Raw genomic sequence first — 42,725 nt, 5'->3', positions numbered from 1 at the left:
GGCCCGCGCCGGTCGGCCAGGCGCCCGGCCAGCGGCGCCGCGAGCGCGCCCGCCGCACCGGCCAGCCCGAAGGCGCCTGCCGCCGCGCTGCCCAGGTGGAAGGGCTCGCCGTGCAGCATCACCGCCAGCGTCGACCAGAACGCGCTGAAGCCCACTGCCAGCAGCGCCTGCGCCAGTGCCGCGCGGCGCAGCGTGCCGTGGCGCGACCACAGCGTGCCCAGCGAACCGAGCAGCGCGCCGTAGGCCAGGTGCGTGGTCGGCCGGAAGCGCGGCAGGCCGCGCCAGGCGGCAGCGCCGATGAGCGCGATGCTGGCCGCCGCCGCGATGAACATCGCGCGCCAGCCGAAGTGTTCGGCCACGAACCCGCTCACCACGCGCGACAGGAGGATGCCCAGCAGCAGCCCCGTCATCACCGTGCCGACGGTCTTGCCGCGCGAGGCTTCGGGGGCGAGCGTGGCGGCGGCGGGCACGATGTCCTGCGCCATCGTGGCTGCGAGGCCGATGGCCAGGCTGGCGGCGAGCAGCACGCCGATCGACGGCGCGGCGCCGGCCACCAGCAGCGCGGCGCACAGGGCGGCCGCCTTGATCAGCACGATGCGGCGCCGGTCGAAGCGATCGCCCAGCGGCGCCAGCAGCAGGATGCCGAGCGCGTAGCCCAGCTGTGTGAGCGTGGGAATGAAGCCGACAGCGCGGGCCGAGGCGCCGATGTCGGCGCCCAGCACGCCGAGCATCGGCTGCGCGTAGTAGAGCGACGCCACCGACAGGCCCGCGCCGGTGGCCAGCAGCAGCACCAGCGAGGCCGGCAGCGCCTGGCCGTGCGGTGCGGCGCCGGGATGGGCATGCATTGTTTGAATGGAAGACATGGTGATAACCCTTGGTTTTTCTGGCTAGTGCTGAAATGTGCTCCTCTCGAAGATGACTTGGTAGCCCTGCGGATTGCACAATGTCTATACGTAGCGCGCATAAAGAACGACGACATGCCCAATTCACCTCCCGCAGCCGACCGCATCGAGCTGATGCAGACCTTCGTCCACATCGTCGAGGCCGGCAGCCTCTCGGCCGCCGCGGTGCGGATGGGCGCGACCCAGCCCACCGTGAGCCGCCGGCTGCAGGCGCTGGAGCGCTCGCTGGGGGTGCGGCTCTTGCGCCGCTCCACGCACGCCATGAAGCTCACCGAAGACGGCGAGCGCTGCTACGAGGGCGCGAGGGAACTGATCGCCAGCTGGCGCGCCTTCGAGGCCGACCTGCGCGGCGTGGGCGACGAGCCCGAGGGCACGCTGCGCGTGGTGGCGCCGCATGCGCTGGGGCAACTGCTGCTGGTCGGCCCGCTGGCCGACTACCTGCGCGCCTACCCGCGGGTGTCGGTCGAATGGCTGCTGCACGACCGCCGGCCCGATTTCATTGCCGAGGGCGTCGATTGCGCAATCCAGGTCGGCGAGGTGACCGACACCATGGCCGTGGCCATCAAGCTCTCGGAAGTGCCGCGCGTGGTGGTTGCCGCGCCCTCGGTGCTGGCTGGGCGAGAGCCTCCCACGCACGCCTCGGAACTGGCCGTGCTGCCCTGGCTCGCGCTGCGCACTTTCTATCGCAACGAGGTGCAGCTCACGCACCGGCCGAGCGGCGAGCTCGCGCGGGTGCCGATCCGCCCGCGCATGAGCACCGACAGCCTCTTTGCGCTGCACAGCGCGGCGGTCATGGGGCTGGGTGCCTGCATCGGCTCGGCCTGGCTCATGAACGACGACATCGCCGCCGGGAGGCTGGTGCAGCTCGCGCCGCAATGGCATGCGGCGCCGCTGCCCGTGTACCTGACCTATTCGCCCGCGCGCTTCCAGCCGGCGCGCCTGCGTCGCTTCATCGAGATGGTGCGGCTGGCAATGGCCGACCCGACTGGCCGCGCCTGGGAGGTCAGGGCGTCGTCCTGATGCCGCAGCCGCCCAGCACGAAGGCCACCAGCTCGCGCGCGATGGGCTCGCGGTCGATGGGCGCGTCGGGCGGCAGGCCCAGCATCACGCGCGTCTGGATCGCGTAGTCGGCGTAGCTCTGGGTCATGGCCCAGATGTGCATGAGGAGGATGCGCGCATCGAGCGGACGCATCTGCCCGCGTGCGATCCAGCCATTGATGATGTCCACCTTCTTCTGCGTCCAGGCGCGGGCGTTGGGCCAGTAGCGGTCGAGGTTGCGGCCGCCGTCGAGGATCTCGCGGGTGAAGATGCGCGACATCTCGGGGCTGTCGATGGCGTGGTCGAGCTTCTTGCGGATGTAGTCGCCCAGCACGGTGGCCGGGTCGCTCGCGTCCTCGAACGAGAACACCACCTTCCAGGCGTGCAGCACCTGCATGAGCAGCTCTTCGTAGAGCTCTTCCTTGCCGGCGATGTAGTAGTGCAGCTGGGGCTTGGTGAGGCCGGCGCGCGCGGCGATGGCCTGGGTCGAGGTGCCCTTCAGGCCATGCAGGCTGAACTCGGCCACCGCCGCGGTGCGGATGGCGGCCATGATGCGCTCGCGCCCCGGGCGTGCGCGCGACAGCGGGCCGTCGGGGGCAGGCATTTCCTGGGCGGTGGAGGGGGGCAGGGCGGCGGTGTCGGAGGTCATTGCGGGGTCAGCGGGGTCAGCCGGGAAGGCGGCGGCGAGGCGCCCGGCCGATGGTAATCCTTGGGCGCATGGCCGCATGCCGTGCCGGCATGGCGGCGGGGCGCATGCGGGCATGGTTCATGTATCTTCCTCGCCGCTTCCAGAAATTCACCTCAGACCAAGGAGTCTTCCATGTACCTTTCTCCCCGTTTCAGGGCCTTCGCCGCAGGCGCCGCCCTGCTGGCCGCCAGCGCACTCGCGCAGGCGCAGCAACTGCCGAACGTGGTGATCCTGGCCACCGGCGGCACCATCGCCGGCGCCGGCGCCTCGGCCGTCAACAGCGCCACCTACGCGGCCGCCAAGGTCGGCGTCGACAAGCTCATCGCCGGCCTGCCCGAGCTCTCCAAGGTCGCCAACGTGCGCGGCGAGCAGGTGTTCCAGGTCGCATCGGAAAGCCTCACCAACGACAACCTGCTGACGCTGGCCAAGCGCGTCTCGGCGCTCTCGAAGCAGTCGGACGTCGATGGCATCGTCATCACCCACGGCACCGACACGCTGGAAGAAACCGCGTACTTCCTCACCCTGACGGTGCACACCAACAAGCCGATCGTCGTGGTCGGCTCGATGCGTCCGGGCACGGCCCTCTCGGCCGACGGCGCGCTCAACCTGTACGACGCGGTGAACGTGGCGGGCAGCAAGGACGCCGTGGGCAAGGGCGTGCTGGTGACGATGAGCGACAACATCGACAGCGGCCGCGACGTCAGCAAGAACGTCAACATCAAGACCAGCGCGTTCTCCAGCCAGTGGGGTCCGCTGGGCATGATCGTCGAGGGCAAGAACTACTGGTTCCGTGCGCCGGTCAAGCGCCACACCATGAACTCCGAATTCGACATCGACAGCATCAACGCGCTGCCCCCGGTCGAGATCGCGATGGGCTACGAAGGCGTGTCGTCGGTGGCCATCGACGCGATCGCAAAGAGCGGCGCCAAGGCGCTGATCCATGGCGGCACGGGCAATGGCTCGGTGGCCGACCGGATCGTGCCGAACCTGCAGAAGGCGCGCACCGACGGCGTGATCGTGATCCGCAGCTCGCGCGTGCCCGACGGCTTCGTGATCCGCAACGCCGAGCAGCCCGACGACAAGTACGACTGGGTGGTGGCGCACGACCTGCGTCCGCAGAAGGCGCGCATCCTAGCGATGGTGGCCCTGACCAAGACCAGCAACACCAAGGAATTGCAGCGCATCTTCTGGGAGTATTGATCTCCCCCAGGCTTGCTCGCTTCGCGTAGCCGCCTACCCCCTTCCGGGGGCAACACCTGCGGCCCGGCAAGGCCGGTTCCGCGGTGTTTCCGGCGAAGACGCGCGGGCGATGCTCAGGCCGGTGCGCGCCGCTGCTTGCGGTGCCGCGCGTATTCCAGGCTGCTCACGCACACGAGCAGCCAAGCGAAGCCGGTCAGGAGACCGGCCACCACGTCGCTCGCGAAGTGCACCTGCAGAAAGATGCGGCTGCACGCGATGGTCAGGATGGCGCCCACGGCCGCCATGGCCGCCGGCACATGCCAGCGCGCCGGCAGCGTGCGCAGCGCCAAGTACAGCAGCATTCCGTAACTCACGATCGCGCCCGCGCTGTGTCCGCTCGGGAAGCTGTAGCTCGTCTCGAACGCCAGTCCGTGGTCGTGCACCGGCCGCGCCCGCTCGAAGATGTGCTTGAGCGCGGGGTTCAGCAGCACGATGCCGCCGAGCGCCATCACCCAGCCCAGCGCGAGGCCGTGGTGCGCATGGCGCCACAGCACCGCGGCGACCACCAGGCACACCGGCGCGAGAAAGGCGAAGTCGCCCAGGTGGGTGAGCCAGCTGAAGGCGACGAGCGCCGTCCACGGCACGTGGGTGCCGATGGCATCGGTCAGCGCCTGGTCGGCCCGGCCCATCGAGTGACCGTCGGACAGATTCGACGCGATCCATGCGAACACGCTGGCCGCGGCCAGGATCAGCAGGAACCCGGCCGCGAGGCCGGCGGCGATGCGCGGCTCGCTGGGCTCTTCGGCATCGAGCGTCTTGAAATGGCGGCGCTGCAACGTCCAGCAGACGGCACCGGCGCCGAGCACCGACACGGTCCAGATCGAGAGAAACCAGCCCAGCGCATGGGCGCCGAGTTGCTGGGCAAGGAGAACGAGAGGAGGAGTGAGAGGGGAAGCTTCCAACGGCATGCGGCTGCACCCTAAGGGGGCGTCGCGCTGCTGGCAAGAGAAAGCGGGAATACTTTGGCGCACTCGAAGGCTTTGTCGGCGGCGCTGTAGTCCCAGCGCTCCACGCGGCAGGCGCGCGTGCCGGCGGCCATGTCCAGGCGCACCACGTTCACCGAATTCGGAAAGCCGGCGCGCACGCGATGCGACACCGCGGTGCCCGCCTGCACGGCGAACGCGGTGCGCTTGCAGCCCGAGAACGCGTCGTGCAGCGAGCGCACGTAGGGCAGGTGGATGTGGCCGCCCAGGATCAGGTCGACACCCGCTTCGGACCAGCGCGCCACCGCCCGCTCGCGCCCGTGCAGGCGGTTCGACATGTCTTCCTGCCGCGTGACCATGACCGGCTGGTGCGTCACCACCACGCGCAGCTGCGAGGGCGTTGCCGCAGCAAGGCGCGCCGCCACCCGCTCGACCTGCGCTGACGAGACCACGCCGTCTTCATGCCGGTACCAGCGCGTGGTGTTCACGGTGACGACCAGCCACTCGTCGGACGCGAAAACCGGCTCCAGGTCGTCGCCGAAGGCCTCCTTGTAGCGGCCGTAGGGCGAGAAGCAGCGCGCTGCGAGCTGGTAGAGCGGAATGTCGTGGTTCCCCGGAATGACGAGCGTGGCAGGCGCCGCCAGCCGGCCGACGAAGGCGCGCGCCGCCGCGAACTGCACGCGCGTGGCGCGCTGGGTGATGTCGCCCGACATCACCACCACCTGCGGCGCCAGCGCCTGCGCAAACCGCTCGAGCGCCTGCAGCACCTCGGGCCGTTCGGTGCCGAAATGCGGATCGGAGATCTGCAGCAGGCAGGCGGTCATTGCTTGGCCGCCTCCAGCTCGGGCGCGACGTCGGGCCGCACCAGCCACAGCGGCTCGGGCGACACGCGGAACAGGAGCGGCATGTCGGTCCATGCGATCTCGCCGTCGGTCGCCACCTTGACACGGCGGGGCGCCCGCAGGCGGCCGGCCTTCACCGTCATCGATTCGAAGGGGAAGCTCAGCACCTGGTCGGCGTTGCCCAGCTTGCCGAGCGCGCCGCGCACCAGCAGCCCCGGCATGGACATCACCCCGACCGGCTTGAGCGCAATCGCCGCGAGCTGCCCCTGCTCGGGCGCATCGGCATGTTCGATGCCCACCTGCAAGAGCTGCAGCGGGTTGTTGCCCACGAAAAGGGTGGGCGTGCGGATGTCCTTTTCCTGCCCGCGCCAGGCCATGCGCAGGTTCCAGTGCCGGTGGCGGCCGCGCATCACCGTCAGGAGGCCCGCGAAGAACGCGATCCAGCGGCTGCGGCCGTAGCGCGCCTTGTAGGTCTCGCGCTCTTCCAGCAGCTCGGCGTACAGGCCCATGCTGGCATTCACCAGGAAGACCCGGTCGTTGACCAGCCCCACCTGCACGGCCCGCGGCTGCTCGGCCAGCAGCACCTGCAGCGCCTCGGCCGTGTCGCGCGGAATGCCGTGGGTGCGGCTGAAGTAGTTGAAGGTGCCCTGCGGCAGCACCCCGAAGGCGCAGCCGCTGCCAAGGGTGGCCTGCGCCACCGCATTGATGGTGCCGTCGCCGCCCGCCGCCACCACCACGCCGCCCACGGCGCGGGCGCGCTCGACGGCTTCGCGCGCCAGCGCCTGCACCCGGCCGGGCCCGTCGATCACGAAGATGCGGTGCTTGCGGCCGGCCGCGGCAAAGCCTTCCTCGATGACCTGGCGGGCTTCGGCTGCGCTCTCGCTGCCGGAGCCGGCATTGAGCACGATGAAAAACGGGGCGTTCGGGCCGATGTGGGGCGGTTGCATGTCTGTGGGGCGGGGAAAAGGCAGGCCCGGAAGGGCTCTGTGAAGGGCTGCCGCGTGCGGCCGGCCCACGGTTGTCGCATGCCCGGAGGGGCGGCGGGAGCGGCCGGCATCCCGGCCGGCTGTGGGAGAGTTGCCCTCCGCCCGTAAAATCGTCCGCTTTCGCGGCGCACTGCCGCGCTACCGTCCAAATGTCCGGCCTGCGCCGGCCAGCTTCATGTTGACCTTCCAGCAAATCATTCTCAAACTGCAGTCGTACTGGGCCGACAAGGGCTGCGCGCTGCTGCAACCGTACGACATGGAGGTGGGCGCGGGCACCTCGCACACCGCCACCTTCCTCAGGGCCCTGGGCCCGGAGCCCTGGAAAGCCGCCTACGTGCAGCCCAGCCGCCGCCCCAAGGACGGCCGCTACGGCGAGAACCCCAACCGCCTGCAGCACTACTACCAATACCAGGTCGTGCTCAAGCCCGCGCCGAGCAACATCCTGGAGCTCTACCTCGGCAGCCTCGAGGCCCTGGGCTTCGACCTGAAGAAGAACGACATCCGCTTCGTCGAGGACGACTGGGAGAACCCCACGCTCGGCGCCTGGGGCCTGGGCTGGGAAGTCTGGCTCAACGGCATGGAGGTGACGCAGTTCACCTACTTCCAGCAGGTCGGCGGCATCGACTGCAAGCCGATCACCGGCGAAATCACCTACGGCCTGGAGCGCCTGGCCATGTACCTGCAGGGCGTGGACAACGTCTACAACCTGACCTGGACCGAGGGCCTGAGCTACGGCGATGTGTACAAGCAGAACGAGGTCGAGCAGTCGACCTACAACTTCGAGCACAGCGACGCCGAGTTCCTGTTCACCGCCTTCAACGCGCACGAGAAGCAGGCCAAGCACCTCATGACCGAGCAGCTCGCGTTGCCGGCCTACGAGCAGGTGCTCAAGGCCGCGCACAGCTTCAACCTGCTGGATGCGCGCGGCGCCATCAGCGTGACCGAGCGCGCCGCCTACATCGGCCGCATCCGCAACCTCGCGCGCAGCGTGGCGCAGAGCTACTACGACAGCCGCGAGCGCCTGGGCTTCCCGATGGCGCCGCGCGAATGGGTCGCGCAGATGCCCCCGAAGAAAGCCGCCTGAGCGATGACGACTCCCATGAACAACAAGAACTCCCTGCTGGTCGAACTGTTTGTCGAAGAGCTGCCGCCCAAGGCACTGAAGAAGCTCGGCGATGCCTTCGCGGGCGTGCTGCGCGACCAGCTCGTGGCGCAAGGCCTGGCAGAAGCTGGCTCGGTGCTCACCGCCTACGCCTCGCCGCGCCGCCTGGCCGCTCACCTCACGCACGTGGCCGAGGGCGCCGCCGACAAGGCCGTGTCGCAAAAGCTCATGCCCGTGGCCGTGGGGCTCGATGCCTCGGGCCAGCCGACGCCCGCAATGCTCAAGCGCCTGGGCGCGCTCGGCGCCGACGCCTCGGCCGTGCCGGGCCTGAAGCGCGCGATGGACGGCAAGGCCGAAGCGCTCTTCTACGAAAGCACCGCCAAGGGCGCGACGCTGGCCGAGGGCCTGCAGAAGGCGCTGGCCGAAGCCATCGCGAAGCTGCCGATCCCCAAGGTCATGAGCTACCAGCTCGAAAGCGGCTGCGAGCTGCCGGGCTGGAGCAGCGTGAGCTTCGTGCGCCCCGCGCACGGCCTCGTGGCGCTGCACGGCGACACCGTGGTGCCGATCGAGGCGCTGGGCCTCCAGGCCGGCCGCGAGACGCACGGCCACCGCTTCGAGGCGGCGGTCGATCCGGTCGTGCTGCGCGATGCCAACAGCTATGCGCTGCAACTGCAGGACGAGGGCGCGGTCATCGCGAGCTTCGAGGCTCGCCGCGCCGAAATCGCGCGCCAGCTCGCAGCGGCCGCGGTCAAGGTCGGCGGCGGCTCGGTGCCGATCCACGACGACGCGCTGCTCGACGAAGTGACCGCGCTGGTCGAACGCCCCAACGTGCTGGTCTGCAGCTTCGAGCGCGAGTTCCTTGAAGTGCCGCAGGAGTGCCTCATCCTGACGATGAAGGCCAACCAGAAGTACTTTCCGCTGCTCGACGCACAAGCCAAGCTCACCAACAAGTTCCTGGTGGTGAGCAACATCAGCCCCGATGACGCGAGCGCGGTCATCGAAGGCAACGAGCGCGTGGTGCGCCCGCGCCTGGCCGATGCCAAGTTCTTCTTCGACCAGGACCGCAAGAAGTCGCTGGCCTCGCGCGTCGAGTCGCTGGGCAAGGTGGTCTATCACAACAAGCTGGGCACACAGGGCGAGCGCGTGCAGCGGGTGATGCACATCGCGCGCGCGATCGCGGAACGCTTGGCAGAGAAACTGGGCGATGGGAAGGTCGCCGCACAGGCCACGCAGGCCGCCCAACTGGCCAAGGCCGACCTCGTGACCGACATGGTCGGCGAGTTTCCCGAGCTGCAGGGCACGATGGGCCGTTACTACGCGCTGCACGACGGCCTCGATGCCGCGGTGGCCGATGCGATCGAAGACCACTACAAGCCGCGCTTCGCCGGCGACGAGCTGCCGCGCAACAACGTCGGTCTCGTGGTCGCGCTGGCCGACAAGCTCGAGACGCTGGTCGGCATGTTCGGCATCGGCAACCTGCCCACCGGCGACCGCGACCCGTTCGCGCTGCGCCGCCATGCGCTGGGCGTGATCCGCATGCTGGTCGAGAAAGACCTCGCGCTGGGGCTCGACGCCCTGCTCCAGGACGCCGCCGCGCAGTTCGGCGCCATCGCCGGTTTCGACAGCAGCAAGGCCACGGTCGAGCTGCGCGATTTCATTCTCGACCGCCTCGCCGGGAGCCTGCGCGAGCAGGGCGCGAGCGCGCAGGAAGTCGATGCCGTGCTGGCCCCGCTGCCGCAGCGCCTGGGCGAAGTGCCCAAGCTGCTGGCCGCCGTGCGCGCCTTCGCCGCACTGCCGGCCGCTGCCGCACTGGCCGCTGCCAACAAGCGCATCGGCAACATCCTCAAGAAGGCGCCCGAGGCCGACGCGCATGTGAGCGAGCTGCTGCTGCAGGAGCCCGCCGAGAAGGCGCTGCACGCGGCGATGGCCAAGGTCGTCCCCGCCGCCAACGCCCAGTTCGAAGCCGGCGACTACACCGCCTCGCTGCAGACGCTGGCCGCGCTGCGCGAGCCGGTCGATGCCTTCTTCGACGGCGTGATGGTCAATGCCGAGCAGGCCGATTTGCGGCTCAACCGCCTGGGCCTGCTGATGTCGCTGCATGCCGCGATGAACCGCGTGGCGCAGCTCGAGCGGCTGGCCGTCTGAGGCCCGCCGCTCGATAATTGCGCATGAACCGGCAACAGCAACTGGATCAGTTTTCCCTCGCCGTACATCGGCGAGCGATGGCTGCCGTTCGCCGCGAACCCGCGTTGCGCGATCAGGCGCGATTGACGTTGATGCGCTGGCGCCAGCAGTCGGGTGCGACGCGTTCGGATGCGTTGTGGGATGAGTGGGAACAGCTTCTCGCGAGCGACGTCAGCGTCCTCGAGAGTGCCGCGCTTGTCGAGTCTGAACATGGGCAACTCATGCGCAGCGTATCTCCGCTGGGCTGCCTCGTTCCGCAAAGCGAAAGAATGGCATTGCTCAAGCAGGCGCGCGAACGCGCCGCATTGCAATGAATCTCGACGAACTGCAGCACGTGCTGCGAGCCTCCGCGGCGATCTCGAAGGAAAACTCCCTTGTCGTCGTGGGCAGTCAAGCTGTGCTGCTCCTTCTCGAACATCCGCCCGAAGCGCTGCTGGTGTCGCGCGAGATCGATCTTTATCCGGCTCTGCATCCCGAGCGTGCGGACCTGATCGACGGCGCCATCGGCATGCACTCGAGCTTCCATGAAACCTTCGGCTATTTCGCCGACGGCGTCGGGCCGGAGACTGCGGTCATGCCTGCAGATTGGATGAGCCGGGCAAGCCTGCACTACGTCGGCGACATCACGGCCATCTGTCCGGACCGGCGCAAGCTGGAGTCTGAAAGGACTGCCCCATGAAACTCGTCATCCTCGACCGCAACGGCACGATCAACGTGCACCGCGAAGACTTCGTCAAGAGCGACATCGAGTGGACGCCACTGCCCGGTGCGCTGGAGGCGGTCGCGCGGCTGAACCATGCGGGTTGGCACGTGGTGATCGCGTCGAACCAGTCGGGCCTGGGCCGGGGGCTCTTCGACATGGCCTCGCTCAACGCCATGCACGCCAAGATGCACAAGATGCTCGCGGCGGTGGGCGGCAAGGTCGATGCGGTGTTCTATTGCCCGCACAGCCCCGACGAGAACTGCGACTGCCGCAAGCCCAAGCCGGGCCTGTTCCTGCAGATCGGCGACCGCTACGGCATCGACCTGAAGGGCGTGCCGACCGCGGGCGACAGCCTGCGCGACCTGCAGGCGGGCGCCGCTGCCGGCTGCGAGCCGCACCTGCTGCTCACGGGCATGGGCGCGGCCTGCATCGGCGTGGACCCGCTGCCTCCCGAATACCCGGCGAACACGATGGTTCACGAGAACCTCGCCGCCTTTGTCGATTTCCTGCTCGCGCGCGAAGCGCGGGCCGCACTGCAGGTGGCTGTCTGATGGCGTTTCTCCGTTCCGTTGTCCATGCACTGTGGATGCTTGTCACCGTGGTGCCGTGGGGCATCATCATGTGCGTCAGTTCGATCTGGAAGCGCGGTATTCCGCTCTACTGGATGGCCGAGCAATGGCTCAGCTGGGCCATCGGCGGCGCACGCGTGCTGCTGGGCATCAAGACGCGCGTGACCGGCATGGAGAACCTGCCCACCGACAAGCTCGCCGGCGCGATCCTGCTGGTCAAGCACCAGTCCACGCTCGAGACCTTCCTCATGCCCACGCTGATGCCGCACCCGCTGGCCTACGTGTTCAAGAAAGAGCTGATCTACGTGCCGTTCTTCGGCTGGGCGATGGCGCGGCTGGACATGATCCACATCGACCGCAGCCAGCGCGCACAGGCCTTCAACAAGGTGGTGAACCAGGGCCGCAAGCTGCTTGCGCAGGGCATCTGGATCATCATGTTCCCCGAAGGCACGCGCATTCCGCGCGGCCAGAAGGGCACCTACAAGAGCGGCGGCACGCGGCTGGCTTGTGAGACTGGCGTGCCGGTGATCCCGATCGCCGTCACCTCGGCCAAGGTCTGGCCGCGCAAGGCGTTCATCAAGCGCCCGGGCGTGGTCGACGTGTCGATCGGACCGGCGATCTCCAGCGTGGGCCGCAAGCCCGACGAACTGATGCGCGAGGTCGAAGCGTGGATCGAAGCGGAGATGCACCGGCTCGATCCCGAGGCCTACCGTTAGAAGGAACAGGGGACGCCAGATGCAGGGGCTGCTGCAGTTCACGATGGATCTGTTCGAGGGGCTGGGCAGCGAGTTCGCAAAGCCCGAGCCGCCCGCGCCGCGCCCGAAGAAGGTTCGCAAGGCTGCGCCGCCCGTCGCGGCGCCGTTGCCCTTCGCACCGCCTGCGCCGGAAGAGATCAAGAGCACCGGTCCGGCACTCCCGGCGGTCCCGCTGCGCGACACGCTGACGCTCGCGAGCTTCATCCATCCGCAGGCCACGCGCGAACTCGTGCTGGGCTCGGCGCGCGTGGGCTACGAATTCAAGCGCGGCAAGCGCAAGACCATCGGCTTCCTGGTCGGTGCCGAAGGGCTGTCGGTGCGCGCGCCGCGCTGGGTCGCGCTGCGCGATGTCGATGCCGCCGTGCGCGAGAAGGCCGACTGGATCCTGCGCAAGCTCCAGGAAACGCAGCAGCGCCACGCGCGGGTCGAGGCCACGCGCATTGAGTGGAAGGACGGCGCCGCATTTCCGTTCATGGGCGAGCCGGTCGTGATCCGCCTCGATCCGAAGCATGGCTTTGCCAGCGTCGGCGGCACGCTCGACGAGGCCGAAGCCCCGGGCGGCCCGCGCATCCTGCGCCTGGCCGTTGCGCAGAACGCCGAGCCCTCGCAGATACGCGATGCCGCGCAGGCCTGGCTCATGCGGCAGGCGCGCAAGCTCTTCATCGAGCGGCTCGACCATTTCGCGCCGCTCTTGGGCGTGCGCTGGCAGAAGCTGTCGCTGTCGAACGCGGCCACGCGCTGGGGCAGCGCGAGCGCGGATGGATCGCTGCGGCTGAACTGGCGGCTCATTCATTTCCGCCTGCCGGTGATCGACTACGTGGTGGCGCACGAGCTGGCCCACCTGCGCGTGATGGACCATTCGCACCGCTTCTGGGAAACCGTGGAGAGCGTGGTGCCCGACTACGACGTGCTGCGCCAGCAGCTCAAGGACGAAACCGTTCCGCGCTGGAACTGAGGGTGCCGTTTCGTTCGTTCGACCAAGGACCGTTCGGGCTGAGCTTGTCGAAGCCTTGCACGAGGCTTCGACAAGCTCAGCCCGAACGGCCTTGCGGCAGTTTTCTATGACGCTTCGCGCTATTCCTTGACCGACCCGGTCATCCCCGAGACGTAGTACTCGACGAAGAACGAGTAGATGAACGCTACCGGCAGGGAGCCCAGCAGCGCGCCGGCCATGAGTGGCCCCCACTGGTACACGTCACCCTGCACCAGCTCGGTCACCACGCCCACCGGCAGCGTCTTCACCTCCGACGACGAGATGAAGGTGAGCGCGTAGATGAACTCGTTCCACGACAGCGTGAACGCGAAGATGCCCGCCGAGATGAGCCCGGGCACCGCGAGCGGCAGCACGATCTTCACGAGGATCTGCCAGCGGCTCGCGCCGTCGATGAGCGCGCATTCTTCGAGCTCCGCCGGGATCGAGCGGAAGTAGCCCATCAGGAGCCAGGTGCAGAAGGGAATGAGGAAGGTCGGGTAGGTGAGGATCAGCGCCCAGCGCGTGTCGAAGAGGCCGAGGTTGAACACCACGTTCGCCAGCGGAATGAACAGGATCGACGGCGGCACCATGTACGCGAGAAAGATCGAGAGCCCCACATGCTTCGATCCCTTGAAGCGCAGCCGCTCGATGGCGTAGGCCGCGAACACCGAGGCCGCGAGCGAGACGAAGGTGGACACCACCGACACCAGCACCGTGTTCCACAGCCACTGCGGGTACGAGGTCTCGAACAGCAACTTGTGGAAATGCGAGAGCGTCGGGTTGATCACCCAGAACGGATTGCCCTCGCGCGAGAGCAGTTCGGCATCGGGCTTCACCGAGGTGATGGCCATCCAGTAGAACGGGAACAGCAGCACGATCAGGAAGACCACGAGCGGCAGGTACACGGTCACCGCCTTGCGCGGGATCGTGTCGAGGTAGCTCATGCCGACGGTGTCGACCTGGCCGGCATTGCTCATTTGAAAACCTCCGTGCTTCGCACTGCGGTGCGAGCTTGCTTGGGGCGGCCCGGCGCGACGCTCATTTGAAGTGTGCTCATTTGTCCGACCCGCCCTGCTGCCAGGCGCGGCGCTGCAGGCCGAAGAAGCTGAACATCACGCACGCCAGCAGGAACGGCACCATCGCGATCGCGATGGCCGCGCCTTCGCCGAGCGCACCGCCCGAGATGGCGCGCTGGAACGACAGCGTGGCCATCAGGTGGGTGGCGTTGAGCGGGCCGCCGCGGGTGATGACGTAGATGAGCTGGAAGTCGGTGAAGGTGAACAGCACCGAGAAGGTCATGACCACCGCGATGATCGGCGTGAGCAGCGGCATCGTGACGTGGCGGAACTGCTGCCACGGCGTTGCGCCGTCGATGGCGGAGGCTTCGTAGTAGGAGGGCGAAATCGTCTGCAGGCCCGCGAGCAGCGTGATCGCCACGAAGGGCACGCCGCGCCACACGTTGGCGATGATCACCGCGATGCGCGCGTTCCACTCGGAGCCGAGGAAGTCGATGTACTGGTCGATGAGCCCCATCTTCACCAGTGCCCAGCTGATGATGGAGAACTGCGAGTCGTAGATCCACCAGAACGCGATCGCCGAAAGCGCGGTGGGCACGATGTACGGCAGCAGGATCACCGCGCGGAAGAAGGTCTTGAAGCGGATGTTCCGGTTCAGGAGGATCGCGAGCCACAGGCCCAGGAAGAACTTGAACACGCTCGCCACCGTCGTGTAGAAGAGCGTGTTGAAAAGGGCGAGCCGCGTCACGGCATCGCCCCACAGGTACTCGTAGTTCTCCAGGCCGATCCACTGGCCCGCGCGGCCCACCTTGGCGTCGGTGAAGCCCAGGTAGGTGCCCAGCCCCAGCGGGTAGGTCAGGAACAGCAACAGCAGCACCGCCGCCGGAAGCATGAACGCGATGCCGAGGGCGTTGCGGCTGTTCTGGAACCTGGCCAAAAGTGTCATGGGGTGGACGGCTTGGAGGTGGATCGGACGGACCTTGTCAGACCTTGTAGTAGCGCTCGGCGCGCTTCTGCGCGCGCTCCGCGGCTTCCTTCGGCGTCTTCGATCCGCTGGCTGCCTCGGCCACCATGTTCGGGATGATGAAGTCCGCCGCGGCGCCCGCCGACGCGTAGCCCAGCTTGCCGTCGTAGCCGCCCGGGCGCAGGTTCTTGACCGAGTCGCGGTAGGGCGTGTTCTTCGGGTCCGAGGTCCAGATCGCGCTGTTCTCGTAGAAGCGCAGGGGCTGCGCCACGTAGCCGCCGCCGCCCTGCAGCCACGGGTCGAACTGTTCCTTCTCCATCATGAAGCGCAGGAACTCCTTGGCCGCCTGCGGGAATTTCGTGTACTTCATGACCATCTGGTTGAAGAACAGGTGCGACTCCGTCGGCACGCCCACCGGACCGATGGGGAACACCGCGTGGTTGATGTCCGCGGCCATTTCCTTGACCTTCGGGTCGGTCGAATTCTTCGCGGCGTAGTAGACCGAGATGCCGTTGTTGGTGACGCTGATCTGTCCGTCCAGGAAGGCCTTGTTGTTGTTCGGGTCGAGCCACGAGAGCGTGCCCGGGATGAAGTTGGCGTAGAGCTCCTTGCCGTACTCCAGCGCCTTGAGCGTCTCGGGGCTGTCGATCACCACCTTGTTGGTCTTGTCGACCAGCTTGCCACCGTGCGACCAGATGAGCCAGTTGCACCAGGTGCTGTCGCCGGTCGCGTTGCCCAGCGCCATACCGCCGGGTGTGCCCTTTTCCTTGAGCGCCTTGTAGAGCTTGAGGAAGTCGTCGGTGGTCTTGGGGAAGGTCGCGAAGCCCGCGGCCTTGACCATGCTCTCGCGGTACACGATGAGCGAGCCCGAGGCGCCCAGCGGCAGGCCCAGCCACTTCTTGCCGTCGGGGCGCATGAAGGCTTCGCCCGCGGGATACCAGCCGCCGTATTTCTTGCCGAGGTATTCGGCCAGGTCGGTCACGTCGAGCAGCTTGTCGGGGTAGAGGTTGGCGTCGTCGTTGGTCGACAGAATGATGTCGGGGCCCGCGCCGGTGTTGGCTGCCACCGCGGCCTTGGGGCGCACGTCTTCCCAGCCTTCGTTGTCCACGCGCACTTCCACGCCCGTGGCCTCGGTGAACTTCTTCACGTTGGCCATGTAGGCGTCGATGTCGCCCTGCACGAAGCGGCTCCATCGCAGCACGCGCAGCTTGGCGCCCTTCTCGGGCTTGAACGTCAGGTTTTGCGCCTGTGCGAATGGCGCGAACAGGGCGCTGCCCGTGCCGACGGTCGCGGCGGCGGCAACGCCGGCCGAACTCTCTAGAAACTTGCGGCGATTGAAATCACTCATGGCTGTCTCCTTCGTTGTAAACGGACCGGTGTGAACCAAAAATCAGGCGGCCAGACGCAAGCCGGTTGCGGCATCGAACAGGTGCGCGCGCGCCAGGTCGGGCAAGAGATGGATCGTGCTGCCCGGCGCGAAGTCGTAGCGCTCTCGGAACACGGCCGAGAGCTCCGCGCCTTCGTGGCGGCAGGCGACGAAGGTGTCCATGCCGGTCGGCTCCATCACGACCACGCGCGACGGAATGCCGCCGCTGTCGCCGAGCGTCAGGTGCTCGGGGCGCGTGCCGTACACCACGGGCTGTCCATCGGTGCCGCCCGCATGAAGGGGTGCATCGAGGCGCGTGCCGTCGGGCAGCTCGACGTGCGCCGCGCCGCCTGCGCGCCGCAGCGTGCCGGGCAGGAAGTTCATGGCCGGCGAGCCGATGAAGCCCGCGACGAACTGGTTGGCCGGGTGGTCGTACAGGTCCAGCGGGCTGCCGGTCTGCTCGATGCGGCCGTCGCGCATCACCACGATCTTGTCGCCCATCGTCATGGCTTCGATCTGGTCGTGCGTGACGTAGATGGAGGTGGTCTTCAGGCGCTGGTGCAGTTCCTTGATCTCGCTGCGCATCGCCACGCGCAGCTTGGCGTCGAGGTTCGAGAGCGGCTCGTCGAACAGGAAGACCTGCGGGTCGCGCACGATCGCGCGCCCCATCGCCACGCGCTGGCGCTGGCCGCCCGAGAGCTGGCGCGGATAGCGCTCCAGCAGCGGCGCGAGCGCAAGAATTTCGGCGGCGCGCGTCACCTTGCTGTCGATGGTGGCCTTGTCCATCTTCGCGAGCGAGAGGGCGAAGGCCATGTTGTCGCGCACCGTCATGTGCGGGTAGAGCGCGTAGTTCTGGAACACCATCGCGATGTCCCGCTCCTTGGGCGGCAGGTCGTTCACGCGGCGATCGCCGATGCGGATCTCGCCGCCGTGGACTTCTTCCAGCCCCGCAATCATGCGCAGCAAGGTCGACTTGCCGCAGCCCGAGGGGCCCACCAGCACCGTGAACGAGCCATCGGCAATGTCGATATCCACCCCGTGAAGGATGGCGACTTCGCCGAATCGCTTCTTGACCGCCTGAATCGTGACACTGGCCATGCAAGGAGTCCTGACAAATCGCGGGAAAGGGGAGCAACACGGAGACCTCCGCATTGCAGCAGCCCGCGCAGTATCGGCACTCGTTTTTGAAACCGGTATCAGGGCAAACCGGTACGAGAAAATCCCTGTTGACTTGTATGATGACCCGATAACCGTGCTCCAATTTTCCGCTGCCGTGCAGGCCTCCGCCCTCTCAGAATCCTTTCCTCTGGTCACGGACCGCCTGTCTGACCGGCTCGCTTCGCGGCTGGCCGCGCAGATCGAATCGGGCGCGCTGCGGCCCGGCGATCGCCTTCCCACGGAGCAACAACTCGCGGCCTCGCACGGGGTCTCGCGCACCGTGGTGCGCGAAGCCGTACACCAGCTCAAGTCGCAGGCGCTTGTCACATCGCGGCAAGGCCTGGGCTGCTTCGTGGCGCAGGCGCCGCTCAATCGTCCACTGGCGTTCGACCCGACCGTGCTGGAGTCGGTGCAGGCGGTCGTCGATGTGGTCGAGGTGCGCCGCGTGCTCGAAGGCGAGATCGCCGCGCTCGCGGCCAAGCGCGCGACGCGCAGCCAGATTGCCGCGCTGCGGCGCGCGCTCAAGGCCATCGACACGGCCGCCGCGGCCGGGCAGGACGGCGTGGCCGAAGACCTCGCCTTTCATCGCGTGATCGGCGAGGCCACCGGCAATCCGCAGTTCCGCTTGCTGCTCGGCTTTCTGGAGCAGTACCTGCGCGAAGGCATGCGCATCACGCGCGGCAACGAGGCGCGCCGGCTCGACTTCATGGAAGCCGTGCAGAACGAGCACCGCGCCATCGTCGAAGCCATCGCCGCGCGCGACCCCGTGGCCGCGCGCCATCACGCCACGCAGCACCTGATCCGCGGCGAGCAGCGGCTCGTCGAGGGCGGAATCATCACCGGCCAGCGCCGGCGTGCCGCGGCGCGCGCGGTGCGCACCGCCACGCCGGTCACTGCGGCCAAGGCCACAACCGGCACCACCAAGAGGACGAAGAGGGACAAACCATGAAACTGTTGATCACCGGAGGCGGCGGCTTCGTCGGCTCCCGACTCGCGCGTGCGCTGCTCGCGCGCGGCACGCTGGCCGGCCAGCGCATCGAGCGGCTGGTGCTGTCCGACATCGCGCCGCCGCCGGCCGACCTGCTGGCCGATGCACGCGTGGAGGCCCGCACCGGTCCGCTGCTCGCGCAGACCGAGGCGTTGAAGACGGAAGCCTTCGATGGCGTGTTCCATCTCGCGTCGGCCGTGTCGGGCGAGTGCGAGGCCGATTTCGAACTCGGCCTGCGCTCCAACCTCGACAGCACGCGCGCGCTGCTCGATGCCCTGCGTGCCAACGTCGGCGCGGGCGGCAAGGTGGCGCGGCTGGTGTTCTCCAGCTCGGTCGCGGTGTTCGGGCCAGACCCTTCGGTGCCGCTGCCCAAGCTGGTGGCCGACGATACGCTGCCGCTGCCGCAAACCTCCTACGGCACGCAGAAGCTGGTGTGCGAGCACCTCATTTCCGACTACACCCGCAAGGGCTACATCGACGGCCGCGCGGCACGGCTGATGACCGTTACCGTGCGGCCCGGCCGCCCGAACGGCGCAGCGTCGTCGTTCTTCAGCGGCATCATCCGCGAGCCGCTGGCTGGCGTGGAATCGGTCTGCCCGGTGTCGCCCGACGTGTCGCACCCGATGACCTCGCCGGCCCATACGGTCGATGGACTCATCGCCGTCTACGAAGCCAGCCGCGAGGCCTTCGGCGGGCGCGCCGCGCTCAACCTGCCGGCGCTCAACGTGCGCGTGAGCGACATGCTCGATGCGCTCGAGGAAGTGGCCGGCCCCAAGGTGCGCGCGCTGGTGCGCTTCGAGCGCGACGAGCGCATTGCGGGCATCGTGGCCAACTGGCCTGCCGGCGCCACGGCCGAACGCGCCGCGCGGCTCGGCCTGCATCCGCACGAGAATTTCGCAGACATCATTCGCCAATACATCGCCGACTGCGCCGCGCTTCCGAATGCGGCCGAAACACTGAAGGGAATGTCCTGATGAGCAAGAAGAAAAGCCCCGCTTCCACGTCGAAGAGCACGAAGAGCAGCGCCTCGAAAAAGTCCGGAAGCGCCCTCAAGCTGCGCTCGCAGGAGTGGTTCGACAACCCGGCCAACACCGACATGACGGCGCTGTATCTGGAGCGCACCATGAACTACGGGCTCGGCCTGGAGGAGCTGCAGTCGGGCCGCCCGATCATCGGCATCGCGCAGACGGGCTCCGACATCGCGCCCTGCAACCGCCATCACCTGGTGCTGGCCGAGCGCGTGCGCGAGGGCATCCGCGACGCGGGCGGCATCGCGTTCGAGTTTCCGATCCACCCGATCCAGGAGACCTGCAAGCGCCCGACCGCCTCGCTCGACCGCAACCTGCAATACCTCTCGCTGGTCGAAATCCTCTACGGCTATCCGCTCGACGGCGTGGTGCTGACCACCGGCTGCGACAAGACCACGCCGGCGCAGTTGATGGCCGCCGCCACGGTCGACATTCCGGCCATCGCGCTGAACTCGGGGCCGATGCTCAACGGCTGGTACAAGGGCGAGCGCACGGGCTCGGGCACCATCGTCTGGAAGGCGCGCGAACTGCTGGCCGCGGGCGAGATCGACGAGACCGGCTTCCTCAAGCTCGTGGCCTCGTCCGCGCCATCGACCGGCCACTGCAACACGATGGGCACGGCCTCCACGATGAATTCGCTGACAGAGGCGCTCGGCATGACGCTGCCGGGCAGCGCCGCCATTCCTGCGCCGTACCGTGACCGCCAGGAAATGGCCTACCTCACCGGCAAGCGCATCGTCGAGATGGTGCGCGAGAACCTGAAGCCCTCGGACATCCTCACGCGTGCCGCTTTCGAGAACGCGATCGTCGTGAATTCGGCTATCGGCGGCTCGACCAATGCGCCCATTCACCTGAACGCGATCGCGCGCCACATCGGAGTGCCGCTGACCACGGGCGACTGGGAGAAGCACGGCTACAAGATCCCGTTGCTGGTCAACCTGCAGCCCGCCGGCGAATACCTCGGCGAGGACTATTACCGCGCGGGCGGTGTGCCAGCGGTGGTGGCCGAGCTGATCGCCAAGGGCAAGATCCAGCACTCGCTCACCGCCAACGGCAAGAGCATCATCGAGAACTGCGAAGGCCGCTTCACCGAAGACCGGAAGGTGATCTTCCCGTACGCCAAGCCGATGATGAAGAACGCCGGCTTCCTCGATTTCAGCGGCAACCTCTTCGACTCCGCGATCATGAAGACCAGCGTGATCACGCCCGAGTTCCACAACCGCTACCTGGAGGACCCGGCCGACCCGATGGCATTCGAAGGGACGGCCGTGGTGTTCGACGGACCCGAGGACTACCACCGCCGCATCGACGATCCGAAGATGAAGATCGACGCGCACAGCATCCTGTTCATGCGCGGCGTGGGACCGGTGGGATACCCCGGCGCGGCCGAGGTGGTGAACATGCGCGCGCCGGCCTACCTGCTGAAGAAGGGCATCACCGCGCTGCCTTGCATCGGCGACGGGCGGCAGTCGGGCACCTCGGGCTCGCCGTCGATCCTGAATGCGTCGCCTGAAGCTGCAACCGGCGGCGCGCTGGCCTTGCTGAAGACCGGCGACCGCGTGCGCATCGACCTGAAGAAGCGCACGGCGAACATGCTTGTGTCCGATGATGAGTTGGCCCAGCGCCGCCAGAAGCTCGAAGCCGCAGGCGGCTACCCGTATCCGCCGAGCCAGACGCCATGGCAGGAGATCCAGCGCGCGGTGGTGGACGAACTTTCCGAGGGCATGGTGCTCAAGCCCGCGGTGAAGTATCAAAAGATCCACGCCACCTTCGGCGTGCCGCGCGACAACCACTGACACGGCGAGAGCCGCGACCGTCCGGCTCAGAATCTCAGCCGTTCGGCTCGGAACCTCAGCCGTTCGGCTCGGAACCTCAGCCGTTCGGCTCGGAACCTCAACCGTTCGGCTCGGAACCTCAGCCGTTCGGCTCGGAACCTCAACCGTTCGGGCTGAGCTTGTCGAAGCCTCGCGCGGCACTTCGACAGGCTCAGCGTGAACGGATCTCTATTTCGGCAAGCCTCAGGCGCTCAGCGCGCGTGTGTCACGCCGCCGTCGACGACGAGCGTGGAGCCCATCACGTAGTCGCCCGCGCGCGAGGCCAGGTAGATCGCGGCACCGGCCATGTCTTCCGGCGTGCCGATGCGGCCCGCGGGAATCCGGCCCTTGACCTCGTCGCCGTGGTCTCGCGCATCCTTGTTCATGTCGGAGGCGAACGCGCCGGGGGCGATGGCGCTCACCACGATGCGCTCCTGTGCCAGGCGCAGCGCCATGCGGCGCGTGAGCTGGATCAGCCCGGCCTTGCTGGCCGCATACGAATAGGTTTCCTGCGGGTTCACCGAGATGCCGTCGATCGAGGCGATGTTGATCACCTTCGAGAGGTGGTCGGTCGCGGCCTTCGTGAGCATCGGCGTGAGCGCCTGCGTGAGGAAGAAGGGCGTCTTCAGGTTCAGGTCGACCACCTTGTCCCAGCCGCTTTCGGGGAACTCGGCATACGGCGCGCCCCAGGCGGCGCCGGCGTTGTTCACGAGGATGTCGAGCGAGTCTTCGTGCTTCGCATAAGCCGCGACCAGCGCCTGCGCGCCTTCGACCGTGGACACGTCCGCCGGGAGCGAAACGCAATGGCCGAAGGCCGAGAGCTCCTTGGCGGTCTGGTCGCAAGCCGCGGCCTTGCGCGCCGAGATGTACACGCGCGCGCCCTGGGCCAGATAGCCCTCGGCGATCATGCGGCCGATGCCGCGCGAGCCGCCGGTGATCAAGGCGGTGCGGCCCTTCAGCGAGAAGAGTTGGGTGGTGTCCATGGTGCGGGTGTCTCCTGAATTGAAAGAACTTCAGGAAACGAGCTTAGTGCGCAGCGCGCCCGCGCCGCGTCACCTTGGTGCCAGCGACAGGCCCCGGGGGCTGGTGAAGCTGCGCAGGTCGCCCGTGACCGGGTCCTGGAACGCGACGGACCTGGCCAGCAGCTGCAACGGCTTGTCGAAGTCGTCGGTGTTCTCGGGCAGCAGCACCGGGTAGATCGGGTCGTTCTCGATCGGCATGCCGAGCGCCAGGCAGTGCACTCGCAACTGGTGTTTGCGGCCGGTGACGGGCGAGAGCCGCAGCAGCGCGCGGCCGCCCCGTACCTCTTGCACCTCGATGCGCGTCTCGGAGTTGGCCTCGCCCGGCTCTTCCCGCATGCGCATGAAGTGCTCGTCGTCGACGAGGCGGCTGCGGTAGACGTCGGGCACCGAGGAAACGCCCTCTTGCCACGGCACCACCGCCTCGTAGTGCTTGGCGATGCGGCGCTCCGGGAACATCTGCTGGTAGGTGCCGCGCGTCTCGCGGCGCACCGAGAAGAGCACCAGGCCCGAGGTGCTGCGGTCGATGCGGTGCAGCGGCACGAGGTCGTCGATCCGGAGCTTGCGCTTGAGCCGCACCAGCAGGCTTTCCTGCAGGTACTTGCCGGTGGGTGTGACCGGCAGGAACGGGGGCTTGTCGGCCACGACGAGATGGTCGTCCTGGAACAGCACCTGCTCCTCGAAAGGGATGTGCACTTCCCCGTCGAGCGTGCGGTAGTAATACACGCGCAGCGGCGATTCGTAGCGGCGCTCGATGGTGACCGGATGGCGGTGCTCGTCGATCACGTCGCCCGCAGCGATGCGCTCGAGCCAAGCGTCGCGCGTGATGGCGGGAAAGCGCTCGATCAGGAACTCGGCAATGGTCGGCCAGGGGCCGTAGGGCAGGCCGACGCAGCTCGGGCCGACGCCGTCGCGCGTGGGCAGCGGCGGGGTCTGGCGCGGGCGGCTCACGGCGCGGCTTCCCGCTGCAGGATGCGCAGTGCCTCGTCGAACGACGGGCGCGAGGCGATGTCGGCATGCATGCAGCGATCTTTCAATGCGGACACAGCGGTGGGCGGCGCATTGCTGCAGCGCGCGAGCAGCTCTTCGAGCAGGCAGCCGAAGGCGCGCATTTCGAGGCGCTGCAACGCAGCGGTTTGACTCGCATCGAGCGAGCCCGTCATCCAGCCCGCGCCGAAGTCGCCGAGTCGTCCGCCGCCTTGTGCGCTCCACAGGATGTTGTGCGCGTAGAGGTCGCCGTGAAGGATGCCGCGCGCGTGCAGGTGCTGCATGGCGGAGGCGATGTCGCGTGCGATGCGCAGCGCGACATCGGCGGTCCATTGCGCATCGTCCGCATAGACGTCGCGCGTGCACGATGCGAGGCTCGGCGGGCCCGCGAGCGTGCGGAACGACGGCGGCACGAGTGCCATCACCAACCCTTCCGTGCCGTCGGGGTGGCCATCGATCCGGCTCTGCGCGGCGATCAGCGTGGGGTGTGCGCCGGCTGCGATGCAGGCGGCCATTTCGCTGTGCGGCCAGCCGTCGCTGGTGACCGCACCCTTGAAGAGCTTCACGGCCACGTCCTGCTGCGAGGACTTCAGCGTCGCCTGGTGGATCACGCCCGATGCGCCTTCGCCGAGCTTCTTGCCGAGCGCGAGGTCTTGCCAAGCCACGTGCGGCACCGACTGCGCCGTGATGGCCGCGTCTTCGGCTTGCGTATCGAAGGGGTTGCCGGCAGCTGCGAGCCACGAGAGGCGCGGCAAGGAGAGCAGCCAATCGGGCAGCGATTCGAAACGGTTGGCAGAAATGCGCAGCAGTTCGAGCCGCTGCAGCGCAGCCATCGGGTCAGGCAGCCGGCTCAAACGGTTGCCTGCCAGCATCAGCTTCTGCAGCCGCGTGCAGTGGCCCAGCGTGTCGGGCAGTTCCTCGATCTGGTTGTCCGTGAGGATCAGCCAGCGCAGCGAGGCCGGCAACGCGGCGGCCGGCACGTTCGCGATGCTGTTGGCCTTGAAACCGACGATGTCGAGTTTGCTGCATTGCCCGATGGATTCGGGCAACTTCGTGAACCGGTTGTCGGAGCAGAAAAGCTCCCGCAGCTTGTGCAGGCGGCCCAGGTCATCGGGCAGCGCATCGAGCGCATTGCCGGAGAGGTTCAGTGTTTCGAGCGAGTCGGCAAGGTCGAAGATCTCGCGCGGAAACTCGGTGAGTCCGCACGAGAGATCGAGCCTGGTGGCGCCTGCCAGCCGACCCGCGCGCAGCTCGGCCAGTGTGTCCATCCGCCGAGTCTAATTCCCTAGGCGGATGCGCTCCGGGGGCCGAAGCGGTAGACGCCGTCCTTGCCCAGCTCGCGCATTACCTGGCCCGAAAACCACAGGAGGTGCAGGTGCGCCACGGTCTCGCCCATCGCGAAGGTGATCTGGTGCAGGTCGAGCTCGCGCTTGAAGAGGATCGGCAGGCCCTCGGCGGCCGTGAGCGCGCGCGCCGTGCAGGCTTCGAGCAGTTCGGCCAGGCGATCGCGGTGATGCTCCTGCAACTGGTCGACGCGGCGGTGGATGCCGGTGAACGGCTTGCCGTGCGAGGGCAGGCCGACGGTGTCGACGGGCAGCGCCTTGAACTTGTCGATGCTGTCCAGGAAGAGCCGCAGCGAGTTGGCCTCGGGCTCGCCCGCATGCACGCTCACGTTGGTCGAGATGCGCGGCAGCATCATGTCGCCGCCCAGAAGCAGCTTCTGCTCATCGCAGTAGAGCGCGATGTGCTCGGGCGCATGGCCGTAGCCGCTGATGCAGCGCCAGTCGCGCCCGCCAATGGTGACGATGTCGCCATCCATCATGCGCACGTACCGGTCGGGCACCGAGGGCACCATGTTCGCGTAGTAGTTGGTGCGCGCGCGGATCTTGGCGATGCCCACCGGGTCCGTCATGCCGTGCGAGGCGAAGAAGTCCGCGGCCGCATCGCCGCCCGCCAGCGTGTCGCCGGCGGTGCTCAGCACGCGGGCCACGTGGTAGTCGGTGGCGCTGATCCACAGCGGCGCGCCCCAGCGCTTGCAGAGCCAGTCGGCCAGGCCGATGTGGTCGGGGTGCATGTGGGTGACGATCACGCGCACGATGGGCAGGCCCTCCAGCTGCGTCTCGAAGATCTGCTCCCATTGCGCGCGCGCCTCGTCGTGCGAGATGCAGCAGTCGACGACGCTCCAGCCCTCCACGCCGTCGATCGTGTCGCGCAGCAGCCAGAGGTTGATGTGGTCCAGCGCAAAGGGCAGCCGCATGCGGATCCAGCGCACGCCGGGCGCGACTTCCAGCGCTTCGCCGGGCCCGGGCAGGGCGTCGCCCAGGGTGTAGTGGAGTTCGCGTTCGAGGAGGTTCATGTAAGATTGACGTTTACGTAAACGTCATGTGTAGGTGGCATCATTGTAGGGAGCGGGGCAAGAACCTGCTGTCGCCCCCGTAACGCCCCTCCTGACGGTTCAGGAACGTCCCCTCGTCCCCATTTCCGAATGTCCGCGCCAACCTTCACCATCAGCGAACTCGCGAAGGAATTCGACCTCACCACGAGGGCGATCCGCTTCTACGAGGACATGGGGCTGCTCACGCCCGAGCGCGCCGGCCTGCAGCGCGTGTACAGCGCGCGCGATCGGGCGCGGCTCACGCTCACGCTGCGCGCCAAGCGCCTGGGCCTGAGCCTGACCGAGGCCAAGGACATCCTGGACATGTACGACAGCCCGCGCGACACCGTGCCGCAGCTGCAGAAGTTTCTCGGCGTGCTGGGCGCCCACCGGGCCCAGCTGGAGGCGCAGCTGAACGAGCTGCAGGCCAACCTGGCCGAAGTGAGGGAGCATGAGAAAAAGGGCCGTGCCACCCTGGCCAAGGCCCAGAAAGCGGCCAAGCCTGCGCGCGCGGCCTGACGAATCCACGACTCATCGACAATCACGACCTATGTCCGACAACAACCTCGAAGACCTGTTCGCCCACAACCGTGCCTGGTCCGCACAGATGGAACGCGACCGGCCCGGCTTCTTCACCAGCCTGGTGAAGCAGCAGACGCCGCGCTACATGTGGATCGGCTGCTCCGACAGCCGCGTGCCCGCCAACCAGATCACCGGCCTGGAGCCGGGCGAAGTGTTCGTGCACCGCAACGTCGCCAACATCGTGGTGCACTCCGACCTCAACGCGCTCTCGGCGATCCAGTTCGCGGTGGAGCACCTGAAGATCGAGCACATCATGGTGGTGGGCCACTACGGGTGCGCCGGCGTGAAGGCCGCGCTCAGCGGCAAGCGCATCGGCCTGGCCGACAACTGGATCCGCCATATCCAGGACGTGCGCGACCGCCACAGCGTGATGATCGAGAGCCTGCCCGAAGAAGTGCGCGTCGATGCGCTGTGCGAGCTCAACGTGGCCGAGCAGGTGGTCAACGTGGCCGTGAGCACCGTCATGGTCGATGCGTGGGCGCGTGGCCAGAAAGTGCAGATCCACGGCTGGACCTTCGGCGTGCACGACGGCCTCCTGCAGGACCTGGGCCTGAGCGTCGACGGCGCCAAGCCGCTCGATGCAGCGTACAAGGCCGCGGTGCAGCGCATCCGCTACAAGTGGAGCAAGCCGTACGGCCTGTCGCCGACCGCGCAGGCCGGCGCCGACGGCACCGAACGCACCGAAGACGCGGCGAAGTAACCCGGCCGGGCCCATGTTCCCGCAGCGTCTCGATTCACCGCTGGCCTACGACATCGCCAAGGCGATGATCGACGGGTTCAACCGGCACTACCGGTTGTTCCGCGCCGAATCGGCGCGGGCAAAGCACCGTTTCGAGACTGCCGACTGGCACGGCCAGCAGCGGGCGCAGCGCGAACGCATCGAGTTCTACGACCTGCGCGTGAACGAGGCCGTGGCCCGGCTGGAGAAAGAGTTCAAGGCCGGCGACCAGCCGATGGAGGTGTGGCACCAGGTCAAGCTGCACTTCATCGGCCTCCTGGTCGATCACCACCAGCCCGAGCTGGCCGAGAGCTTCTTCAACTCGGTGACCACCAAGATCCTGCACCGCGCGTATTTCCAGAACGATTTCATCTTCGTTCGCCCCGCGATCAGCACCGAGTACATCGAGCCGCGCGGCGCGCCGACCTACCGTCCGTATTACCCCGCGCACGACACGCTGGCCGACACCCTCGTGCAGATGCTCGACGACTTCGCGCTGCAGGGCAGCTACGCCGACAAGCGACGCGATGCCGAACGCGTGGCGCACGTCGTCCTGAACCGTTTTCACCAGGTCAAGCTGCGCGCCAACTTCCAGCTGCAGGTGCTCTCGGGCCTTTTCTTTCGCAACAAGGGCGCGTACGTGGTCGGCAGGATCCTGAACGGCTTCACCGAGATTCCGTTCTCGCTGCCGATCCTGCATGACAGCACCGGCAAGTTCTACATTGATGCGGCGCTCTTCGGCGAAGACGACCTGCAGATGCTCTTCAGCTTTGCGCGCGCCTACTTCATGGTCGACATGGAAGTGCCCTCTGCCTGGGTGCAGTTCCTGCGCTCGCTGATGCCGCGCAAACCGCGCGCCGAGATCTACAACGCGCTGGGCCTCGCCAAGCAGGGCAAGACGCTTTTCTACCGCGACTTCCTCTCGCACCTGAACTACTCGAGCGACCGCTTCCGCATCGCGCCCGGCATCAAGGGCATGGTCATGCTGGTGTTCGACCTGCCTTCGTTCCCGTTCGTCTTCAAGGTCATCAAGGACTTCTATCCGCCGCAGAAGGACACGACGCGCGAGCAGATCAAGGGCAAGTACATGCTCGTCAAGCAACACGACCGCGTGGGCCGCATGGCCGACACGCTGGAGTACAGCGACGTGGGTTTTCCGCTCGACCGCTTCGAGCCCGAGCTGATCGAGGAGATCCAGAAGTTCGCGCCCAGCCAGCTGGAGATCGGCGACCGCGACGGCAACGGGGAGATGGAGGTCGTGGTCAAGCACGTCTACATCGAGCGCCGCATGATCCCGCTGAACATCTACCTGCAGGAAGCCTTCGACACGCTGGCCGACCCCGAGAGCCCGGCCCACGCAAGGCGCGCGAAGGACCAGCTGGAGCACGCGGTGGTCGAGTACGGCAACGCCATCAAGGACATGGTCGCGGCCAACATCTTCCCCGGCGACATGCTGTGGAAGAACTTCGGCGTCACGCGCGGCGGCAAGGTGGTGTTCTACGACTACGACGAGATCGAATACATCACCGACTGCAAGTTCCGCAAAGTCCCCGCGCCGCGCAACGAGGAAGACGAGATGAGCGGCGAGGTCTGGTACTCGGTGGGCCCGAAGGATGTGTTCCCCGAGACCTTCGAGCCTTTCCTGCTTGGCAACAAGGACGTGCGTGCCGCCTTCATGGCCCACCACGCCGACCTGCTCGACGCTGCCTTCTGGCAGCACCACAAGGAACGCATCCAGGCCGGGCAGATGCTGGATGTGTTCCCGTACGAAGAATCGCAGCGCTTCCAGCACGAGGGGCACGCGACCCATTTCTGACCGACCGCCGCCACCGCTGCGATCGACCGTTCCACTTTCACATTCACATTCGCATTCAAAGAAGGAGACCCTCATGTCCGAATCCATCGTCATCGTCGGCGCCGCCCGCACCCCCATGGGTGGCTTTCAGGGCGACTTTTCTTCCCTCTCCGCGCACGACCTGGGCGGCGCGGCCATCAAGGCCGCCGTCGAGCGCGCCGGCATCGCACCCGAGAGCGTGGGCGAGGTGCTGTTCGGCAACTGCCTCATGGCCGGCCAGGGCCAGGCCCCGGCGCGCCAGGCCGCGTACAAGGGCGGCCTGCCCGACAGCGCGGGCGCGGTCACGCTCAGCAAGATGTGCGGCTCGGCCATGAAGGCCGCGATGCTCGCGCACGACCTGCTGCTGGCCGGCACGCACGACGTGATCGTCGCGGGCGGCATGGAGAGCATGACCAACGCGCCGTATCTCATGCTCAAGGGGCGCGGCGGCTACCGCATGGGTCACGACAAGATCTACGACCACATGATGCTCGACGGCCTGGAAGATGCCTACCAGCCGGGCCGCTCGATGGGCACCTTCGGCGAAGACTGCGCAGCCAAGTACAAGTTCACCCGCGAGCAGCAGGACGCCTTCGCCATCGCCAGCGTGCAGCGCGCCAAGGCCGCGACCGAATCGGGCGCGTTCAAGGAAGAGATCACGCCGGTCACCGTGAAGGGCCGCGGCGGCGACACCGTGATCTCCATCGACGAAGGCCCGGGCAAGGTGAAGCTGGACAAGATCCCGACGCTCAAGCCCGCGTTCAAGAAAGAGAACGGCACCATCACCGCCGCATCCAGTTCGTCGATCAACGACGGCGCCGCGGCGCTGGTCATGATGACCGAGTCGCACGCGAAGAAGATCGGCGCCAAGCCCATTGCCCGCATCGTCGGCCACGCCACGCATGCGCAGGAGCCCGAGTGGTTCTCCACCGCGCCGGTCGGTGCCGTTGCCAAGCTCTTCAAGAAGACCGGCTGGACGGTAAAAGACGTGGACCTCTGGGAAGTGAACGAAGCCTTCGCCGTGGTGCCGATGGCCCTGATGCACGAACTCGACGTGTCGCACGAGATCGTCAACGTGAATGGCGGCGCCTGCGCGCTGGGCCACCCGATCGGCGCGAGCGGCGCGCGCATCATGGTCACGCTGATCCATGCGCTGAAGGCGCGTGGCAAGAAGCGCGGCGTGGCGACGCTGTGCATCGGCGGCGGCGAAGGCACCGCCGTGGCACTCGAATTGCTCTAAACAGCACACGCCGGCGGCGTCCGAGGGAGGACGCGCCGGCTTTCGCCATCCGGCATTTCAACAATCAGATATTGCGTCAGAGCAGGAGATTTCATGCGCCCATCCATCCACCGTACCGCCCTGGCCGCCCTGCTGGCCACCGCCTTCCTGGCACCTGCCGCCAGCTGGGCGCAGAAGCGCGACAACGTGCTGTTCCAGGCCGCGACCGACGAGCAGCCCGCGGTCATCAAGACGCTGGAGAAACTCGTCAACATCGAGACCGGCACCGGCGACGCCGAAGGCATTGCCGCCGCCGGCAATTACCTCGAAGGCGAACTCAAGACGCTGGGCTTCACCGTCACGCGCAGCAAGTCGGCCGGCATCGTGGTCGGCGACAACATCATCGGCAAGCTCAAGGGCCGCGGCGGCAAGAACCTGCTGCTGCTCTCGCACATGGACACCGTGTACCTGAAGGGCACGCTCGCCAAGGCGCCGTTCAAGGTCGAAGGCGACAAGGCCTACGGCCCCGGCATCGCCGACGACAAGGGCGGCAACGCGGTCATCCTGCACACGTTGAAGCTCCTGAAGGACTACGGCGTGCGCGACTACGGCACCATCACCGTGCTTTTCAACACCGACGAGGAAAAAGGCTCCTTCGGCTCGCGCGACTTGATCCAGGAAGAAGCGAAGCTCGCCGACTACGTGCTCTCGTTCGAGCCCACCGGCGCGGGCGACGAGAAGCTCTCGCTGGGCACCTCGGGCATCGCGTACGTGCAGGTCAACATCACCGGCAAGGCCTCGCACGCGGGCGCCGCACCGGAGCTCGGCGTGAATGCGCTGGTCGAAGCATCGGACCTCGTGCTGCGCACGATGAACATCGACGACAAGGCGAAGAACCTGCGCTTCAACTGGACCATCGCCAAGGCCGGCAACGTGTCGAACATCATCCCGGCCAGCGCCACGCTGAATGCCGACGTGCGCTACGCGCGCAACGAAGACTTCGAGGCCGCAATGAAGACGCTCGAAGAAAAGGCGCAGCAAAAGAAGCTGCCCGAGGCCGACGTCAAGGTGCTGGTCACGCGCGGTCGCCCTGCCTTCAATGCGGGCGAAGGCGGCAAGAAGCTGGTCGACAAGGCCGTGGCCTTCTACAAGGAAGCCGGCGGCAACCTGGGCGTGGAAGAGCGCACCGGCGGCGGCACCGACGCGGCCTATGCGGCGCTGTCGGGCAAGCCGGTGATCGAGAGCCTGGGCCTGCCGGGCTTCGGTTATCACAGCGACAAGGCCGAGTACGTGGACATCAGCGCCATCCCGCGCCGCCTGTACATGGCTGCGCGCCTGATCATGGATCTGGGCTCGGGCAAGTAAATGGTGCCCCCCGGCTTTTCACTCGCTTTGCTCGTGTAACTCCACCCCCCGAGGGGGAGGCGCGGTCCGCCTTGGGGCGGCCCGGCGGCGACCGCCGATCCACAGAAAAGGAATTGCTATGTTGTTGACAGCCGACCAAGAAGCCATCCGCGACGCGGTGCGCGATTTTTCGCAAGCCGAACTCTGGCCCAACGCCCCCAAGTGGGACCGCGAGCACAGTTTCCCGAAGGAGGCGCACCAGGGTCTCGCGGCGCTGGGCGCCTACGGCATCTGCGTGCCCGAAGAGCATGGCGGCGCGGGCCTGGACTACCTCACGCTCGCGCTGGTGCTGGAAGAAATCGCGGCCGGCGACGGCGGCACGAGCACCGCGATCAGCGTGACCAACTGCCCGGTCAACGCGATCCTCATGCGCTACGGCAACGCGCAGCAGAAAAAGAAGTGGCTCGAGCCGCTCGCGCAGGGCCAGATGCTCGGCGCCTTCTGCCTCACCGAGCCGCAGGCCGGCAGCGATGCATCGAGCCTGCGCACCACCGCGCGCAAGGACGCCGACGGCTACGTGATCGATGGCGTCAAGCAGTTCATCACCAGCGGCAAGAACGGGCAGGTCGCCATCGTCATCGCGGTGACCGACAAGGGCGCGGGCAAGCGCGGCATGAGCGCGTTCATCGTGCCCACCGACGCACCCGGCTATGCGGTCGCGCGCGTGGAAGACAAGCTCGGCCAGCACAGCAGCGACACCGCGCAGATCAACTTCGACGGCTGCCGCATCCCGGCAGAGAACCTCATCGGGGCCGAAGGCGAGGGCTACAAGATCGCGCTCGGCGCGCTCGAAGGCGGCCGCATCGGCATCGCCGCGCAGAGCGTGGGCATGGCGCGCAGCGCGTTCGACGTGGCGCTGGCCTACGCCAAGGAGCGGCAGGCCTTCGGCGGCTCGATCTTCGACCAGCAGGCCGTGGGCTTTCGCCTTGCCGAATGCGCGACGCAGATCGAAGCGGCGCGCCAACTGATCTGGCATGCCGCCAGCCTGCGCGATGCGGGCCTGCCGTGCCTGAAGGAAGCGGCAATGGCCAAGCTCTTCGCGAGCGAGATGGCCGAGCGCGTGTGCAGTGCCGCCATCCAGACCCTGGGCGGCTACGGCTACGTGAACGACTTTCCGCTCGAGCGCATCTACCGCGACGTGCGCGTCTGCCAGATCTACGAAGGCACGTCGGACATCCAGAAGCTGCTGATCCAGCGCGCCCTGGCCTGAAGCCCCGCCGTGCGCAGGGTGACGGTCGCCGACCGTCACCCGTCCTGTAGAGTTTCCGCTGAACAAAAGGGGAGACTGACATAACTCAGGCAGTCGCGGCCACGCCGCACCGTCGCCCGGGCTTCTCGATCGTTGCGGCTGCCGCGTTGGCAGCCGGCCTCGCATTCGGCGCACTCGACGCACCGGCGAACGCTGAAGTACGCGTTGCCTCCAGGCCCGCCGCGGCATACCCGGCGCCGCCTTCCGCGCTGTATCCGGAGCTCTTCGCCGCGGTGCAGCTGGGGCAGGTCTTCAAGGACGGCAAAACGTTCGTCGATGCCGTGCCCAAGGGTTCACCTGCCTTCGTCGCTGCGCAATACAAGCGCGAAAGGGACCGTCCCGGTTTCGATCTGTCCGCCTTCGTGCAGCAGCATTTCGATCTGCCGCAGGACAAGGGCGAGGCCTACGTCAGCGATCGCTCGCAGTCGCTCGTGCAGCACATCGAAAGGCTCTGGCCGCACCTGACACAGCAGCCGCGCAAGCCGGCCGCCGGTTCGTCGCTGCTGCCCCTGCCCGGGCCCTACGTGGTGCCGGGCGGACGCTTTCGCGAGGTGTATTACTGGGACTCGTACTTCACCATGCTGGGCCTGCTGCAGAACGGTGAGCCGCGCGCGATACGCGACATGGTCGGCAATTTCGCGAGCCTCATCGACCGCTACGGCCACATCCCGAACGGCAATCGCAGCTACTACCTGAGCCGCTCGCAGCCGCCGTTCTTTTTCAAGATGGTCGGCCTCCTGTCCACGCAGGACGAGGCCGGCGCCTATGCGCGCTACCTGCCGCAACTGCAGCGCGAATACGCGTTCTGGATGGACGGCGCGAAGGGGCTCGCGCCGGGCACCGCGCACCGCCGCGTGGTGGCGCTGCCCGACGGCAGCGTTCTGAACCGCTACTACGACGACCGCGCCGTGCCGCGCGACGAGTCCTATGCGGAAGACGTCGCGCTCGCCAGGAAGAGCAGCCGCCCTGCCGCCGAGGTCTACCGCGATCTGCGCGCCGCCGCGGAGAGCGGGTGGGACTTCAGCAGCCGCTGGTTCGCCGACGGCAAGACGCTGGCCACCATCGAGACCACGGCTATCGTGCCGGTCGACCTGAACAGCCTGCTGTACGGCCTGGAGAACGCGATCCGCCTGGGCTGCGAGCGCGTGCGGGACGCCGCGTGCAGCAGCGATTTCACGCAGCGCGCCGAACGCCGCCGTGCGGCGGTGCAGAAGTACTTGTGGAACGAAGCCGGCGGCCATTACGTGGACTATCAGTGGATCAGGCAGCAGCCCACCGGCCGCCCGGGCGCCGCCACGCTGTACCCGCTGTTCGTCGGCCTCACGGAACCGGCACAGGCGGCCCGCGTGGCCGCCTGGACGAGCAAGGCGCTGGTGAAGCCGCATGGCGTGGTGACGACGCCGATCCCGACCGACCAGCAATGGGATGCGCCCAACGGCTGGGCGCCCTTGCAATGGGTCGCGGTGGACGGTCTCAGGCGCTATGGCCAGGAGGCGCTCGCGCGCGACATCGCGACGCGCTGGATGGGCAAGGTGCAGCAGGTCTATGCCGGCAGCGGCAAGCTGGTCGAGAAATACAACGTCGTCGACAACAGCGGCGAGGCCGGGGGCGGCGAGTACGCCCTGCAGGACGGCTTCGGCTGGACCAACGGCGTGGCCATGCAGCTGATGACGATCTATCCCGAATTGAAGCGCCCGTGACGGCATTCCCCAGACGCCCCTGGGGCCGGATCGCCGCCGCGCTCGTGCTCGCGGCGCTGGCGGCGTGGGGCTTCGTCATCGAACCGCGCTGGGTCGCCGCGCGCATCGAGCCGCTGGGCTCGGCGCAGTGGCAGCCGCCGCCCGGCCTCAAGGTGGCGATGGCGGGCGACTGGCACCTCACCACGCGCTCGGCGTGGCGCGTCACCGGCGCGGAGCGCGCCGCGCGCATCGTCGACGAGATCAATGCGGCGCAGCCCGACGTGATCCTGCTGCCGGGCGACTTCCTCGCGGGCTCGGGCGACGACGAGGCGTTTTCGATCGAGGACATGGCCGCCGTGCTCGGCCGACTGAAGGCGCCGCAGGGTGTGTACGCGGTGCTCGGCAACCACGACTGGTGGCACGACGGCGAACGCACCGCCCGGGCCTTGTCTGCGCAGGGCATCCGGGTGCTGGAAAACGCCTCGGTTCGCTTGCCGGGCCACGACATCTGGGTGGTCGGCATCGGCGACGACTCGACCGGCCACTCGGCACCCGACAAGGCGCTGGCCGGCGTGCCCAAGGGCGCCGCCACGCTCGTCATGATGCACGACCCCTTCAGCTTCGCGACCATGCCGCGCACGCAGGGGCTGGTGGTCGCCTCGCACACGCATGGCGGACAGGTCAGCGTGCCGGGCCATGGCGCGCTGGTGGTGCCGGGACGTGCGCCACGCGAATGGGCCTACGGCTGGATCGCGCACAAGGGCAGGCGCATGTACGTGACGAGCGGGCTGGGCGTGAGCATCCTGCCGGTGCGCTTCAACATGCGGCCCGAGTGGGTGATGTTCCGGTAGCGCGGTCGGTCCGTGTCATCGGTTTGGATGACAGACAGGATGCCGCCGGCGGCGCAGCATGGCGGTCTCTTCGTCGAAGGTCCTTGCCATGTCCATTGCCAAACCCGTTTCCTTCGCCGCGGCCCTGTTGTGCCTCGGGGCATCCGCGCAAGCACAAACCGCTGCGCCGGACATTGCCGCGCTGACCGCGAGCGATGCGGTGCAGCAGCTCTGCGCCGGCACGGTGACCAGCGAGCAGCTCGTCACGGCCTACCTGGCGCAAGCCAAGGCGAAGGCGAACCTCAATGCCTTCGTCACGCTCGACGAGGCCGGTGCGCTGAAGGCCGCACGTGCCGCCGATGCGCAGCGAAAGCGCGGCGGTGCCTGCAAGCCGCTGGCCGGCCTGCCGGTCGTCATCAAGGACAACATCCAGGTGCAGGGCCTGCCCGCCACGGCCGGCTCGCCCGCGCTCAAGGGCTTCGTGCCCGCTGCCGATGCGCCCGTGGTCGCGAAGCTGCGCGCGGCCGGCGCGGTCATCCTCGGCAAGACGAACATGCACGAGCTGGCCTTCGGCGTCACGGGCTACAACCCCGCGTTCCAGAGCGGCCCGGAGGTCGGCGTGCGCAACGCCTACGACCCGAGTCGCATCGCGGGCGGATCGTCGTCGGGCAATGGCGCGGCACTCGGCGCGCGAATGGCGCCGGCGGCGCTGGGTACCGACACCGGCGGCTCGGTGCGCATCCCGTGCGCGTTCAACGGCTGCGCATCGCTGCGTCCGAGCATGGGGCGCTATTCGCAGCAGGGCATCGCGCCGATCTCGCACACCCGCGACACCGCGGGCCCGATGGCGCAGTCGATGGCCGATGTCGCGCTGCTCGACCGCGTGATCGCGGGCGGCGCGCCGGTGAAGCCCGCCGATCTGAAGCGCGTGCGGCTCGGCGTGGTGCCGGCCTTCTACGAGAACCTGGACGCCGACACGCGCGCCGCGACCGACGCCGCGCTCGCCAGGCTGCGCGCGGCGGGCGTCACGCTGGTGGACGTGGAGATGCCCAGGCTCATGGAGATCAACGGCGCCATCGGTTTCCCGGTCGCGCTCTACGAAGCGCACGACGACATGGTGGCCTACCTCGCGAAGTACCGCACCGGCATCGACATCGCGCAGCTCACGGCCGGCATCGCGAGCCCCGACGTCAAGGGCACCTTCGAGGCCTTCGTGATCCCGCGCAAGCTCCCTGCGCCGAACGGCACGGTCGATGCGAAGCCGGCCTACGACAACGCGATGCGCGTCGCGCGGCCCGCGTTGCAGAAGCTCTACCGCGACACCTTCGCGAAGAACAGGCTCGATGCGCTCGTGTTCCCGACCGTGCCGCGGGTTGCGCTGGCGGCCGCGCCCGAGGCCAGCAGCCCCGAGAACTTCGGCGCGCTGATCCAGAACACCGACCCCGGCAGCAACGCCGGCATTCCGGGCGTGCAATTGCCCTCGGGCCTGGGTGCGACGAGTGGATTGCCCATCGGGCTGGAGCTCGACGGGCCCGCCGGCAGCGACCGCAAGCTGCTCGCCGTTGGCCTCGCGGTGGAAGGCGTGCTGGGTCGCCTGCCGGCACCCAGAAAATAGAGCGCTGCGGCTGCTCCGCAACCGGCACGCTCAAAGAAACAAGGCGCCGTTCGCGCGGCGCTTGCCGAAGCGCCGCGCGAGGCTTCGACAAGCTCAGCCCGAACGGTTCTGGTTCTGGCCCGATGGAGCGGGGAGCGGGGAGCGGGGGCGTGGATATGGATCGGCCTCAGCGCTGGGCGAGCCCCGCCAGCGCCGACCGGCGCTCGATGCCGAGCTTGTCGAAGATGCGCCGCAGGTAGGTCCGCACCGTGGGCACGCTCACCGCCATGCGCCGCGCGATCTCCTTGTCGGTCAGGCCCTCGCACACGGCGCGTGCGACCTCCTGCTCACGCGCGCTCAGGGCATTCCATGAAGTCTCGGCAGGCATCGGCACCGCAGCCGCCGTGCGCTGCGCACGCTGCAGCGCGCCGATGAACGCGGGCTCGATCAGGTCGAGCAGCGCCTTCTCGTGGTCGCCGAAATCGCCGCGGCCCTTGCGCCGCCAGATACGCAGGTCGCCCAGCGCGCGGTTGCCCTCGAAGGCATGCAGGTTCATGCCCCAGTGCAGCCCGTCGCGCGAGAGAAAGTCGGTGAAGAAGGCCGTGCGCATCAGTTCGCGCTGCGGCATCACGTCGGTCACGCGCGTGGCGCGTCGGTGCGACTGCAGCACGAAGGTGATCGGGTCGTGGTGCTGGTGCCATTCGCCGTAGCGGTCGAGGTTGGCGGGGTCCATGTTGAGCGCCACGCGGCCGTCGAAGCGGCCGCGCTCGGCGTTCCACACGAAGGAGGCGAACTGGTCCGCATGCAAGAGGTCGAGCAGCGCCCAGCCCAGGCGCTCGCGAATGTCGCTTTCGCCGCGCTCTTGCGCCAGCAGCGTGAAAACGCCGCGCAGCGCCTGCTGTTCGGAGCCTGTCAGGTACATCGCCGCCTCGCTCTGGTTGTCGCATGCAAGGCTAGCGTTTAGCAAGCGCCGCGCCAAGGGTGGATGCCCGCGGGCCGCACGGGCGGTCACACGGAGCGCGCAGAATCGCGGCCAAGCCGCCCATGTCTTCGCTCCCATCGTCTCCTCCAGCCCCTGCCGCTCCCGTGCCCGTTCCCCTGTGGCAACGGCTGCGCGCCTACTGGGTCGAGTCCCCGAATGCCGACCCGCTCGTCGACCAGAGCCTGGCCCGCGCCTACATCGTCGACACGCGCGACACGCCGCTGTCGGCGGCCATGATCGCGGCGGTGTTCTGGGGCATGTTCCTCGTGCTGACCGGCGACCGCGGCACGCTGGTGTGGGCCGTGCTGGTGCACGCGATGCAGTGGAACATGCACCGCCACCTGCACCGGGTGGATCCGGCGGCCATCGATGTCGCGTCGGCCGCGCGCACGCGCCGCCAGCTGGAGCTGCGCATGCTGTTCCCGGGGCTGGTGTGGGCGCTGGCGCCGTGGCTCTTCTTTCCGCACGGCGATCTTGCGTACATCCTCCTGATGTACTTTTTCGTGAGCGGCACCACCGGCGTCATCATCGCGGCGCTCGCGCAGTGGTGGCTGGCCGCTGTGTGCTTCGGCGTGCCGGTGTTCCTGAGCCTGGCGCTGCGGCTGGTGCTGGAGCCGGGCAGCGTGCCGGTGATCATGGGGTGCCTGGCGGTGTCTCAGTTGCTGGCATCGCTGCACTACGCGCGCAAGCAGAACCGGCTGATCGTGCGCTCCATCGAGAACGGCTTCGAGAACGCGCGCCTGGCCGAGGCCCTGTCGCGCCAGCTCGACCATGTGGCGCAGATGGCCGCGCAGCGCGCGCGCATCTTCGCCGCCGCCAACCACGACCTGCGCCAGCCGATGCATGCGCTGGCGATCTTCGTGGATGCGCTCGACACGCGCAGCCCGCCCGGCGCCGACAACTTGCGTTTCATGCGCGACAGCGTGGATGCGCTGCGCGGCTCCATCGACGCGCTGCTGGACATCGCGCAGCTCGATGGCGGCGTGGCGCCGGTGCGGCTGGAGCCGCTGCGCCTGGATGCGTTGTTCAGGTCGCTCAACGGGCGCTTCGCGGCGCTGGCCGAGGCCAAGGGCCTGGCGCTGCGCATCCGCCCGACCGAGGCGGTGGTGCGGGCCGATGCGCGCATGCTCGCGCGCGTGTTGGGCAACCTGGTGGACAACGCCATCAAATACACGCCCGAAGGCACCGTCTTCGTGCGCGCGCGGCGGGTGCAGCGCCCCGCGAACGGCGTGCCGGCCTGGCGCATCGAGGTGCGCGACTCGGGCGTGGGCATCGAGGCGCAGCACCGGGAGCACGTGTTCGAGGAGTTCTTCCAGGTCGACAACCCCGGGCGCGACCGCAGCCGCGGACTCGGGCTGGGCCTGTCGCTGGTGGCCGGCATGGCACGGGTGATGGGCTCGTGCATCGAGGTGCGCTCCGCGCCGGGGCGCGGCAGCACCTTCTCGCTGGTGCTGGAGGAGGCGCCCGCACCGCCGCAGGTGCCGGAGGCGGACGCGCCGGCCCATTCCTGCGCATCGGGGTCTGGCCGGACGACCTCCGCGATCCGCATCCTCGTGCTCGACGACGAGCAGCCCGTGCGCGAGGCGATGCGCTCGCTGCTTTCCGGCTGGGGCCACGAGGTGGCGCTGGCGGCCAATCCGCGCGAGGCGCTGCAGCACGGCGGCGTGTTCGACCTGATGCTGAGCGACCTGCGCCTGGGCAGCGGCCTCTCGGGCCTCGCTGCGGCGCAGGCGCTGCAGGCGGTCGGCAAGGCGCGCAACGTGGTCATCCTGACCGGCGAAACCGCCCATGCGAACCGGGTGGAGGTCGAGCGTGCGGGCTATGCGCTGATCTACAAGCCGGCCGATGCGCGCGCCCTGCAGGACGCCATCGCCGCGAGCCGCCTGGCCTAGCTCCGGGGTTGCCCCATCGGAGGGATTGCCCCGAGGTGTTCCAATAGCGGTCTTCATGAGCGCCATCGACCCCACCACCGGACCTTGCCCCTGCGGCCGCACCGACCGCCGAGACAAGCCCATCGGCTACGCCCTGTGCTGTGGCCGCTATCTCGACGATTTCGAGAACACGCCCGCCCCCGACGCCGAATCGCTGATGCGCTCGCGCTATTCGGCCTTCGTGCTGCAGCGCGCCGAGTACCTGCTGGCCACCTGGGATGCGTCCAAGCGGCCGGCCTCGATCGAGTTCGAACCGGGCGTCAAGTGGCTGGGGCTGGACATCCGCTCGCGCTCGGTGCTCGATGCCGACCACGCCGAGGTCGAATTCGTCGCCCGCCAGCGCAGCAGCACGGGCACCGCCACGCGGCTGCACGAGCGCAGCCGCTTCGTGCGCGAGGGCGAACGCTGGTATTACCTCGAAGGCGACTTGCAATAGGCTCGCCCCCAGGCTTCGCGCACTTCGTGTCGCTTCGCCTTTCCCCTGCCGGGGGCAACACCTGCGGCCCGGCAAAGCCGGTTCCGCGGTGTTCCACGAAAAGACAGTGACCGCAGCACTGCATTGGCCGGCGGGTTGACGGGCCGGGCCGGGGCTCGCACAATCAGCCCCGCTCCGGGGTGCACACATGTGGTGTGCTGAGATGGCAAAGCTGCCGACCCGCGAACTTGATCCGGGTCATACCGGCGTAAGAAGAGCTGCACTCCCTGACCGAGGTTCCGTCGCCCACCTTCCGCGACGGCCCCAAGTCCACCGAGCGATTGCGGAGCACCCTTTCCCTCAACAAGGAGTGCCCCGCATGAATGCCCCCGACAAGTTCACCTCTTTGCTCTCGCTCACGCGCGAGCCCTTTCCCGCATCGCACAAGTGCCTGATCCCGGGCAGCCGGCCCGACCTGAACGTGCCGGTGCGCGACGTGCTGCTGACCAACGGCGAGACGGTGTCGCTCTACGACACCTCGGGCCCGTACACCGATGCCAAGGTCGACATCGACGTGCGCCGCGGCCTGCCTGGCGTGCGCGACGCGTGGATCGCCGAGCGCAACGACACCGAGAGCTACGAAGGCCGCTCGCACCAGGCGCTGGACGAGGGCCTGAAGCACGCGCACGACCACGATGCCCAGCGCCTGGCCGAACTGCGCGCCGGCGCCTCGGCGCTGCAGCGCACGCCGCGCCGCGCGAAGTCCGGTGCCAACGTCACGCAGATGCACTACGCGCGCCGCGGCATCGTCACGCCCGAGATGGAATACGTGGCCCTGCGCGAGAACGGCAAGCGCGAGTGGATGGCCGAATACCTCGCCAACGAAGAACGCGCCAAGCGCGTGGCCGGCAACCCGATGGGCGCGCGCATTCCCCGCATCATCACGCCCGAATTCGTGCGCGACGAGGTGGCCCGCGGCCGCGCGATCATCCCCGCCAACATCAACCACCCCGAGGTCGAGCCGATGGCGATCGGCCGCAACTTCAAGGTGAAGATCAACGCCAACATCGGCAACTCGGCAGTCACCTCCAGCATCGAGGAAGAAGTCGAGAAGCTCGTGTGGGCGATCCGCTGGGGTGCCGACAACGTGATGGACCTGTCCACCGGCAAGAACATCCACACCACGCGCGACTGGATCGTGCGCAACAGCCCCGTGCCCATCGGCACCGTGCCGATCTACCAGGCGCTGGAGAAGGTGGGCGGCGTGGCCGAAGACCTCACCTGGGAGATCTTCCGAGACACGCTGATCGAGCAGGCCGAGCAGGGCATCGACTACTTCACCATTCACGCGGGTGTGCGCCTGCCGTTCATTCACCTCACGGCGGACCGCATGACGGGCATCGTCTCGCGCGGCGGCTCGATCATGGCCAAGTGGTGCATCGCGCACCACAAGGAGAGCTTTCTGTACGAGCGCTTCGAGGACATCTGCGACATCATGAAGGCGTACGACGTGAGCTTCTCGCTGGGCGACGGCTTGCGTCCGGGCTCGGGCGCCGATGCCAACGACGAGGCGCAGTTCGCCGAGCTGCGCACGCTGGGCGAACTCACGCAGGTCGCGTGGAAGCACGATGTGCAGACCATGATCGAAGGGCCGGGGCACGTGCCGATGCACATGATCCAGGCGAACATGGACGAGCAGCTGAAGCACTGCCACGAGGCGCCGTTCTACACGCTCGGGCCGCTGACGATCGACATCGCGCCGGGGTACGACCACATCTCCAGCGCGATCGGAGCCGCGATGATCGGCTGGGCCGGCACGGCGATGCTGTGCTACGTGACGCCGAAGGAGCACCTCGGGTTGCCCGATCGCGATGACGTGAAGCAAGGGATCATTGCGTACAAGATTGCGGCGCATGCTGCGGACGTTGCGAAGGGGCATCCGGGGGCGCGGTCGCGCGACGATGCGTTGAGCAAGGCGCGCTTTGAATTTCGCTGGCAGGACCAGTTCAATCTTGGGCTCGATCCGGATACGGCGCGTGAATTTCATGACGAGACGCTGCCGAAGGACTCGAGCAAGGTGGCGCACTTCTGTTCGATGTGCGGGCCTAAGTTCTGCTCGATGAAGATCACTCAGGAAGTGCGGGAGTACGCGGCGAAGAAGGGGGTTGCCGAGGCGGAGGCTATGGCTGAGGGGATGGAGGAGAAGTCGAAGGAGTTCATGGCGGGGGGTGGGGAGATCTACATTCCTATTCGGGCTGTGTCGTAAGGTTTGTTTTCCGAGGCCGGGACTCGCCCCGGCGGGCGACTTACTTTCTTTTGCTTCGCCAAAAGAACGTAAGCAAAGAAAAGGCGACCCCGCTGTCTGCGACCCTTCGCTTCGCTGCGGGCAACCTGCGGTGCTCGCGTTTCGCGGGGTCTCGCAGAACTCGCTTCGCTCAGACAGCTGCGAGCCCTGATCCGCGAAACGCTGCGCTCCTCGGCGCAGCCAGAGGGGAGGGGGCATCTAACGAGCCATCGCTTTGCTCGGCTTGTGGTCGGGCCATTGCTTCGCTCGGCCGCCGTGCCCCCACCCCGACCCTCCCCCGGAAGGGGAGGGAGAAAGACAGGACATGCGACACGGGTTTGATGCATTGCTCCTTCCCCTCCCGGGGGAAGGTTGGGATGGGGGCA

At 67.7% G+C, this 42,725-nt stretch carries 38 protein-coding genes and 1 riboswitch; of the genes, 24 read left to right on the top strand and 14 right to left on the bottom strand.

The features are described from left to right. Positions 1 to 863, bottom strand: an 863-nt coding sequence (locus RT97_RS31960) for an MFS transporter (protein ID WP_042582900.1), incomplete at its 3' end; no start/stop codon positions are given. Between the two features lie 114 nt (positions 864 to 977). Between RT97_RS31960 and RT97_RS31955 the strand changes: the two genes are divergently transcribed. Then, positions 978 to 1,922: a LysR family transcriptional regulator gene (locus tag RT97_RS31955; protein WP_042582894.1), complete on the top strand. Its 945-nt coding sequence runs from the start codon at positions 978 to 980 to the stop codon at positions 1,920 to 1,922. Here RT97_RS31955 and RT97_RS31950 read toward each other — a convergent pair. Beyond that, complete coding sequence (locus RT97_RS31950; protein ID WP_172672276.1) at positions 1,906 to 2,589, bottom strand: TetR family transcriptional regulator C-terminal domain-containing protein; 684 nt, start codon at positions 2,587 to 2,589, stop codon at positions 1,906 to 1,908. The two genes, RT97_RS31955 and RT97_RS31950, sit on opposite strands and share 17 nt — an antisense overlap. Before the next feature lie 171 nt (positions 2,590 to 2,760). Here RT97_RS31950 and RT97_RS31945 point away from each other — a divergent pair, with 171 nt between their 5' ends. Continuing rightward, complete coding sequence (locus RT97_RS31945) at positions 2,761 to 3,828, top strand: asparaginase (RefSeq protein ID WP_042582892.1); 1,068 nt, start codon at positions 2,761 to 2,763, stop codon at positions 3,826 to 3,828. A gap of 113 nt (positions 3,829 to 3,941) precedes the next feature. Here RT97_RS31945 and RT97_RS31940 read toward each other — a convergent pair whose 3' ends face one another. The 3 genes from RT97_RS31940 to RT97_RS31930 are packed head-to-tail and all read right to left on the bottom strand — an operon-like array spanning position 3,942 to position 6,579. Next, positions 3,942 to 4,775 (bottom strand): phosphatase PAP2 family protein, encoded by an 834-nt coding sequence (locus tag RT97_RS31940; RefSeq protein ID WP_052810808.1) that lies wholly within the window; start codon positions 4,773 to 4,775, stop codon positions 3,942 to 3,944. A gap of 11 nt (positions 4,776 to 4,786) precedes the next feature. Continuing rightward, positions 4,787 to 5,614 (bottom strand): metallophosphoesterase family protein, encoded by an 828-nt coding sequence (locus tag RT97_RS31935; RefSeq protein ID WP_042582891.1) that lies wholly within the window; start codon positions 5,612 to 5,614, stop codon positions 4,787 to 4,789. Continuing rightward, positions 5,611 to 6,579 (bottom strand): diacylglycerol/lipid kinase family protein, encoded by a 969-nt coding sequence (locus tag RT97_RS31930; protein ID WP_042582890.1) that lies wholly within the window; start codon positions 6,577 to 6,579, stop codon positions 5,611 to 5,613. The genes RT97_RS31935 and RT97_RS31930 overlap by 4 nt, the downstream gene beginning before the upstream one ends. 214 nt (positions 6,580 to 6,793) lie before the next feature. Between RT97_RS31930 and glyQ the strand changes: the two genes are divergently transcribed. Genes glyQ through RT97_RS31895 form a run of 7 tightly spaced genes read left to right on the top strand, consistent with a single transcriptional unit; the run spans position 6,794 to position 12,886 of the window. Next, complete coding sequence (gene glyQ, locus RT97_RS31925; RefSeq protein WP_042582889.1) at positions 6,794 to 7,702, top strand: glycine--tRNA ligase subunit alpha; 909 nt, start codon at positions 6,794 to 6,796, stop codon at positions 7,700 to 7,702. A 15-nt stretch (positions 7,703 to 7,717) separates the two neighbouring features. Then, positions 7,718 to 9,865 carry a glycine--tRNA ligase subunit beta gene (gene glyS, locus RT97_RS31920; protein ID WP_155403960.1) on the top strand — a complete coding sequence of 716 codons (2,148 nt, stop codon included), beginning with the start codon at positions 7,718 to 7,720 and terminating at the stop codon, positions 9,863 to 9,865. Between the two features lie 23 nt (positions 9,866 to 9,888). Continuing rightward, positions 9,889 to 10,218, top strand: coding sequence for a hypothetical protein (locus RT97_RS31915; protein WP_042582887.1), 330 nt, complete (start codon positions 9,889 to 9,891; stop codon positions 10,216 to 10,218). After that, complete coding sequence (locus RT97_RS32260) at positions 10,215 to 10,583, top strand: hypothetical protein (protein WP_052810807.1); 369 nt, start codon at positions 10,215 to 10,217, stop codon at positions 10,581 to 10,583. The genes RT97_RS31915 and RT97_RS32260 overlap by 4 nt, the downstream gene beginning before the upstream one ends. Next, positions 10,580 to 11,158 carry a D-glycero-beta-D-manno-heptose 1,7-bisphosphate 7-phosphatase gene (gmhB, locus tag RT97_RS31905; protein WP_042582886.1) on the top strand — a complete coding sequence of 193 codons (579 nt, stop codon included), beginning with the start codon at positions 10,580 to 10,582 and terminating at the stop codon, positions 11,156 to 11,158. The genes RT97_RS32260 and gmhB overlap by 4 nt, the downstream gene beginning before the upstream one ends. After that, positions 11,158 to 11,892 (top strand): lysophospholipid acyltransferase family protein, encoded by a 735-nt coding sequence (locus RT97_RS31900; RefSeq protein WP_042582885.1) that lies wholly within the window; start codon positions 11,158 to 11,160, stop codon positions 11,890 to 11,892. Before gmhB ends, RT97_RS31900 begins: the two co-directional genes overlap by 1 nt. A 19-nt stretch (positions 11,893 to 11,911) precedes the next feature. Then, complete coding sequence (locus tag RT97_RS31895) at positions 11,912 to 12,886, top strand: M48 family metallopeptidase (RefSeq protein WP_042582884.1); 975 nt, start codon at positions 11,912 to 11,914, stop codon at positions 12,884 to 12,886. A 119-nt stretch (positions 12,887 to 13,005) separates the two neighbouring features. On the opposite strand, the gene RT97_RS31890 is transcribed toward RT97_RS31895, so the two are convergent. The 4 genes from RT97_RS31890 to RT97_RS31875 form a co-directional block, all read right to left on the bottom strand. Continuing rightward, positions 13,006 to 13,881, bottom strand: a complete 876-nt coding sequence (locus tag RT97_RS31890; protein ID WP_042582883.1) for a carbohydrate ABC transporter permease — start codon at positions 13,879 to 13,881, stop codon at positions 13,006 to 13,008. A 76-nt stretch (positions 13,882 to 13,957) separates the two neighbouring features. Further along, positions 13,958 to 14,866 carry a carbohydrate ABC transporter permease gene (locus RT97_RS31885; protein WP_042582882.1) on the bottom strand — a complete coding sequence of 303 codons (909 nt, stop codon included), beginning with the start codon at positions 14,864 to 14,866 and terminating at the stop codon, positions 13,958 to 13,960. A gap of 37 nt (positions 14,867 to 14,903) precedes the next feature. Continuing rightward, positions 14,904 to 16,232: an ABC transporter substrate-binding protein gene (locus RT97_RS31880; protein WP_042582881.1), complete on the bottom strand. Its 1,329-nt coding sequence runs from the start codon at positions 16,230 to 16,232 to the stop codon at positions 14,904 to 14,906. Between the two features lie 42 nt (positions 16,233 to 16,274). Beyond that, a complete protein-coding gene (locus tag RT97_RS31875) occupies positions 16,275 to 17,348 on the bottom strand; it encodes an ABC transporter ATP-binding protein (RefSeq protein WP_042582880.1) in 1,074 nt (357 codons plus the stop codon). A gap of 175 nt (positions 17,349 to 17,523) precedes the next feature. Between RT97_RS31875 and RT97_RS31870 the strand changes: the two genes are divergently transcribed. Genes RT97_RS31870 through RT97_RS31860 form a run of 3 tightly spaced genes read left to right on the top strand, consistent with a single transcriptional unit; the run spans position 17,524 to position 21,220 of the window. Then, a complete protein-coding gene (locus RT97_RS31870; RefSeq protein ID WP_042582897.1) occupies positions 17,524 to 18,357 on the top strand; it encodes a FadR/GntR family transcriptional regulator in 834 nt (277 codons plus the stop codon). Then, on the top strand, positions 18,354 to 19,370 hold the full coding sequence (gene denD / locus RT97_RS31865; RefSeq protein WP_042582879.1) for a D-erythronate dehydrogenase: 1,017 nt from the start codon (positions 18,354 to 18,356) through the stop codon (positions 19,368 to 19,370). Before RT97_RS31870 ends, denD begins: the two co-directional genes overlap by 4 nt. Then, a complete protein-coding gene (locus RT97_RS31860) occupies positions 19,370 to 21,220 on the top strand; it encodes an IlvD/Edd family dehydratase (RefSeq protein ID WP_253278365.1) in 1,851 nt (616 codons plus the stop codon). The genes denD and RT97_RS31860 overlap by 1 nt, the downstream gene beginning before the upstream one ends. Before the next feature lie 230 nt (positions 21,221 to 21,450). On the opposite strand, the gene RT97_RS31855 is transcribed toward RT97_RS31860, so the two are convergent. The 4 genes from RT97_RS31855 to RT97_RS31840 form a co-directional block, all read right to left on the bottom strand. Beyond that, a complete protein-coding gene (locus RT97_RS31855; RefSeq protein ID WP_042582878.1) occupies positions 21,451 to 22,221 on the bottom strand; it encodes an SDR family oxidoreductase in 771 nt (256 codons plus the stop codon). Positions 22,222 to 22,290: 69 nt separating this feature from the next. Continuing rightward, positions 22,291 to 23,208: a pseudouridine synthase gene (locus RT97_RS31850; RefSeq protein WP_042582877.1), complete on the bottom strand. Its 918-nt coding sequence runs from the start codon at positions 23,206 to 23,208 to the stop codon at positions 22,291 to 22,293. Beyond that, the gene (locus RT97_RS31845; RefSeq protein ID WP_042582876.1) at positions 23,205 to 24,512 is read right to left on the bottom strand and encodes a leucine-rich repeat-containing protein kinase family protein; all 1,308 of its coding nucleotides are present in this window, start codon (positions 24,510 to 24,512) and stop codon (positions 23,205 to 23,207) included. Before RT97_RS31845 ends, RT97_RS31850 begins: the two co-directional genes overlap by 4 nt. A gap of 17 nt (positions 24,513 to 24,529) precedes the next feature. Beyond that, positions 24,530 to 25,600, bottom strand: coding sequence for an MBL fold metallo-hydrolase (locus tag RT97_RS31840; protein WP_042582875.1), 1,071 nt, complete (start codon positions 25,598 to 25,600; stop codon positions 24,530 to 24,532). A gap of 129 nt (positions 25,601 to 25,729) precedes the next feature. Here RT97_RS31840 and RT97_RS31835 point away from each other — a divergent pair, with 129 nt between their 5' ends. The 9 genes from RT97_RS31835 to iaaH all read left to right on the top strand — a co-directional run bounded on the left by RT97_RS31835 (position 25,730) and on the right by iaaH (position 36,748). Further along, positions 25,730 to 26,137, top strand: a complete 408-nt coding sequence (locus tag RT97_RS31835; protein WP_042582874.1) for a MerR family transcriptional regulator — start codon at positions 25,730 to 25,732, stop codon at positions 26,135 to 26,137. A gap of 31 nt (positions 26,138 to 26,168) precedes the next feature. Further along, the gene (gene can, locus RT97_RS31830) at positions 26,169 to 26,900 is read left to right on the top strand and encodes a carbonate dehydratase (RefSeq protein WP_042582873.1); all 732 of its coding nucleotides are present in this window, start codon (positions 26,169 to 26,171) and stop codon (positions 26,898 to 26,900) included. Between the two features lie 13 nt (positions 26,901 to 26,913). Next, positions 26,914 to 28,734 carry a bifunctional isocitrate dehydrogenase kinase/phosphatase gene (aceK, locus tag RT97_RS31825; protein ID WP_042582872.1) on the top strand — a complete coding sequence of 607 codons (1,821 nt, stop codon included), beginning with the start codon at positions 26,914 to 26,916 and terminating at the stop codon, positions 28,732 to 28,734. Positions 28,735 to 28,807: 73 nt separating this feature from the next. Then, on the top strand, positions 28,808 to 29,992 hold the full coding sequence (locus RT97_RS31820; RefSeq protein WP_042582871.1) for an acetyl-CoA C-acyltransferase: 1,185 nt from the start codon (positions 28,808 to 28,810) through the stop codon (positions 29,990 to 29,992). 93 nt (positions 29,993 to 30,085) lie between these two features. Next, on the top strand, positions 30,086 to 31,336 hold the full coding sequence (locus RT97_RS31815; RefSeq protein ID WP_042582870.1) for a glutamate carboxypeptidase: 1,251 nt from the start codon (positions 30,086 to 30,088) through the stop codon (positions 31,334 to 31,336). Between the two features lie 118 nt (positions 31,337 to 31,454). After that, entirely contained in the window at positions 31,455 to 32,585 is a 1,131-nt protein-coding gene (locus RT97_RS31810; RefSeq protein WP_042582869.1) for an acyl-CoA dehydrogenase family protein, read from the top strand. A 146-nt stretch (positions 32,586 to 32,731) separates the two neighbouring features. Further along, the gene (treF, locus tag RT97_RS31805; RefSeq protein WP_253278364.1) at positions 32,732 to 34,324 is read left to right on the top strand and encodes an alpha,alpha-trehalase TreF; all 1,593 of its coding nucleotides are present in this window, start codon (positions 32,732 to 32,734) and stop codon (positions 34,322 to 34,324) included. Beyond that, complete coding sequence (locus RT97_RS31800) at positions 34,321 to 35,154, top strand: metallophosphoesterase (RefSeq protein ID WP_042582867.1); 834 nt, start codon at positions 34,321 to 34,323, stop codon at positions 35,152 to 35,154. The genes treF and RT97_RS31800 overlap by 4 nt, the downstream gene beginning before the upstream one ends. An 88-nt stretch (positions 35,155 to 35,242) precedes the next feature. Further along, positions 35,243 to 36,748: an indoleacetamide hydrolase gene (gene iaaH, locus RT97_RS31795; RefSeq protein ID WP_216595202.1), complete on the top strand. Its 1,506-nt coding sequence runs from the start codon at positions 35,243 to 35,245 to the stop codon at positions 36,746 to 36,748. A 166-nt stretch (positions 36,749 to 36,914) separates the two neighbouring features. Here the strand turns inward: iaaH and RT97_RS31790 are convergent, their stop codons facing one another. After that, positions 36,915 to 37,649, bottom strand: a complete 735-nt coding sequence (locus RT97_RS31790; RefSeq protein ID WP_042582866.1) for a helix-turn-helix transcriptional regulator — start codon at positions 37,647 to 37,649, stop codon at positions 36,915 to 36,917. A 164-nt stretch (positions 37,650 to 37,813) separates the two neighbouring features. On the opposite strand from RT97_RS31790, the gene RT97_RS31785 reads away from it, so the two are divergent. The 3 genes from RT97_RS31785 (at position 37,814) to thiC (ending at position 42,321) form a co-directional block, all read left to right on the top strand. Beyond that, positions 37,814 to 39,601 carry an ATP-binding response regulator gene (locus tag RT97_RS31785; protein ID WP_042582865.1) on the top strand — a complete coding sequence of 596 codons (1,788 nt, stop codon included), beginning with the start codon at positions 37,814 to 37,816 and terminating at the stop codon, positions 39,599 to 39,601. Between the two features lie 55 nt (positions 39,602 to 39,656). Then, entirely contained in the window at positions 39,657 to 40,076 is a 420-nt protein-coding gene (locus tag RT97_RS31780) for a YchJ family protein (RefSeq protein WP_042582864.1), read from the top strand. Positions 40,077 to 40,241: 165 nt separating this feature from the next. After that, a riboswitch (TPP riboswitch) is annotated at positions 40,242 to 40,347 on the top strand. A gap of 87 nt (positions 40,348 to 40,434) precedes the next feature. Further along, positions 40,435 to 42,321: a phosphomethylpyrimidine synthase ThiC gene (thiC, locus tag RT97_RS31775; protein WP_042582863.1), complete on the top strand. Its 1,887-nt coding sequence runs from the start codon at positions 40,435 to 40,437 to the stop codon at positions 42,319 to 42,321. The last annotated feature ends 404 nt before the right edge of the window (positions 42,322 to 42,725 follow it).

Origin of the sequence: Variovorax paradoxus (genome assembly GCF_000834655.1) — a bacterium.
GTDB classification, from domain to species: Bacteria; Pseudomonadota; Gammaproteobacteria; order Burkholderiales; family Burkholderiaceae_C; genus Variovorax; species Variovorax paradoxus_F.
This window is presented reverse-complemented; position numbering and strand designations above follow the sequence as displayed.

Bases quoted from the DNA above. Each gene is read 5' to 3' on its own strand.
- RT97_RS31835 (WP_042582874.1), top strand. From the start codon at position 25,730: ATGTCCGCGCCAACCTTCACCATCAGCGAACTCGCGAAGGAATTCGAC.
- RT97_RS31790 (WP_042582866.1), bottom strand. From the start codon at position 37,649: ATGTACCTGACAGGCTCCGAACAGCAGGCGCTGCGCGGCGTTTTCACG.
- RT97_RS32260 (WP_052810807.1), top strand. From the start codon at position 10,215: ATGAATCTCGACGAACTGCAGCACGTGCTGCGAGCCTCCGCGGCGATC.
- gmhB (WP_042582886.1), top strand. From the start codon at position 10,580: ATGAAACTCGTCATCCTCGACCGCAACGGCACGATCAACGTGCACCGC.
- RT97_RS31845 (WP_042582876.1), bottom strand. From the start codon at position 24,512: ATGGACACACTGGCCGAGCTGCGCGCGGGTCGGCTGGCAGGCGCCACC.
- RT97_RS31895 (WP_042582884.1), top strand. From the start codon at position 11,912: ATGCAGGGGCTGCTGCAGTTCACGATGGATCTGTTCGAGGGGCTGGGC.
- RT97_RS31820 (WP_042582871.1), top strand. From the start codon at position 28,808: ATGTCCGAATCCATCGTCATCGTCGGCGCCGCCCGCACCCCCATGGGT.
- RT97_RS31840 (WP_042582875.1), bottom strand. From the start codon at position 25,600: ATGAACCTCCTCGAACGCGAACTCCACTACACCCTGGGCGACGCCCTG.
- RT97_RS31945 (WP_042582892.1), top strand. From the start codon at position 2,761: ATGTACCTTTCTCCCCGTTTCAGGGCCTTCGCCGCAGGCGCCGCCCTG.
- RT97_RS31780 (WP_042582864.1), top strand. From the start codon at position 39,657: ATGAGCGCCATCGACCCCACCACCGGACCTTGCCCCTGCGGCCGCACC.
- glyQ (WP_042582889.1), top strand. From the start codon at position 6,794: ATGTTGACCTTCCAGCAAATCATTCTCAAACTGCAGTCGTACTGGGCC.
- RT97_RS31810 (WP_042582869.1), top strand. From the start codon at position 31,455: ATGTTGTTGACAGCCGACCAAGAAGCCATCCGCGACGCGGTGCGCGAT.
- RT97_RS31855 (WP_042582878.1), bottom strand. From the start codon at position 22,221: ATGGACACCACCCAACTCTTCTCGCTGAAGGGCCGCACCGCCTTGATC.
- glyS (WP_155403960.1), top strand. From the start codon at position 7,718: ATGAACAACAAGAACTCCCTGCTGGTCGAACTGTTTGTCGAAGAGCTG.
- RT97_RS31815 (WP_042582870.1), top strand. From the start codon at position 30,086: ATGCGCCCATCCATCCACCGTACCGCCCTGGCCGCCCTGCTGGCCACC.
- RT97_RS31890 (WP_042582883.1), bottom strand. From the start codon at position 13,881: ATGAGCAATGCCGGCCAGGTCGACACCGTCGGCATGAGCTACCTCGAC.
- RT97_RS31860 (WP_253278365.1), top strand. From the start codon at position 19,370: ATGAGCAAGAAGAAAAGCCCCGCTTCCACGTCGAAGAGCACGAAGAGC.
- denD (WP_042582879.1), top strand. From the start codon at position 18,354: ATGAAACTGTTGATCACCGGAGGCGGCGGCTTCGTCGGCTCCCGACTC.
- RT97_RS31875 (WP_042582880.1), bottom strand. From the start codon at position 17,348: ATGGCCAGTGTCACGATTCAGGCGGTCAAGAAGCGATTCGGCGAAGTC.
- RT97_RS31955 (WP_042582894.1), top strand. From the start codon at position 978: ATGCCCAATTCACCTCCCGCAGCCGACCGCATCGAGCTGATGCAGACC.
- RT97_RS31940 (WP_052810808.1), bottom strand. From the start codon at position 4,775: ATGCCGTTGGAAGCTTCCCCTCTCACTCCTCCTCTCGTTCTCCTTGCC.
- iaaH (WP_216595202.1), top strand. From the start codon at position 35,243: ATGTCCATTGCCAAACCCGTTTCCTTCGCCGCGGCCCTGTTGTGCCTC.
- RT97_RS31915 (WP_042582887.1), top strand. From the start codon at position 9,889: ATGAACCGGCAACAGCAACTGGATCAGTTTTCCCTCGCCGTACATCGG.
- RT97_RS31885 (WP_042582882.1), bottom strand. From the start codon at position 14,866: ATGACACTTTTGGCCAGGTTCCAGAACAGCCGCAACGCCCTCGGCATC.
- RT97_RS31950 (WP_172672276.1), bottom strand. From the start codon at position 2,589: ATGACCTCCGACACCGCCGCCCTGCCCCCCTCCACCGCCCAGGAAATG.
- can (WP_042582873.1), top strand. From the start codon at position 26,169: ATGTCCGACAACAACCTCGAAGACCTGTTCGCCCACAACCGTGCCTGG.
- RT97_RS31935 (WP_042582891.1), bottom strand. From the start codon at position 5,614: ATGACCGCCTGCCTGCTGCAGATCTCCGATCCGCATTTCGGCACCGAA.
- thiC (WP_042582863.1), top strand. From the start codon at position 40,435: ATGAATGCCCCCGACAAGTTCACCTCTTTGCTCTCGCTCACGCGCGAG.
- RT97_RS31880 (WP_042582881.1), bottom strand. From the start codon at position 16,232: ATGAGTGATTTCAATCGCCGCAAGTTTCTAGAGAGTTCGGCCGGCGTT.
- RT97_RS31900 (WP_042582885.1), top strand. From the start codon at position 11,158: ATGGCGTTTCTCCGTTCCGTTGTCCATGCACTGTGGATGCTTGTCACC.
- RT97_RS31930 (WP_042582890.1), bottom strand. From the start codon at position 6,579: ATGCAACCGCCCCACATCGGCCCGAACGCCCCGTTTTTCATCGTGCTC.
- aceK (WP_042582872.1), top strand. From the start codon at position 26,914: ATGTTCCCGCAGCGTCTCGATTCACCGCTGGCCTACGACATCGCCAAG.